Origin of the sequence: Microbispora bryophytorum (assembly GCF_006874465.1) — a bacterium.
Classification (GTDB): domain Bacteria; phylum Actinomycetota; class Actinomycetes; order Streptosporangiales; family Streptosporangiaceae; genus Microbispora; species Microbispora bryophytorum.
In genome coordinates this window covers 789,356-843,630 of the sequence record NZ_VIRL01000001.1, presented here as the reverse complement: position 1 = coordinate 843,630, position 54,275 = coordinate 789,356, and the positions used below count along the sequence as shown (strand labels likewise).

General features: G+C 70.1%; 59 protein-coding genes and 1 tRNA gene (2 of these 60 running past the window's edge). 28 read left to right on the top strand and 32 right to left on the bottom strand.

Annotated elements, in window-relative coordinates:
* The 3 genes from FLX07_RS04065 to FLX07_RS36880 form a co-directional block, all read right to left on the bottom strand.
* Positions 1–264, bottom strand: partial view of an ArsB/NhaD family transporter gene (locus FLX07_RS04065; protein ID WP_142568009.1) — the start only. The gene continues 1,023 nt to the left of window position 1, outside the view; only the first 264 of its 1,287 coding nucleotides appear in the window; the start codon lies at positions 262–264; its stop codon lies off the left edge, out of view.
* The gene (locus FLX07_RS04060; RefSeq protein ID WP_142568008.1) at positions 261–698 is read right to left on the bottom strand and encodes a CBS domain-containing protein; all 438 of its coding nucleotides are present in this window, start codon (positions 696–698) and stop codon (positions 261–263) included. Before FLX07_RS04060 ends, FLX07_RS04065 begins: the two co-directional genes overlap by 4 nt.
* A 120-nt stretch (positions 699–818) precedes the next feature.
* Complete coding sequence (locus FLX07_RS36880; protein WP_208762058.1) at positions 819–2,288, bottom strand: NUDIX hydrolase; 1,470 nt, start codon at positions 2,286–2,288, stop codon at positions 819–821.
* A 112-nt stretch (positions 2,289–2,400) separates the two neighbouring features.
* Between FLX07_RS36880 and FLX07_RS04050 the strand changes: the two genes are divergently transcribed.
* Positions 2,401–3,336, top strand: coding sequence for an aldo/keto reductase (locus FLX07_RS04050; protein WP_208762057.1), 936 nt, complete (start codon positions 2,401–2,403; stop codon positions 3,334–3,336).
* Positions 3,337–3,631: 295 nt separating this feature from the next.
* Here FLX07_RS04050 and FLX07_RS36870 read toward each other — a convergent pair whose 3' ends face one another.
* Together FLX07_RS36870 and FLX07_RS04040 are read right to left on the bottom strand one after the other, a co-directional pair.
* Positions 3,632–4,453, bottom strand: a complete 822-nt coding sequence (locus FLX07_RS36870) for an SAM-dependent methyltransferase (RefSeq protein ID WP_208762056.1) — start codon at positions 4,451–4,453, stop codon at positions 3,632–3,634.
* A 245-nt stretch (positions 4,454–4,698) separates the two neighbouring features.
* The gene (locus tag FLX07_RS04040; RefSeq protein ID WP_167748106.1) at positions 4,699–5,103 is read right to left on the bottom strand and encodes an ATP-binding protein; all 405 of its coding nucleotides are present in this window, start codon (positions 5,101–5,103) and stop codon (positions 4,699–4,701) included.
* 295 nt (positions 5,104–5,398) lie between these two features.
* On the opposite strand from FLX07_RS04040, the gene FLX07_RS04035 reads away from it, so the two are divergent.
* The 6 genes from FLX07_RS04035 to FLX07_RS04015 all read left to right on the top strand — a co-directional run bounded on the left by FLX07_RS04035 (position 5,399) and on the right by FLX07_RS04015 (position 8,573).
* On the top strand, positions 5,399–5,647 hold the full coding sequence (locus FLX07_RS04035; RefSeq protein WP_142568006.1) for a DUF397 domain-containing protein: 249 nt from the start codon (positions 5,399–5,401) through the stop codon (positions 5,645–5,647).
* 77 nt (positions 5,648–5,724) lie between these two features.
* Positions 5,725–6,630 carry a helix-turn-helix domain-containing protein gene (locus tag FLX07_RS04030; protein WP_142568005.1) on the top strand — a complete coding sequence of 302 codons (906 nt, stop codon included), beginning with the start codon at positions 5,725–5,727 and terminating at the stop codon, positions 6,628–6,630.
* A 143-nt stretch (positions 6,631–6,773) separates the two neighbouring features.
* Positions 6,774–7,169: an ATP-binding protein gene (locus FLX07_RS04025; protein ID WP_142568004.1), complete on the top strand. Its 396-nt coding sequence runs from the start codon at positions 6,774–6,776 to the stop codon at positions 7,167–7,169.
* A gap of 259 nt (positions 7,170–7,428) precedes the next feature.
* Positions 7,429–7,593, top strand: coding sequence for a DLW-39 family protein (locus FLX07_RS36285; RefSeq protein ID WP_161628012.1), 165 nt, complete (start codon positions 7,429–7,431; stop codon positions 7,591–7,593).
* A 39-nt stretch (positions 7,594–7,632) separates the two neighbouring features.
* Positions 7,633–8,349: an HAD family hydrolase gene (locus FLX07_RS04020; RefSeq protein WP_142568003.1), complete on the top strand. Its 717-nt coding sequence runs from the start codon at positions 7,633–7,635 to the stop codon at positions 8,347–8,349.
* A gap of 151 nt (positions 8,350–8,500) precedes the next feature.
* Positions 8,501–8,573: transfer RNA gene (locus FLX07_RS04015), tRNA-Ala, on the top strand.
* A gap of 151 nt (positions 8,574–8,724) precedes the next feature.
* On the opposite strand, the gene FLX07_RS04010 is transcribed toward FLX07_RS04015, so the two are convergent.
* Both FLX07_RS04010 and FLX07_RS04005 read right to left on the bottom strand, forming a co-directional pair.
* Entirely contained in the window at positions 8,725–9,204 is a 480-nt protein-coding gene (locus tag FLX07_RS04010; protein ID WP_142568002.1) for an Arc family DNA-binding protein, read from the bottom strand.
* 247 nt (positions 9,205–9,451) lie between these two features.
* Positions 9,452–10,090, bottom strand: coding sequence for a FadR/GntR family transcriptional regulator (locus FLX07_RS04005; protein ID WP_280116529.1), 639 nt, complete (start codon positions 10,088–10,090; stop codon positions 9,452–9,454).
* A 134-nt stretch (positions 10,091–10,224) separates the two neighbouring features.
* On the opposite strand from FLX07_RS04005, the gene FLX07_RS04000 reads away from it, so the two are divergent.
* Positions 10,225–11,430 carry an MFS transporter gene (locus FLX07_RS04000; protein WP_167748105.1) on the top strand — a complete coding sequence of 402 codons (1,206 nt, stop codon included), beginning with the start codon at positions 10,225–10,227 and terminating at the stop codon, positions 11,428–11,430.
* Positions 11,431–11,767: 337 nt separating this feature from the next.
* Here the strand turns inward: FLX07_RS04000 and FLX07_RS03995 are convergent, their stop codons facing one another.
* The 3 genes from FLX07_RS03995 to FLX07_RS03985 form a co-directional block, all read right to left on the bottom strand.
* Positions 11,768–12,679 (bottom strand): helix-turn-helix domain-containing protein, encoded by a 912-nt coding sequence (locus FLX07_RS03995; RefSeq protein ID WP_142567999.1) that lies wholly within the window; start codon positions 12,677–12,679, stop codon positions 11,768–11,770.
* Positions 12,680–13,135: 456 nt separating this feature from the next.
* The gene (locus tag FLX07_RS03990; protein WP_167748104.1) at positions 13,136–13,492 is read right to left on the bottom strand and encodes a hypothetical protein; all 357 of its coding nucleotides are present in this window, start codon (positions 13,490–13,492) and stop codon (positions 13,136–13,138) included.
* 528 nt (positions 13,493–14,020) lie between these two features.
* On the bottom strand, positions 14,021–14,233 hold the full coding sequence (locus FLX07_RS03985) for a hypothetical protein (RefSeq protein WP_142567997.1): 213 nt from the start codon (positions 14,231–14,233) through the stop codon (positions 14,021–14,023).
* A 402-nt stretch (positions 14,234–14,635) separates the two neighbouring features.
* On the opposite strand from FLX07_RS03985, the gene FLX07_RS03980 reads away from it, so the two are divergent.
* From FLX07_RS03980 to FLX07_RS03970, 3 genes are all read left to right on the top strand, one after another.
* Positions 14,636–15,859, top strand: coding sequence for an ABC transporter substrate-binding protein (locus FLX07_RS03980; protein WP_223853778.1), 1,224 nt, complete (start codon positions 14,636–14,638; stop codon positions 15,857–15,859).
* Between the two features lie 93 nt (positions 15,860–15,952).
* Positions 15,953–16,909 (top strand): carbohydrate ABC transporter permease, encoded by a 957-nt coding sequence (locus tag FLX07_RS03975; RefSeq protein WP_142567995.1) that lies wholly within the window; start codon positions 15,953–15,955, stop codon positions 16,907–16,909.
* A 10-nt stretch (positions 16,910–16,919) separates the two neighbouring features.
* A complete protein-coding gene (locus FLX07_RS03970; RefSeq protein WP_142567994.1) occupies positions 16,920–17,762 on the top strand; it encodes a carbohydrate ABC transporter permease in 843 nt (280 codons plus the stop codon).
* A gap of 207 nt (positions 17,763–17,969) precedes the next feature.
* On the opposite strand, the gene FLX07_RS03965 is transcribed toward FLX07_RS03970, so the two are convergent.
* Positions 17,970–18,401, bottom strand: a complete 432-nt coding sequence (locus FLX07_RS03965; RefSeq protein WP_142567993.1) for a hypothetical protein — start codon at positions 18,399–18,401, stop codon at positions 17,970–17,972.
* Between the two features lie 418 nt (positions 18,402–18,819).
* Positions 18,820–19,755, bottom strand: coding sequence for an LLM class F420-dependent oxidoreductase (locus FLX07_RS03960; RefSeq protein ID WP_142567992.1), 936 nt, complete (start codon positions 19,753–19,755; stop codon positions 18,820–18,822).
* Positions 19,756–20,043: 288 nt separating this feature from the next.
* Here FLX07_RS03960 and FLX07_RS03955 point away from each other — a divergent pair, with 288 nt between their 5' ends.
* Positions 20,044–20,655, top strand: coding sequence for a TetR/AcrR family transcriptional regulator (locus tag FLX07_RS03955; RefSeq protein ID WP_167748103.1), 612 nt, complete (start codon positions 20,044–20,046; stop codon positions 20,653–20,655).
* Positions 20,656–20,787: 132 nt separating this feature from the next.
* A complete protein-coding gene (locus FLX07_RS03950) occupies positions 20,788–21,033 on the top strand; it encodes a cytochrome P450 (protein WP_280116528.1) in 246 nt (81 codons plus the stop codon).
* 127 nt (positions 21,034–21,160) lie between these two features.
* Here the strand turns inward: FLX07_RS03950 and FLX07_RS03945 are convergent, their stop codons facing one another.
* Both FLX07_RS03945 and FLX07_RS03940 read right to left on the bottom strand, forming a co-directional pair.
* Positions 21,161–22,039: an alpha/beta fold hydrolase gene (locus FLX07_RS03945; protein WP_142567990.1), complete on the bottom strand. Its 879-nt coding sequence runs from the start codon at positions 22,037–22,039 to the stop codon at positions 21,161–21,163.
* A 126-nt stretch (positions 22,040–22,165) separates the two neighbouring features.
* A complete protein-coding gene (locus FLX07_RS03940; RefSeq protein WP_142567989.1) occupies positions 22,166–22,531 on the bottom strand; it encodes a DUF1330 domain-containing protein in 366 nt (121 codons plus the stop codon).
* A 347-nt stretch (positions 22,532–22,878) separates the two neighbouring features.
* Here FLX07_RS03940 and FLX07_RS03935 point away from each other — a divergent pair, with 347 nt between their 5' ends.
* Positions 22,879–23,430: a TetR/AcrR family transcriptional regulator gene (locus FLX07_RS03935; protein ID WP_142567988.1), complete on the top strand. Its 552-nt coding sequence runs from the start codon at positions 22,879–22,881 to the stop codon at positions 23,428–23,430.
* Positions 23,431–23,464: 34 nt separating this feature from the next.
* On the opposite strand, the gene FLX07_RS03930 is transcribed toward FLX07_RS03935, so the two are convergent.
* From FLX07_RS03930 to FLX07_RS38670, 3 genes are all read right to left on the bottom strand, one after another.
* Positions 23,465–23,941, bottom strand: coding sequence for a GNAT family N-acetyltransferase (locus tag FLX07_RS03930; protein ID WP_142567987.1), 477 nt, complete (start codon positions 23,939–23,941; stop codon positions 23,465–23,467).
* A gap of 145 nt (positions 23,942–24,086) precedes the next feature.
* Positions 24,087–24,338 carry a mycothiol transferase gene (locus tag FLX07_RS38675; RefSeq protein ID WP_308424372.1) on the bottom strand — a complete coding sequence of 84 codons (252 nt, stop codon included), beginning with the start codon at positions 24,336–24,338 and terminating at the stop codon, positions 24,087–24,089.
* Positions 24,325–24,654 (bottom strand): mycothiol transferase, encoded by a 330-nt coding sequence (locus tag FLX07_RS38670; RefSeq protein WP_308424371.1) that lies wholly within the window; start codon positions 24,652–24,654, stop codon positions 24,325–24,327. Before FLX07_RS38670 ends, FLX07_RS38675 begins: the two co-directional genes overlap by 14 nt.
* 95 nt (positions 24,655–24,749) lie before the next feature.
* Between FLX07_RS38670 and FLX07_RS03920 the strand changes: the two genes are divergently transcribed.
* Positions 24,750–25,703, top strand: coding sequence for a helix-turn-helix transcriptional regulator (locus FLX07_RS03920; RefSeq protein ID WP_142567986.1), 954 nt, complete (start codon positions 24,750–24,752; stop codon positions 25,701–25,703).
* Positions 25,704–25,771: 68 nt separating this feature from the next.
* Here FLX07_RS03920 and FLX07_RS03915 read toward each other — a convergent pair whose 3' ends face one another.
* The gene (locus FLX07_RS03915; protein ID WP_142567985.1) at positions 25,772–28,039 is read right to left on the bottom strand and encodes an LLM class flavin-dependent oxidoreductase; all 2,268 of its coding nucleotides are present in this window, start codon (positions 28,037–28,039) and stop codon (positions 25,772–25,774) included.
* Positions 28,040–28,129: 90 nt separating this feature from the next.
* Between FLX07_RS03915 and FLX07_RS03910 the strand changes: the two genes are divergently transcribed.
* The 3 genes from FLX07_RS03910 (at position 28,130) to FLX07_RS03900 (ending at position 30,015) form a co-directional block, all read left to right on the top strand.
* Positions 28,130–28,642 (top strand): MarR family winged helix-turn-helix transcriptional regulator, encoded by a 513-nt coding sequence (locus FLX07_RS03910; RefSeq protein ID WP_189104867.1) that lies wholly within the window; start codon positions 28,130–28,132, stop codon positions 28,640–28,642.
* A 102-nt stretch (positions 28,643–28,744) separates the two neighbouring features.
* Positions 28,745–29,593, top strand: coding sequence for an LLM class flavin-dependent oxidoreductase (locus FLX07_RS03905; RefSeq protein WP_142567984.1), 849 nt, complete (start codon positions 28,745–28,747; stop codon positions 29,591–29,593).
* Positions 29,590–30,015, top strand: coding sequence for a nucleoside deaminase (locus tag FLX07_RS03900; RefSeq protein WP_142567983.1), 426 nt, complete (start codon positions 29,590–29,592; stop codon positions 30,013–30,015). Before FLX07_RS03905 ends, FLX07_RS03900 begins: the two co-directional genes overlap by 4 nt.
* Before the next feature lie 9 nt (positions 30,016–30,024).
* Here the strand turns inward: FLX07_RS03900 and FLX07_RS03895 are convergent, their stop codons facing one another.
* The 3 genes from FLX07_RS03895 to FLX07_RS03885 all read right to left on the bottom strand — a co-directional run bounded on the left by FLX07_RS03895 (position 30,025) and on the right by FLX07_RS03885 (position 32,132).
* On the bottom strand, positions 30,025–30,573 hold the full coding sequence (locus tag FLX07_RS03895; protein WP_142567982.1) for a dihydrofolate reductase family protein: 549 nt from the start codon (positions 30,571–30,573) through the stop codon (positions 30,025–30,027).
* A 252-nt stretch (positions 30,574–30,825) separates the two neighbouring features.
* A complete protein-coding gene (locus tag FLX07_RS03890; protein WP_142567981.1) occupies positions 30,826–31,389 on the bottom strand; it encodes a dihydrofolate reductase family protein in 564 nt (187 codons plus the stop codon).
* A gap of 164 nt (positions 31,390–31,553) precedes the next feature.
* Entirely contained in the window at positions 31,554–32,132 is a 579-nt protein-coding gene (locus tag FLX07_RS03885) for a peptidase inhibitor family I36 protein (protein ID WP_142567980.1), read from the bottom strand.
* 281 nt (positions 32,133–32,413) lie between these two features.
* Here FLX07_RS03885 and FLX07_RS03880 point away from each other — a divergent pair, with 281 nt between their 5' ends.
* Both FLX07_RS03880 and FLX07_RS03875 read left to right on the top strand, forming a co-directional pair.
* Positions 32,414–36,826: an nSTAND1 domain-containing NTPase gene (locus FLX07_RS03880; RefSeq protein ID WP_167748102.1), complete on the top strand. Its 4,413-nt coding sequence runs from the start codon at positions 32,414–32,416 to the stop codon at positions 36,824–36,826.
* Positions 36,827–36,878: 52 nt separating this feature from the next.
* Complete coding sequence (locus tag FLX07_RS03875; RefSeq protein ID WP_142567978.1) at positions 36,879–37,544, top strand: hypothetical protein; 666 nt, start codon at positions 36,879–36,881, stop codon at positions 37,542–37,544.
* Positions 37,545–37,616: 72 nt separating this feature from the next.
* On the opposite strand, the gene FLX07_RS38280 is transcribed toward FLX07_RS03875, so the two are convergent.
* Positions 37,617–37,739, bottom strand: coding sequence for a hypothetical protein (locus FLX07_RS38280; protein WP_280116526.1), 123 nt, complete (start codon positions 37,737–37,739; stop codon positions 37,617–37,619).
* Positions 37,740–37,791: 52 nt separating this feature from the next.
* Positions 37,792–38,190: a winged helix-turn-helix transcriptional regulator gene (locus FLX07_RS03870; protein WP_142567977.1), complete on the bottom strand. Its 399-nt coding sequence runs from the start codon at positions 38,188–38,190 to the stop codon at positions 37,792–37,794.
* 182 nt (positions 38,191–38,372) lie between these two features.
* Between FLX07_RS03870 and FLX07_RS03865 the strand changes: the two genes are divergently transcribed.
* Positions 38,373–39,098, top strand: coding sequence for an alpha/beta hydrolase (locus FLX07_RS03865; protein WP_142567976.1), 726 nt, complete (start codon positions 38,373–38,375; stop codon positions 39,096–39,098).
* A 240-nt stretch (positions 39,099–39,338) separates the two neighbouring features.
* Here the strand turns inward: FLX07_RS03865 and FLX07_RS03855 are convergent, their stop codons facing one another.
* Together FLX07_RS03855 and FLX07_RS36280 are read right to left on the bottom strand one after the other, a co-directional pair.
* Positions 39,339–40,283: a sugar kinase gene (locus FLX07_RS03855; RefSeq protein ID WP_142567975.1), complete on the bottom strand. Its 945-nt coding sequence runs from the start codon at positions 40,281–40,283 to the stop codon at positions 39,339–39,341.
* A complete protein-coding gene (locus FLX07_RS36280) occupies positions 40,280–40,435 on the bottom strand; it encodes a hypothetical protein (protein ID WP_167748101.1) in 156 nt (51 codons plus the stop codon). The genes FLX07_RS03855 and FLX07_RS36280 overlap by 4 nt, the downstream gene beginning before the upstream one ends.
* Before the next feature lie 197 nt (positions 40,436–40,632).
* Here FLX07_RS36280 and FLX07_RS03845 point away from each other — a divergent pair, with 197 nt between their 5' ends.
* Positions 40,633–41,502 carry a DUF72 domain-containing protein gene (locus tag FLX07_RS03845; RefSeq protein ID WP_142567973.1) on the top strand — a complete coding sequence of 290 codons (870 nt, stop codon included), beginning with the start codon at positions 40,633–40,635 and terminating at the stop codon, positions 41,500–41,502.
* 17 nt (positions 41,503–41,519) lie between these two features.
* On the opposite strand, the gene FLX07_RS03840 is transcribed toward FLX07_RS03845, so the two are convergent.
* Together FLX07_RS03840 and FLX07_RS03835 are read right to left on the bottom strand one after the other, a co-directional pair.
* Positions 41,520–42,734, bottom strand: coding sequence for a methyltransferase (locus tag FLX07_RS03840; protein WP_142567972.1), 1,215 nt, complete (start codon positions 42,732–42,734; stop codon positions 41,520–41,522).
* Positions 42,735–42,894: 160 nt separating this feature from the next.
* On the bottom strand, positions 42,895–43,629 hold the full coding sequence (locus FLX07_RS03835; protein WP_142567971.1) for a GbsR/MarR family transcriptional regulator: 735 nt from the start codon (positions 43,627–43,629) through the stop codon (positions 42,895–42,897).
* 297 nt (positions 43,630–43,926) lie between these two features.
* Here FLX07_RS03835 and FLX07_RS03830 point away from each other — a divergent pair, with 297 nt between their 5' ends.
* Positions 43,927–45,054 (top strand): serine hydrolase domain-containing protein, encoded by a 1,128-nt coding sequence (locus FLX07_RS03830; protein WP_142567970.1) that lies wholly within the window; start codon positions 43,927–43,929, stop codon positions 45,052–45,054.
* A gap of 30 nt (positions 45,055–45,084) precedes the next feature.
* Here FLX07_RS03830 and FLX07_RS03825 read toward each other — a convergent pair whose 3' ends face one another.
* Positions 45,085–45,768, bottom strand: coding sequence for a hypothetical protein (locus FLX07_RS03825; protein ID WP_142567969.1), 684 nt, complete (start codon positions 45,766–45,768; stop codon positions 45,085–45,087).
* Between the two features lie 71 nt (positions 45,769–45,839).
* Between FLX07_RS03825 and thrS the strand changes: the two genes are divergently transcribed.
* Positions 45,840–47,195 (top strand): threonine--tRNA ligase, encoded by a 1,356-nt coding sequence (thrS, locus tag FLX07_RS03820; RefSeq protein WP_308424376.1) that lies wholly within the window; start codon positions 45,840–45,842, stop codon positions 47,193–47,195.
* Position 47,196: 1 nt separating this feature from the next.
* On the opposite strand, the gene FLX07_RS03815 is transcribed toward thrS, so the two are convergent.
* Positions 47,197–48,267, bottom strand: coding sequence for an LCP family protein (locus FLX07_RS03815; RefSeq protein WP_142567967.1), 1,071 nt, complete (start codon positions 48,265–48,267; stop codon positions 47,197–47,199).
* A 2-nt stretch (positions 48,268–48,269) separates the two neighbouring features.
* The gene (locus FLX07_RS03810) at positions 48,270–48,848 is read right to left on the bottom strand and encodes an RNA polymerase sigma factor (RefSeq protein ID WP_223853777.1); all 579 of its coding nucleotides are present in this window, start codon (positions 48,846–48,848) and stop codon (positions 48,270–48,272) included.
* A 244-nt stretch (positions 48,849–49,092) separates the two neighbouring features.
* On the opposite strand from FLX07_RS03810, the gene FLX07_RS38275 reads away from it, so the two are divergent.
* Positions 49,093–49,224 (top strand): hypothetical protein, encoded by a 132-nt coding sequence (locus FLX07_RS38275; protein ID WP_268239425.1) that lies wholly within the window; start codon positions 49,093–49,095, stop codon positions 49,222–49,224.
* A gap of 169 nt (positions 49,225–49,393) precedes the next feature.
* Positions 49,394–50,062, top strand: a complete 669-nt coding sequence (locus FLX07_RS03805; protein WP_142567965.1) for a class I SAM-dependent methyltransferase — start codon at positions 49,394–49,396, stop codon at positions 50,060–50,062.
* A gap of 64 nt (positions 50,063–50,126) precedes the next feature.
* Here FLX07_RS03805 and FLX07_RS03800 read toward each other — a convergent pair whose 3' ends face one another.
* Positions 50,127–51,383, bottom strand: coding sequence for an MFS transporter (locus FLX07_RS03800; RefSeq protein WP_142567964.1), 1,257 nt, complete (start codon positions 51,381–51,383; stop codon positions 50,127–50,129).
* Between the two features lie 82 nt (positions 51,384–51,465).
* Positions 51,466–52,302 (bottom strand): glycerophosphodiester phosphodiesterase, encoded by an 837-nt coding sequence (locus FLX07_RS03795; RefSeq protein ID WP_142567963.1) that lies wholly within the window; start codon positions 52,300–52,302, stop codon positions 51,466–51,468.
* Positions 52,303–52,750: 448 nt separating this feature from the next.
* On the opposite strand from FLX07_RS03795, the gene FLX07_RS03790 reads away from it, so the two are divergent.
* Positions 52,751–54,250 (top strand): PP2C family protein-serine/threonine phosphatase, encoded by a 1,500-nt coding sequence (locus tag FLX07_RS03790; RefSeq protein WP_167748100.1) that lies wholly within the window; start codon positions 52,751–52,753, stop codon positions 54,248–54,250.
* Positions 54,250–54,275, top strand: the start of a protein-coding gene (locus tag FLX07_RS03785) for an STAS domain-containing protein (RefSeq protein WP_142567961.1). 358 nt of this gene lie beyond the right edge of the window; 26 of the gene's 384 nt are visible here — the first part of the coding sequence; the start codon lies at positions 54,250–54,252; the stop codon falls past the right edge of the window. The genes FLX07_RS03790 and FLX07_RS03785 overlap by 1 nt, the downstream gene beginning before the upstream one ends.

Sequence of the window (54,275 nt, the reverse complement as noted above, 5' to 3'; positions counted from 1 at the left end):
GGCGGCCCAGACGGCGAGGTATTCGAACACGCCGGTCTGCCGCAGCACCCCGACGATGATCATCATGCCCAGCAGCAGGAAGACGACGTTCCAGTCCACGCCGGACTCCTGCGAGAAGAACGCGGAGCCGGCCGCGGTCGCGTGGACCAGCAGCATGATCGCGGCGCCGCCCAGGGCGGCCTTGACCCGGTGGACCTTCTCGCTGGCGATGAGGACGTACGTGGCGGCGAAGATGATCACCGCCACCCATGCGGTCACGGTCATGTGAGCCGTTCGAGCAGCGCGGAGAGCGTGACCGCGCCCAGCAGGCGGTCGCCGTCGAGCACCGCGACCAGAGGGCTGCGGGTGCGCGCCATCAGCGCGGCGACCTCCAGGAGCGTGGCGTCGGGATCGGTCACCGGAAGCTCGCGCGGCCGTTCCGGCATCGCCTGGCGGACCGTGCGCTCGCCCAGCGCGCGGACGAACGCGTCGGCGTGCGCCTCGTCGACCACCCTTGCCAGCGCGGGGTCGTCCTGGCAGTAGCGGGGCACGGCCAGGCGCAGCACCTGCGTCCCCGGCAGGATCGACACCGGCGCCCCGCGCTCGTCCAGCACGATCAGCCCGGGGAGCGCGCGCTCGGCCATGAGGCGAGCGGCATCGGCTACGGGGGAGTCGAGGTCCACCGTGGGGTAGGGCGCTACGAGATCCCGGGCACGCATGCTTCCACCTGCCTGCCACGTGCGGCTGTGCTCACGTCTGCCTTCCGGTCGCCGGTGACGGCCCCCCGAGCATGGGAGACCCCTTCGCCGACCAGACTTCCCGGCACACCCCACATAAGGCTATCGGCCGGACAGGTCGTACAGAAGCCCCGAAGAGGCGCGGCGGACGAACACCCTCTCGCCGTACGGCAGGCGCCCGAGCGACCCGGCCGGCAGCGGGACCATGCCCTCGGGCGCCTCCGTCAGCCGGGCGGAGAAGGCGAGACGGCGTCCGGCGAGTCCCCGCGGCGAGACGTAGTCGTCCGCGCCGGCGAAGGCGACCTCCCCCACCGGGGCGAGCCGTGCCAGCGCCGCCGCCACTCCCTCGCCCGGCCGTACGACCGTGGCGGGCAGGCGGTCGGTCTCGTCGTCGGAAAGGACGAGCACCGCGTCGTCGAGCCGGCCGAGCAGGCAGACCGTGACCTCCTCGAACCCGGCGCGTACGGCCTCGGCCGCCAGATCGGCGGAGCCGGGCACGTCCCATCCGTGCAGGGAGAGGATCGGTGGCCGGGAGGCGACAAGGGCGGCACCGGCGGCACCCGCGGCACCCGCGAGGAGCTCGGCGTCGGCGGCGTCGGCGGCACCCGCGAGGAGCTCGGCATCGGCGGCATCGGCGGCCGCGGGGAGGGCCGGCAGGGTCGTGGGGAGGGCCGGCGGGGTCGCGGCGAGCGCCCGCCGCACGGCCTCGATGCCCGCCCGCGCGTACGGCACGGTCCGCTCGGGCAGCCGGTCCAGCGGAAACCAGGCCAGCTCGGCGCACTTGTGCGGCTCGGCGTTGACCGGAGTGCCGGTGATGGAGCGCGCCACGAGGAATATCCCGATGCGCGCCGTCCCGCCCGCGTTGCGGTGGTGCATCACGTGGACCACCTCGCAGTCGTCCACCTCGACGCCGAGCTCCTCGCGGGCCTCCCGGACGGCGGTGTCCACCACCGACTCCCCCTCCTCCAGGTGCCCGGACGGCATGATCTGCCACTCTCCGTCGGCGTAGCCGGTGCTCCGGCGGCGGCCGAGCAGCACCTTCCCGCCGTCCGTGGGCACCCTGCCATCGGTAAGGCCCCCGCCGTCTATGAGCAGCAGGTGTACGTCGACGACCGGCCGATAGCGGCCCGGGGCGTACGTCGCGGCGTCGAGCAGCGCGGGCAGGGTCGCGGCGTTCGCGGAGATGAACTCCCCCAGCTCGGGCGGGACCATGGGCAGCGTGCGCACATCCTCCGGGCGGACGCGCCGCACCTGGTGCAGGCCGATGTCCGGTTCGAGGAACTCCGGGCCGCTGCGGCGCGACAGGTCGAGCGACACCAGCCGGCAGGCGAAGACCATGCTCAACCGGCCGGGCTCGACAAGGGTGAACACATGCAGCGCCGGTCCCGTCGTCGCTCCGAGCTCCTCGTCGAGCTCACGCCGCAGCGCCGCCTCGGGAGAGGCGTCGGTCGGCTCCACCCCGCCGCCCGGAGTGATCCAGTACGGCTCTCGCCCCGGCCGCAGGCGCCGGAACAGGACGACGTCGTCGCCGTCGAACAGGATGGCCCGGACGCTGTGCCGTACGGAGGTCATGTCCGGCATCCTCTCGCGGGCGGTCCGGCGTCCGCTGCCGAAGGGGACCGAAATACGGTGAGGAGAGCTCCCCCCGCCGGGGAGGGGCTCCGTGAGAAAGGGATGCAGAGGCATGACCGAAATGACCTACCGGCGGCTGGGCGACTCGGGACTCGTCGTCTCGGCTCTCGGCCTCGGCGGCAACAACTTCGGCCGCAGGATCGACCTCGACGCCACCCGCGCCGTGGTCGATGCGGCGCTCGACGCCGGCGTCACGCTGATCGACACCGCCGACATCTACGGCGAGTCGGAGGCGCTGCTCGGCGAGGTGCTGAAGGGGCGGCGTGAGCAGGTCGTCATCGCCACCAAGTTCGGCGGGGACGTGAACGGCGCCAACGGGCCCGACTGGGGTGCGCGGGCCTCGCGGCGGTACGTCCGCCTGGCGGTCGAGCGGTCGCTGCGTCGCCTCAAGACCGACTGGATCGACCTCTACCAGCTGCACTTCCCCGACCCGTCCACGCCGATCGAGGAGACCCTGTCGGTGCTGACGGACCTGGTGCGGGAGGGCAAGGTCCGCTACGTGGGCTCGTCCAACTTCGCGTCCTGGCAGGTCACCGACGCGGACTGGATCGCCCGCACCGGCGGCTTCGAGCGTTTCGTGAGCGCGCAGAACGAGTACAGCCTGCTCGACCGGCAGGTGGACAAGGAGCTCGTCCCGGCGCTGCTCCACCACGGCGTCGGACTGCTGCCCTACTTCCCGCTGGCCAACGGCCTGCTCACCGGCAAGTACCGGCGCGGGGAGGAACCGCCGGCGGGCACCCGCCTCGCGGGTCGGCCGCAGTATCTGACCGACGCGCGGTTCGAGGTGGTGGAGCGGCTGCGGGAGTTCGCCGAGCGGCAGGGCGTGTCACTGCTGGACGTCGCGATCGGCGGCCTGCTCGCGCAGCCGTCCGTCTCCTCCGTGATCGCGGGGGCGACCCGGCCCGAGCAGATCAAGGCCAACGTCGCGGCGGCGGCGTGGCGACCGGACGACGCGGCGCTGGAAGAGCTGAACGAGATCACGAGCTGACCGACCAGGCGGCGCATCCTCGACCTGCTGCTCGAACGTCCCCGCGCCTGTCGGGGAGCTCGCCGGGCGGCTCGGCCTGACCCAGCCCGGCACTTCCGGGCACCTCAAGGTGCTGTGGGAGGCCGGGCTGGTCCGTGTGCGCAGGGACGCCCAGCGCCGGTGGTCACGAACTGCGTTCTCAGTGCTCCCAGTGCTCCCAGTGCTCTCAGCGTTCTCGGTGCTCCCGGTGCTCCCGGTGCTTTTCGTGCTCTCAGCGTTCTCCGTGCTCCCGGTGCTCCCGGTGCTTTTCGTGCTCTCAGCGCTTGCGGCCGACGCCGCCGACCGCCCAGACCGTGTCCTTCGGCGGTCGCAGCTCGTCGGGCTCCGGCCGCCATTCGGGCACCCGGACCAGGCCGGGCTCCACCATTTCCAGGTCGCCGAACAGCGGCAGGATTTCGGCCTCGGTGGGCAGCCGCAGGCGGCCGTCGTCCTTGGTCGCCCATTCGTCGGCGAAAAGCAGGGCGAGCTTGTCCGTCGCCTCCGGCCGGAGGTCGGAGATCGCGTGGCTGATGACCATGTAGCTGCCGGGTGCGATCGCCTCGCGCAGCCGCGTGGTGACGGCCTTCGTGAGGTCGTCGTCGTTGATCGCCGCCAGGACCGCGACGAGCAGGACGGCCACCGGCTCGTCGAGGTCGACGAGCTCCCGCAGCCGCGGATGCGTGAGGATCGAGTCCGGGTCGCGTACGTCGCCGCGGATCACCACGACGCGCTCGTTGTCCTCCACCAGCGCCTGGCCGTGATTGACCACGACAGGGTCTTTGTCCACGTAGACCACGCGCGCGTCGGGGGCGCACTCCTGGACGATCTCGTGCACGTTGCCCTGGGTCGGCAGGCCGCAGCCGATGTCGATGAACCGGCGGATTCCGGCGGCGGCCAGAAACCGAATGGTCCTGCGCAGGAACTTGCGCCCCTCGCGGCACATCAGGGGAAGCTCCGGCGCGATCAGCAGCGCCGCCTCTGCGGCATCGCGATCTGCGGCGAAGTTGTCCTTCCCGCCGAGCCAGTAGTCGTAGACCCGGGCCTCGTTCGGGATGGACGGGTCGAAACCCACCGGCTCGACCGGGGGGAATACCGGCATGATCCTCCGTTCAGCCCTGATTACCGATATTACCGGTGTGGGATGGGCCTAAGTGAGGATCGGTGCGGCTGCTGGTCCTATCGCATGGGGGATTCCGGCGGCGGGGCCGGCCTTCGGACCTTCACCGGCGGCCTTCACGGGCGGCCGTCGCGGGCGGCCTTCCAAGGCGGCCTGCACCGACGGCGAGGCCGGCCTTCGGGCCCTGCTCGGGCGGCCCTTTCCGGTGGCCTTCTCGACTGGAGGGATCAGCGGTAGCCGGCGGCCTCGGCCGTGAATCCGGCCCAGACGGCCTTGCCCACGGGGCGTAGCCGTGTCCAGCCCCACATCTGGCTGACCCCGGCGACGACCTGCAGACCGCGCCCGGTCTCCGCGACGTAGTCGGGCTCGCGCAGCACCGGCGCGTCGGTGCTGGGGTCGGTCACCATGCACAGCAGCGCGCGGTACGAACGGAACATCAACAGGCGTACCGGCAGGGGATGGATGGCCTGGTGGCGCAGGCCGTGGCGCAGCGCGTTGGTGACCAGTTCGCAGACCGCGAGCGCGGCGTCGTCGGCGACGTCCTCCATGGACCAGGTCTGCAGCACCCCGGTGGTGAAGTGCCGCGCGGTGCGCGCCGCGAGACTCTCACGGTGGAACTCGTGCACGGCCACCTGGGGAACTCCGCACGGGTGCTGGCCATAGGTCCAAGGCCAGCGCTTGCCTTCCGGAAAGACCTGCTCAAGCGTGCCCAGCCAGGGATCCCGGGCAACGCTATCGGCTTCTGCGAGGGAAGCGCGGTCCGTCCGATAACCAGTCATTGAGAGCCCTATGAGGTTGATGTCGACCATGTGGCGGGATGACTCTGTAAGTCATACTGCTCCCATTGATGCTCCTGTGCAAGTACAGATGCACGTGCAAACGCACGAATGTCGCTCGTTGGGCTCGGATTCCGAAACGAGGCGCCGCGTGTCCCTGATCTACAACGGAATGCCCTCATCTCATCTGGGGCAGCAGGCCTGGCGCAAGAGCCGGCACAGCAATCCGAGCGGCAACTGCGTCGAGATCGCCGCGCTCCCCGACGGCCGGGTGGCACTGCGCAACTCCCGGCACCCGTCCGGGCCGGCGCTGATCGTTCCACTTCAGGACATGACCGCATTCCTCCGCGCCGCCAAGGAGGGCGAATTCGACGACCTACTCGGTGAAGTGGAGAAATGATCTCACCACTTGCGCGGGCCGACGTGGGGAGTATCGTGAACGTGGCGTAAACGTCGGTGCACCTCAAAGGACCCCATATGACTGCGGCCCCTACCGAGGGTGTGCCTCACCCGATCGACCTGGCGGCACGGTCACGCCGCAGCCCCACGGTCCTGCGCATTCTGCTCGGCACCCAACTGCGACGGCTCCGTGAGAGCAGGCACATCCGCCTGGAGGAGGCCGGTCACGCCATCCGCGCCTCCCACTCGAAGATCAGCCGGATGGAACTCGGGCGCGTCGGGTTCCGTCGCCGCGACGTCGCCGACCTCCTCACCCTGTACGGCGTCACCGACGAGAGCGAGCGCGAGGCGCTGCTCTCGCTCGTCGCCCAGGCCAACGCCCCCGGCTGGTGGCACAAGTACGACGACGTCCTACCCTCCTGGTTCGAGGCGTACGTCGGCCTGGAGCAGGCCGCGAGCGCCATCCGCTGCTACGAGGTGCAGTTCGTGCCCGGGCTGCTACAGGCCCCCGCGTACGCCGAAGCGGTTGTGCGCCTCGGCCATCCCGACGCGTCGGACGAGGAGATCGAGCGCCGCGTCCGGCTGCGGATGGACCGCCAGGAGGTGCTGGTCCGCCCGGACCCGCCCATCCTGTGGGCGGTGATCGACGAGGCCGTGCTGCGGCGTCCGGTGGGCGGGGCCGAGGTGATGCGGGCCCAGATCGAGCACCTGCTCGAGATGGTCGCCCAGCCTCGTGTAACGCTCCAAATCATCCCGTTCAGCGCCGGGGGGCACGCGGCCGCAGGAGGGCCGTTCAGCATCCTGCGCTTCGCGGGGGTCGGACTGCCGGACATCGTCTACCTCGAACAGCTCACCAGCTCCATCTACCTGGAGAAACGGGAGGACATCGACCGCTATCTCGCCGTCATGGAACGCCTGTGCATGCAAGCCGGACCGGTGTCGGAGACCAAGCGGATGCTACGGCAGATCATGACGGAGCTGTGACGATGCGCTAGCGTCACGTGCGCGAACCCCCCGCTGCCGCGCGCCGCAGAAGAGTGTGGCGCGAACCGTACCTGAAAATACGTGTCAGGTGCGCGTGTGCGGTAAATGGAGTACCACCACACCGTGGGGCAAGCAGGAGGGCGGTGAGAACCTTGGCGGGCAGCCTGCTCAGCCTGGAGTTCGACCGAAGTTCGGTCACCAGGGTGCGGCATCTCGTCATGGTGTCGGCGCAGGAGGCCGGGCTCAAGGGCGTGATCCTGGAGGATTTCGTGCTTGCGGTGCACGAGGCGGTCACCAACGCCGTCCGATATGGCTCCCCGCCGCGGGGAATCGCCATGTGGCGCGAGGCGGGAGTGCTGGTGGCTGAGATCACCGACAAAGGTCCCGGCATTCCCGACGAGGCGCTGGAGCGCGAGGAGACGACGACGCGGTTCGGCTTCGGGGGACGCGGACTGTGGCTCATGAACCGCCTGGCCGACCTCGTCGTGCGTACGGGGGCCGAGGGAACGACGATCCGTCTCTCCGTGGCGCTTCCCTGATCGACATCTGACTTCCGCTGAGAGCGGAGCGCGGACCGCCTGACCGAAACCAGGCCTCCCTCTTTCTCCGGACGCCGCCCGCAGGCATGGTTAGCGCCACTGTGAGCTGGGCACTTCTGATCTCGCCGCCCTGCCGCCAGGGTCGGACGGCGGGCCAGACAGGCGAGCCGTAATCATGATTGTGGTGCAGCGAGATTTCGGGCAATCCGGGCCGGGCGTCGAAGCCTTGCTAGGCTGCAGGGAACCGTAGAACCGGGCGTTGTCTCACCCGGCAGGTGAGACCGTCGAGAAGTGGGGTCACACCGTGAAGAAGCTGCTTGTTCTCGCTCTGGTCGCCGTCGGCGGACTTCTGGTCTGGCGCAAGGTGCAGGCCGACCGTGCCGAGCTCGACCTGTGGACCGAGGCCACCGGCAGCGAGAACTGACCACCAGGGATGGTGCTTGATCGTGGCAAGGGTACGGGAATGAGCCCCGTGAAGCTGGCCTGTCTTGACTTGGCCGGGACCACGATCGGTGACATCGAAATGGTGGAACGGGCGTTCGCCGAGGCGATCGCCACGCAGGGCATCGTCCCCGGGACCAGCGCCTATGCCCGTGCCATGGTGCATGTGCACAGGTCCCGGGGATGTCCCCAGATCGAAGTCTTCCGGGGCATCTTCCCCGGGAACGAGGCCCAGGCGCAGGCCGCAAACCTGACCTTCGAGCGCTCCTACGAGGGAGCCATCGAACGGTCCGGTCTCGTGCCGCTGCCCGGGACCGTCGAGACCATCGCGAAGCTGCGCGACGCAGGCCTGAAGATCGCCCTGATCACCGGATTCAGCCGTGCGACGCTGGGACGGGTGCTGAGCAGCCTCACCTGGGTCGACATGCTGGACCTCGCACTGTGTCCCGAGGACGCCGGACGTGGCCGTCCCTACCCGGACATGGTGCTGACCGCCGTTCTGCGTTCCGGCGTCGACGACGTACGGCAGGTGGCCGTGGCGGGCGACTCCGAGAGCGACATGCTGTGCGGCCGGCGCGCGGGCGCCTCGATCGTCGCCGGAGTGCTCACCGGCGTCCACAGTAAGGACCGTCTGCTCGGCGGCGGTGCCACCCACATCATCGATTCCATCGCCGGCTTCCCCGGGCTCGTCCTGGGCAACGGGGTCAGCGCGTCGCCGGTGGTCACCTCGGCCTCCTGATCGCCGGCTCGTTTGGTGAAGATCCCCCCCGCTGCCGAGGGCAACGTGGGCGGCGCGGCGCCTATCGAGTGGCGCTCGGGTGCGGGCTGTTGCTACGGTGTACGCACCGGCGGCCTGTGGATCTGCGCCTTCGCGCATTCGCACCCGCCAAGGGGCCTTAGCTCAGCTGGCAGAGCGCCTGCTTTGCAAGCAGGAAGTCAGGGGTTCGAATCCCCTAGGCTCCACTCACTCAAAAGCCCAGGTCAGGGACCCTTTTCCCCGCCTGGGCTTTGATCGTTATTCGGACTTGTCGCTCGTGCGTGCCCGTTGCATGCCCGATCCACCCTCCTTCCGACCTGCTTGGCCACCTGGTACCGCCGTTCGTCGAGTATGTGCTCATCCCGCTCTGAGGAATTGCTCGAAGGCTTCCCGTGCCAGTGCGGACACGCTCTTACCCTCTTGCTCGGCGCGTGCCTTGGCGCGTTCACGCAACTCCTCCGGGAGTCTGAAGGAGACCCTTGGGGAATGGGTGCCCTCGCCTGTGAGCGATGGACGTCCGGGGCGGCTGGTCGGCACGGGCACGCGGCCTTCGTCGATCGCGCGGTGAACGTCGTTGATCGCGTCCTGTACGTACTCGTCGGTGATCAGGTTGCCCTTGGCGTCGTAGATCTCTTCTGAGTCGTCAATATCGGAGTCGTGGTCCAGGGCTAGCTCGATGTCTCCGGGTGGCCAGGCTGCGTCGTGCTCAGTCATGGCGTCCTTCTCCATAGCGCGGTCGGCATCACGTGGATGATCACTAGAGCTTTGTCGGTGAGGATGCGGCAGGCTCGCGAAGGTGGTCAGCAGGATCAGCGCGCGTATGCGCCGGTCGGCCATCCGGTCGGCCGGCTCGATGACCTGGGCGATGGTGAGATGGGCCGCTCTGGCGTCTGCTCGTTGTCCGCCCGTGATCCGGCAGGGGTTCCGGCTGAGCAGCTTGTCCTCTTAGACGGCCGTCATCAACACGGCCCGTACGGCAACACGGCCCGTACGGCAACACGGCCCGTGCCGCCTGCTGCGGGCGCTTCGCGTTGCGGGGCATCGTCGGAGACGCCTCGCTCGAGTGGGGAGGCGATTGCGTGGTTCAGCGCATGAAGGGTTTGAAGATGGAAGCCACCTTCATGGCGGCACGGTCGGCGTCCCCGTCCGCGATCGCCTCGACCAGCTCGTGGTGATAGCGGTGCGCCGCGTCCTCGTCCTCGCTCTTCTCGTCGCGCATGTGGGCAGCGAAGACGTCGAGCATGCTGGAGTACAGCTTGACGTAGAGAGGGTTGTGCGTCGCTGCCACGATCGCGCGATGCAGGGCGAGGTCCGCGCTCGCTCGCTGGTCGAGATCATTGGTCGACCAGCTCGCTTCTCGACGGTCGCGCAGCTCGCGCAGCAGTTCGACGTCGGCATCTGAGCGGTTCGACGCGGCCAGTGACGCTGCAGAGCTGTCAAGGGCAAGGCGTAGTTCCAGGTAGTGGCGACGGGTGCCACCGGCGAGCTGACGTTCAAGAGTGCCTGTCAGCTCGGAGTCGGAGATGACGAAGGTGCCGCGGCCCTGCTCACGGCGCAGCAGACCTGCGTGCACCAGCGACTGCACCGCCTCGCGCACCGTGTTCCGGCCGATCCCGAACTCCGACACCAGTGCGGCCTCGGTCGGTATCCGCTCACCGACCGGCCAGCGTCCAGAGGCCACCTCCTCGCGGAAGCGCTCGGCAGCCTGGTCGATGAGTCCCACTCGACGCATCGGCTGTTGCGTGTCAGACTCTTCGCAACTCATCCCATAATCCCATCATCTGCTGACCTCTACCGGAGTATAACGTGGCATTGCTCTCCTCATCGGTCGTTCCGTTACACCGTAGGCGTCTGACCTTGTGGGCCTGGCTCGCCATCGCCCTGACGGCGGTCAACCTGCGAACGGCCGTGACCGGGTTCACTCCGCTCCTGGAGATCATCGGAGCCGATCTCGGCTTCGGGGTGACGCTGTCCGGCCTGCTCGGCACTGTGCCGGCGGTGTCCTTCGGCATCTTCGGGTTTCTCGCCCCAGCGGTGACGAGGAAGTTCGGACTCGAGCGCACGGCCACTGTGGCGCTGGGACTGACGGCTCTGTCGCTCCTGATGCGCGCCTTCTCTCCAACGCCCGTGTTGCTGGTCCTTTCGACCGTGCTGGCACTGGCCGGAATCGGAGCCGCGAACGTCGTGGTCGTTCCGTTGGTGAAGGCATGGTTCGCCGATCGGCTGGCCCTGGGGACCTCGCTTTACCTGATCCTCATGCAGGCGGGCCAGTTCATCGCCCCGCTCCTCGCGGTCCCGGTAGCAGAGGCGGCGACGTGGCGGTTCTCGGTAGGGATCTGGGCGGGACCAGCTGCTGTGGCCGGTGTGGTCTGGCTCATCCTGGCGGTCAGGCTGCCCGCCGATCACCACGCGCCCGCGGCCGTGACGGCGACCGATGCGGGACGGAGGATCAGCCGATCACCAACCGTCTGGGGCCTGGTGATCCTCTTTGCGATGATCTCGCTGTCCAACTACGGGATCATCACCTGGGTTCCGGCAGTGCTCACCGACGCAGGAGGCAGTGCGGCCCTGGGCGGCTCCATGGTCGCGCTCTACTCGGCATGGGGCATGCTCGCGGCCTTGGTGGTTCCGCACCTGGCCACGCGCATGACGAACCCGTTCATCGTGGTCGTCGGGTGCGCGATCTTCCTGGTGGCGGGATACCTGGGCCTGCTCCTGTCCCCGCTCGACGGCACGTTGATGTGGATGTGCGCGCTGGGAATCGGAGTGAGCACCTTCCCGCTCTGCATGACCCTCATCAACCGTCGAACCAAGAGCCCGCAGACGGCCTCCGCCGTGTCGGGCTTCGTGCAAGGCATCGGCTATGGGCTGGCGTGCCTGGGCCCGATCGGTCTGGGCCTTCTGCGCGAGGCGACCGGATCATGGTCGGTCTCGCTCCTGGTGCTCGCTGCGACCGCCGTCCCAGGAGTGATCGCCGGCTGGTTCGCTTGCCGTCCTCGCTTCGTGGAGGACTCTGCGCCACAGCCGACGAAGCGCGACGCTGACCAGCAGTCGCGACGATAAGAGTCAGCCCAGGTCAGGGATCGTTTTCCCTGCCTGGGCTTTGACCGTTGATCGGCCTTCGTGCTCTTCCGGCATGCGCTGGTGCGATCGCCACTCCTGCGGCGATGACCGCCGACGACACAACGGCGATGATGTTGCTCAACATGCCGTTCAGATTCCTGGAAACGGCACCTCAGGCACATCGCCGAAGCCACCCATCTTGACATCCCTCTCGCGAGGGAATGCTCCGGCCGGGCAGGTGGTGAGCCTGGTCGCGGGGCCGTCAGCGCCATTGCTTTGATCGTCAGCCGCCTTGGCGCTCTCGCCATGGTGGGTGGCAACGACGAGGACGGGCGGCTCAGCCGTGGGCGCGCATAGCGGCAAGCAACCAGGTGAAAGCGGGCATGGCCGATGGATCGGGCTCACGGCCGTTGAGCACGGCTATCAACTGCCAGTAGCGCTCCACCTGGGCGTCGGCGACGGTCTCAAGCCACCGATGCAGCTCGCTGCGCTCACCGGCGGGCGTGCCAGGGTCGATGATTCGATTCAGGACCGACCGGCCTTCGGCCGAGGCCGGTGCGATCGATTCGGCTACCGCCCGGTCAGCGTGCTCCAGGGTCAGTGCGCGGAGCTCATAGCCGTGGCGCGACGCGACGGATGAGGTGCCGGCCAGTGCGATCTGCCGGAGCCGTTGCCGGAAGTCCTCGCTGGTCACCAGGTCGGCCAGCTCGATCCAGGCGTCGACCTGGCGTGGCGTCGGGTCATCCGGCAGCTCATCGGGCAGCTCCCGCATCCACTGTGCAACCACCTTGGCGTCGTCATCCAGAGTGATCCCCGCAAACGTGCTTTCGATGAACTCGTCGATGACCTGCTGCCGCTGCGTGGCGGACACCTGGGCGAGTTTGTGCGTCATAACCGTCTCCTCGGTTGTGCTGCCGCGCTTGGCAATCGTGCGGAGTATGGCGCGGCGAAGCTTCAAAGCCTTGATCTCCGCGTCCAGCGCTCGGGCGTGTACCTCGGCCGTCTCAGCCACCGTTGCCTGCTGCGCCAGGATCTTCTTGATGGCCTCCAGTCCGATACCGAGTTCGCGCAGCGTCCGGACCAGGTCAAATCGGGCCACGGCGGCGGCGTCGTACAGGCGGTACCCGCCGGCCGAGCGCTCGGTGGGAACTATCAGGCCGTTGTCGGACCAGAAGCGGATGGTATGCACCGAAAGACCGCTACGCCGAGCGAGTTGGCCTACGGTGTACAGCTCTGTTCCGTCACTCACGAGGACGAGCCTGCACCTTCGAGCCACTCGAGACTCAAGGCGGTCGGCGTCCGTCTTGGTCGCGAGATCGTGGAGCCTTTGTGGATACGCCCATCGGGACCGGGACAGCCAATCTGAATGCGGCTAGGGTTTTGTGCGCGGAGGCCACCTGGGAGGAGGACCCGGATCAGCGCCGGGCCTTGGACGAGGTGGCTGGGGAGAAGCTGATCGCGGAGCTGTCGTCCCTGGTGAGCGGGCCGAATCGCAAGCAGGAAGTCAGGGGTTCGAATCCCCTGGGCTGCACCAATTAAAACGCACTCTCGCCGAAGGTCGTTGGCGAGAGTGCGTGACTATCTGAGTGGCTACGATCCCGCTTCCGCTGGAAGTCGTGTATTTCCGCGCCGGCAAGCTGTCTGCACACGCTGCCTCAGCGAGGCTGCACGGTGCCTGTCCAGAAGTGGTGGCTTTTCGGACGGGTCAGTTGTAGGGGTTGTCGTAGGTCACGGACTTGGTGCGGCTGTTGTAAGTGTTGCCGGGATAGAACCAGCCGCCCGTCACGTACAAGGTGACGTTCGCGACGGTGGTGGAGTGGGTGTATTCACCGTCGTAGAGGAACAGGGACACCTGACACCCGGAGGGGGCGGTTGTCGTACTTGTCAGGGTCGGATAGAGGGCGGTATTGCCGTTGATGGAGATGTGGAAGTTCGGCATGGGGTAGGCCCCGCTCCCCCAGCACAGCCGGAGGGCGTACCTGAACTTCGTGTTCCCGTTGTCGAAGGCCAGCGTGCCGGTCAGCTGGGCGAGCGTGAGCGACGGGCCGGAGTTCGAATTCACCGTAAGGGACACGGTCTGGTCTGGGCCGTAGGCGGCGTGCGCGGGAGTGACTGGCATCAGGATCGCCGCGAGTGTTGCGATGGCGATGGCGACGGAGCTGACGACACGACGCACTTTGGAACGTTTCAATTCCAACCTCATCTCTTTTATGATTTTGGCGGAGTGAACAGGAATTTATTGTCGCGGCCTCCAGGCGTCCAGGCAGACGATTGAGAGCCACTGATTCGGCCCGGCGGTAACCTATAGCCATGGCAGCTCTCGCGAGGGTAGGCCAGGGATGCCACCAGGTCGGGGGTCATTCCTGCAGAGCCGTAATACCGGCGTGCCGGGTGAAATTTTCATTCCACCCGGAGGCGGCCTAAACCGCCACCGGAGACGGCTACTGATCCTGAAAGGAGTGATCGTCAATACCGGTGGATCAGGATCTTTTGTCGGTTGGTGACCTTGGTCTGGTGCCGGACGGCGGCGAAGGTGGGCTCGGTGGGGTTGGTGGTGCGCAGGTGCACTCGTGCTCGGCCCCCAAGCACCTCAGCCCGCAAGCACCCCGGCCCGCAAAGCACCCCGGCCCGCAAACACCTCGTCCAGCGCGGACCAGAAGCCGATCATCACCAGCAGGCACAGCTTGCGCTCCTCCGGCCGGATGTTGACGTGGATGCCGGATCTCTCCTTCGGTTCTGGTGACCTGCCGGGCGGGCCGCTTCCGTCGTCCCGGCGGAGGGGCGCGGCGTGGTCCCGAAACATAAAACCGGCGGGCCGATTGTTTCAGACGCGTCACCTCAGAAATATTGACGCTCAGGTCGGCAGAGGCCTAATGTCCTGGAGCATTGATCGACATGACATCCCGAAAGCTTCATGCTCAGGAGTGATGTCAGAAGGCTCTGTAGGTGAAACACCAGGTCGGCATGGCGCTGCTGAACCTGTCCGGGCGCTCGCGGTCCGGAGCCTGAAGTAGCACGGCAGCGTCGCCGTCCCACGCTCCAGGCACGCAACGGGTCCTGAAGGTAGGAGGTGCCCGGCGAGCGCAGCGCACTCTCTCGCTGCCGGGCCGCAGATCACATCCCTGACCACAGCAAGCGAAAAGAGGTCGCCGTGAAGTTTCGCAACGTCTCAGCGGTCGTGTTAACCGTTACCGCGGCCCTCGGCATGGCAGCGTGCTCAGGCTCGTCGTCCGAGACTTCCTCCGGCGCGTCGGCCGGCTCGTCGTTCGAGTTCTGGTCGTTCACCGGGATCGACGCGAAGGGGTCCGCCGCCGAGTACAAGGCGAAGAGGCCGGACGTCGAGATCAAGCTGACCGAGGTGGGGAACGCGCAGGAGACGGCGCAGGCGCTCACGACGGCGCTGGCCGGCGGCAAGGTGCCCGACCTGGTGCTGATCCAGGGCGACGACCTGCCCAAGTTCGTCCAGCAACCGCAGAACTTCGTCGACCTGCGCACGCTGGGCGCCGACAAGATCAAGGGCGACTACCTCGACTGGGTGATCAGCCAGCCCACGGCCAAGGACGGCTCGATCATCGGCATCCCTACCGACGTCGGAGGCATGGCCATCGCCTACCGCGCCGACCTGTTCAAGAAGGCCGGGCTGCCGACCGACCGCGAGGAGGTGGCCAAGCTCTGGCCCACCTGGGACGCCTTCATCGAGACCGGTAAGAAGTACACGGCGGCCACCGGCAAGGCGTTCGTCGACAACGCCGCCACGAGCGTCTACTCGCAGGTGGTCAACCAGGGGGAGGAGAAGTACTACGACCCCGCGGGCAATCTGGTGTACGAACAGAGCCCCCAGGTCAAGGCCGCCTTCGACCAGGCGCTCAAGGCCGTGGCCGCCGGGATCACCGCCAAGCAGAGCACCTTCACCGAGGGCTGGAGCGCCGCGATGAAGAAGGGGGACTTCGCCGTCATCGCCGCACCGGTCTGGATGCTCGGCTCCATCCGCGACAACGCCCCCGACACCAAGGGCGAGTGGGACATCGCCACGATCCCCGGCGGCTCGGGCAACTGGGGCGGCAGCTTCCTCGCCATCCCCAAGGGCGCCAAGAACCCGAAGGCCGCCTGGGAATACATCGCCGCCACGCAGTCGCCGCAGGGCCAGCTCGACCACTTCGCCCAGGCCAGGTCGTTGCCCGCGACCCCGTCGGTCTACAAGGACCCCAAGCTCACCTCTGCGAAGGACGAGTTCTTCTCCGGCGCATCGATCGGCACGATTTACACCGACTCGCTGCTCGGCCTCAAGCCGTTCCTCATCGGGCCGGACAGCACCACGATCGGCACGGAGTTCACGAACGCCCTCACCAACGTCGAGCAGGGCAAGGGTGACCCCGCGAAGGCGTGGGACGCGGCGGTGACCAACATCAAGGCCGCGATCGGCGGCTAGGGAGTGTCAGACACGACCTAGGACCCTTCACGAGCGCCGCCGGCGCGAGCCGTCCGCGACGGCACGCACCGGCGGCGGGGAAGCGAGCAGACCGTGACGACGAGCATCAGCCCCACCAAGGCGGGCCTGCCCCCCGCCCCGCCGGTGGACGCGGCGCGGCGCGGTTTCACCGAGATCATCGCCCCCTACGCCTACATCACCCCGTTCTTTGTGATCTTCGCGGTGTTCGGCCTCATCCCGCTGCTGTTCACCTTCTACGTGGCGCTGTTCGACTGGAATCCGATCGGCGAGCACGTGTTCGTCGGCCTGGACAACTTCAGCGGGCTGCTCGGGGACACGCGGTTCTGGAACGCGGCGCGCAACACCGTGAGCATCTGGTTGCTGTCGACCGTGCCGCAACTGCTGATCGCGCTGGTGCTCGCCCACATGCTCAACCACGTACGGCTGCGCCTCGCCGTGTTCTTCCGCATGACGATGCTCGTGCCGTACATCACCTCGGTGGCCGCCACCGCCATCGTGTTCGCCCAGATGTTCGACCGCGACTACGGGTTGCTGAACTGGCTGCTCAGCCTCATGGGCTTCGAGCACATCGACTTCAACCAGTCGGTGATGGGCAGCCACGTGCTGATCGCCGTCATGGTGACCTGGCGGTGGTTCGGCTACACGGCGCTGCTCTATCTGGCTTCCCTGCAGGCCGTTCCCCGAGCGATCTACGAGGCGGCCGCCGTCGACGGAGCGGGAGGTGTGCGGCAGTTCCTGCACATCTCCCTCCCCGCGTTACGCCCGGTCATCGTGTTCACGATCGTGACCTCGACGATCGGCGGGCTGCAGATCTTCACCGAGCCCCTGCTCATCAACCGTGGCACGCCCAACATCTGCGGGCCGATCCGCCAGTGCCAGACGCTCACTCTCTTCCTGTTCGAGCAGGGGTTCACCCAGTTCAGGTTCGGTTACGCCGCGGCGATCGGCGTGGCGCTGTTCGTGATGGTCGTCGCACTCGCCGGCCTCAACTACTTCCTGTCCACCCGTATCCGCCCGGTCAAGGGCTGAGGGGGCGATCATGCGCACGACGAGGCCACGCTCCGGCGATCGGGTCCGATGGTGGGCCTACGCGCTGCTCGCGCTCGCCGCCTTCGCCTGCCTGTTCCCCCTGTACTGGATGTTCATCGTCGCCACCACCGACACCGCGACGGCGATAAAGCTGCCGCCCGAGATCGTGCCGGGCGGCAACTTCTTCCACCTCGCGGGCCTGGTGTTCTCGACCGTGCCGTTCGTCCGGTCGATCGTCAACAGCCTGGTCGTGGCCGGGACGATCGGCGTGGGCCAGGCGGTGCTGTGCGCGCTGGCGGGCTTCGCGTTCGCCAAGATGCGCTTCCGTGGCCGCGACGCGTTGTTCCTGTTCGTCGTCCTGACGATGACCGTGCCGACCCAGCTCGCCATCGTCCCCCAGTACATGATTATCTCGGCGCTGAACTGGGTGGACACCCTCCAGGCACTGATCGTCCCCGGCCTGGCCAACGCCTTCGGCATCTTCTGGATGCGCCAGCACATATCGTCCGCCATCAGCGACGAGATCCTCCAGGCGGCCCGCATCGACGGGGCGTCGACCTGGCAGACCTTCTGGCACATCGCGTTCCCGTTGGTGCGTCCGGCGGCCTTCGTGCTCGGCCTGCTGGGCTTCGTCACGGCGTGGAACGACTTCCTATGGCCGTTCGTGGTGCTGAAGTCGCCGGAGATGTACACCGTCCAGATCGCGATCAAGGCGCTGCAGAACAGCTTCAACATCGACCTCGGGCTCGCGATGTCCGGCTCCTTCCTCGCCACCCTCCCGCTGCTCGTCCTTTTCGTCTTCGTCGGGCGGCGCATGGTGGCCGGCATCATGAACGGCGCCTTCAAGGGCTGAGGCCGCGGAAGTGGCCGTTGCGACCTCGTACGGCAGCGGAGTGCACAACTGCGAATTCATTCGCTCGCCGAGCCGCTTGAGAGGTCGGACGCGGGTGGAATTCGGCCCCGGGATAAGCAGACTTCGGGGTCGTTCGGGAGCGGCAGGGCCGGCCGCCTCGCCGGCCGTCTCGCCAAGCGCCGAGTGAGGCAGCCGGCCCGTTCCGAATCAGGCCGCGAGCTGCTTCTCGTTCCAGGTGTAGTAGACGTAGGTGCTGCCGGGCCCGGTCAACGTGCCGTAGACCTGCCAGAAGCTGTTGGGGCCGATCGAATAGTGGAAGACCTTGTCCCCGGGCCGGTCGTCCGTGAACACGGTCTGTGACCCGTTGGACCAGATCCGTACCTCGATCGTGAAGGTCTCGGTGTCCGGGATGTCGAGGCAGACCTCGTACGTGTACGCGGACGGACCGCCGATGTTGTAGCTGTGACCGTCCACGGCCGGTCGCTCGATGTTGGAGGGGACGTAGCTGTTCAGAACGCGGGTGTACCCGCCCGTGGAACAGTCGACCGCGGGGGTGTCCGCGGACGCGGGACCGATGCCGGTGAGCGTGGCGCCGAGGACGCCGGTGATGACGGCGAGAACGGAGATGGTGCGCTTCATGCCTCTCCTCATCCGTGCAGTGACCCTCCAACTAAGTAGTTGAAGACTGAACTGATTCTGACCCATTTGCCACATTCGGACAAGTCTGGGAAAAGTATCGTGGCAATTCGAGTCAAGAGTCGCGTTCAGCCCGAATGGTCCCTTTCTCCGCCCGGGCTTTCTTCTGAAAGCAGAGCTGAAGCGGATCCAAAGTAGGCGTCGCCACGGGTCGTCCCACCGCGGTCGAGTGACCGGCACCATTGTGATCAGGTGGTTCAACCCGTCGAAGTCCCTTGGGTCAACAGGCGGAGAGCGGCAGTTGGTCGGCGATCTTCACGCAGCGACCAGCAGATCGCGGCCTTCGCCGCAGCCGGGGACGGACCGTCGCCGAGCCGGGGGCGGAGGCGTTGCGGCCGTCTCCGGTATCTGGCGACGTCGATCACAAGGCTGCGGCCCGTGCGCGGATCTCCACCGCCGTCTCAAGCATCTGCCGGGTGCTGGTGAACCAGTCCTGCAGATTCAGATCCACGATGACCTCGTCTGCGCCCGCCTCCGCGACCGTGTGGATGTCGTCCATGATCTGCTCGAGGGTGCCGACGAACGGCGATCGGTCAGGTCCTGCCGGACGGCCGGTGAAGGTGACGTTTCCGACCACGACCATCTCCATCTGGCTGGTGTCCCGGCCGTACTCACATGCCATTTCCCGGATACGGTCCCAGCTTGCGCGCAGGCGTGCGGCTCCTTGCGGGCCCGGCGTGCTCAGGAACGGCAGCCAGCCGTCCGCGCGCCTGGCGATGCGCTGCAGGGCCTTGGCGCTGCCGCCGCCACCGAGCATCACGGGGATTTTCGCGACGGGCTTGGGCAGGACCGCGGCGTTGTCGATGACTACGCGAGGACCGCGAAAGGACACCGGGTCCTGCCCCCACACGGCGTCGAAGACGTCCAGCGTCTCGTCGAGGAAGCGGCCGCGATCCGCTCTGGTGGTGCCGGCGGCCCGAAACTCATCGCTGGACCAGCCGGCGCCCATGCCCGCGACAAGGCGGCCGCCACTGATCTGGTCGATCGTGGCCAGCGCCTTCGCCAGCTGGACGGGGGTGTGAAGTCCGGCGATCAGGACAGAGGTACCGAGGCGCACCTGTTCGGTCGCCACCGCCGCTGCCGTGAGGACTGCCAGGGGGTCGGCCGCCTGCCGCTGGGTCTCCGGCCACGGCACGTTCGGCGGGGCGTAGGGTTCGGCGGGCGTCTCCGGGAAGAGCAGCCGTTCGTACGTCCACAGACTGGCATACCCGGCCGCTTCGGCCGTTTTGGCCGTTTCGACCAAGTCGTGCCGCAGGTCGACGCCCAACCTCTGGGGCAGACGAAGTCCGAGCTTCACCTGGAACCTCCGTTGTGATCATGATTGCCTGTGGCCGCCGCGAGGGAGTGCTCGCCGCGTAGCGGCCGGCCTGCGACTGAAGGATGCACTCCTCCGGGTTCGCGCCCTCATCCGTGCCGGATCATCGGCCTCCGGTGCAGGTGTTCCGTCCCAGGTCAGCTCCGTCGCAGGTCATCGCCGGAACCCGAGCGCTTCAACCAAATCGAACAAACCTGTTCGTTCGATATGTGACCGTAGAGGCGCCGAATCCTGTTTGTCAAACAGATCTGTCCGTTCGATACTGCTGCGGTGAAGAAGACGCCAGGCACAGTGCACGAACGGCTGCTCGAGACCGCGGACCGGCTGTTCTATGCCCAGGGCATCCACGCGGTGGGCATCGACCGGGTGATCGCCGAAAGCAGCGTCGCCAAGTCGACCATGTACGTTCACTTCCGGACCAAGGAAGACCTGGTGGCGGAGTATCTGCGTCGTCGCAGCGACATCATGCGCGCGCGTGTGACACAGGAGGTGGAGGCGCGGGCCCAGGGGCCGGTCGAGGAGCGGATTCTGTCCGTCTTCGATGTTCTCCACAAGGTGATCTCGGAGCCCGGCTTCCGGGGGTGCGCGTTCGCGAACGCCGCAGCCGAATATCCCCACCATGCGGGGATCCAGGAAGCCATCGCGTACGACCGCACCTGGCTGCCGGCCCTGCTCTCCGGTCTCCTCGGTCCCGTTCGCGCGGACAACGACGACGAGCTGGTGGCTGCGCTGGTGCAGGTGTACGACGGCGCCAACGCGGCCGCGCACCTCGACCGCTCGGCAACGAGCGCGCGGACCGCCCGGAAGACCGCCGAGCTCCTCCTGGCCACCCGAAAGCCGGCCACGGACAGCAACCGGACTGCCGCCGCCGAGGGCCGGTGACCCTCAGGGCCCCGATGTCTGCAATGGTGGTGGCCGGCCCGGCCAGGGCCGGTCGTTAGGGTCGGTCGTCGGTCGTCGGTCGTCGGCCGTCGAACAGGCGCATATGCCAGCGCCGTTTTCGCCACACCTCCGGTGAGACGTACGTCCAATCGCGCTTTTCTGTCACGTCCAAAGGATCACCTGGCGTTCGGCTACGGCGCGCACTTCTGCCTCGGCGCTCCTCTGGCCCGCCTCGAAGTGGCGGAAGCCCTGCGTCAGCTCTTCGAGCGTTTCCCTGCCATGTCACTCGCGGTGCCGGCTGCCGCACTGCGGCCGATCCCCACCCTCATCAGCAACGGTCACCGTGAGCTGCCCGTGCACCTGCGCGCCGTCGAATAGCACCACCGAATAACACCGCCGAGGAGCACCGTCGAGGAACGCCGCCGAACGGCGCCGTCGAGTGGCGCCGTCGAGTGGCGCCGTCGCCCCGGAGGCACCGACGGCCTCCGGCGTCGACGGCTGGTGGTCAGGCGCGGACGAACTCGACGATCGCGCGGGCGAACTCCTGAGGCTGCTCAAGATGGCCCATGTGCCCGCTGTTCTCGAGCACCGTCAGGCGGGAACCGGCGATGCTCTCATGGGCGACGCGTGCCCAGCGCGTGCCGCCGAAGAAGTCGTGCACACCCGAGATGATCAGGGCCGGGACCTTGAAGTCAGGCAGTCGGTCCCGCACGTCGAACGGCGCGGGCTCCTCGCCGTGCATCGGGCCGATCCACGCGTTCAGACCGGCGCGCATCGGCTCCAGGTCCTGCTCGTGCGCCCAGTAGTCGGCGAAGTACGCCGGGAGGATCTCCCGTAGGGACGTGGTGTACGCCTCGTCGTCCTGCGCAGCCAGCGCTCGCTGGAACGCGTCCGGAATCTCGCCGGCCGCGGGCCGGTGCGGGAGTCGCTGCGGAAACCCGCTGATGTTCGCCATCGCGTCGGCCCAGAACTCCTCTCCTGTCACTGGCGAGGTGGAGTAGAGGATCGCCCCGGCGACGCGGTCCGGGTGGTCGAGCGCGTAGCGCTGGACGACGAATCCGCCGTGCGAATGGCCGAGCAGGAAGACCGTGGGCACGCCCAGATGCTCGACCACGCCATGGACGAACCGGGCATAGGTGTCGATCCGGTAGTCGCGGTGGTCGTCGAGGCGGCCGGAGGATCCCGTGCCGATCGGCTCCAGATACACCATGGTCAGGTGCTCTTCCAGGGCCGGCAGCCGCAGGTACTCCCAGGCGATGCCCGGACCGCCGGAATGCACCAGGCACACCGGCCCGGTGCCCGCGACATGGAAGACCTGCCGCGTGCTCTCGATGTTGATCTCATGCCTGCCCCGCGCGATGGGGCGGGAGGTGGTGGAACTCATTCGTCATCCCTTGTATCTCGGCCGGCGATCGGTGACGCCTGCTGAACTCGAAGGCTTCTTCCGGCAGGGGCCCGGGGGGCCGGCCCCGGCAAGCGGATCGGGGCCGTACGCCCGTCTCCTTGCCGCTCAGTTGTGGGAGTCGGAAGCGGCCTGAACGGCCGCTCGGACCTGCTGGGCGAATCCCCGCACGGTGTAGTCCGCAGGAAGGCTGTCGATCAGTACGACATCGGAGATGGCGTTGTTGAGACGCAGGGGCAGGATCTCCTGGTATTCCGGCGAGTTGTACCACTGGTCGGCGGCGGCACGGTCGGGGAACTCCATGAGGACGACCAGGCCCGGCCACGCTCCCTCCACGACGCTGGCCTCGCCGTTGGCGAGCCACCTGCCGCCGTAGGGCTTCACGGTGGCCTCGACCTGTTCGAGGTAGGACAGACCCGCGTCGTTCGGGACGTCCCCGGGGATGCGGAGGTGGTTGATCAGGTAGGTGCTCATGTCGAACCTTTCGGCGAGTGGCTGCGCACACAGGCCCGGCGCAGCGACACTTAGATTACAGATGTAATCTAACAAAGGCTCCCATATGACCGGTTTCGTGACGCACCTCACGGTGCTCTCGGGCGATCCCCTGGCCGTGCCGGCGAGTCCGGGGTCTGGCGTCGGCCACGAAGGCTATGCCTCGTACGTGATCGGGTGGCGCTCGGGTGCGCCCCAGGGGGTGTCCGGAACATGCGGCGGCGCACATAGATTGTGTCTATAATCTAATTTTGCGCGGCCGGACCGGGACGCCTGAACTGAAGCCTCCGATACGTTCTCGTGATGAATGAAACGACGAGGGATCGAAGATGAGCCGAGTATCGCAGGCCGAGGCCCGGGCCAACCGAAAGCGTGTGGTGGAATCCGCCTCGCGCCTCTTCCGCGAGAAGGGGGTGCGCGATGTGAGCGTCGCCGACGTCATGCAGTCGATCGGCATGACGCAGGGCGGCTTCTACAAGCAGTTCGCCTCCAAGACGGCGCTCGTCGACGAGGCCACAGCCGAGGCCTTTTCCGACATGCTGCGGCGTCTGGAGGCCATGGACGACATCCACAGTGGTCACGATGCCGCGTGGTCGTCGCTCATCGACTCCTACCTGTCACCCGAGACACGTGACGATCCCGGCAGCGGATGCCCGGCAGCCGGGTTCGCCGGTGATTTCGCCCGGGATCCCGAATGGCGCGACACCTACGCCGCCGGAATTCGCGACATGGCCGGCTGGATCGCTCCGGAGGACACCGGGCTGGCGGCCCTGTCCACCCTTGTGGGCGCTCTCCTGCTCGCGCGGGCGACGGCGGGTTCCCCTCTCTCCCGAGAGATCCTGCGAGCAGCGCGAAAGGCGGCGGCTCGGCTGACCGAGTGAACGCCAGCGGAGCCGGCCGGCCACCAACCCACTTCTAGAATGCGCCCTCGATCAGGTCCAGCACTCCGACTGTCTGGCCACCGCTCTCCTCGCCCGTGAGCTGGAACCCGAGGTTGCGGTAGAAGCCTCCGGGCCCGTCTTCCGCCGGCTCCCACGTGACGTACATCCGCGTGGCACCGCGGCGCCTGACCTCGGCGGCCACGGCCCTGACGGCGAATCGGCCGACGCCCTGTCCCTGGGCCTCGGGCGCCACGTTGAGGCGCCACAAGCCCGACCGGAAATCGACCCCCTTGCCGTCCCAGTCGATGTCGATGAAGGCCATGAGGAATCCGACCGGACGATCGCCGTCGAGGATGAGGCGGGGCCAGGCCACCTGCGGCTGCACGTAGGCCTCCGCCAGGGACGTCGCCACGGGTGAGACGAAGCGCTCCTGGTCGGGGCTGACTCTGACAGCCATGGCCGTCTCGACGTTGGCAGGAGTGATCGGCGCCAGCCGTAGCGACTCGGTCATGAGAAGAACCCTATGGGCCGTAATCGTCCAATGCCGGGGGATATCTTCGGGCGGGCCCTCGGGGTGAAGGCCCTGCCCGTCCTCGGATCGCGCGTCAGCCCATGCTCCGTGTCACCCCATGCGCCGTGTCACCCCATGCGCCGTGTCACCCCATGCTTTTGGCGCCGTCCAGGGACTCGCGGATGATGTCGGCGTGGCCGGCGTGCTGGGCGGTCTCCGCGGCGATCTGCATCAGCACCCGGCGGGCCGACCACCGCGCGCCGGGCTCGAACCACGGGGCCTTCGGCAGCGGCTGGTCCGCGTCCAGGTCGGGCAGGGTGGCCACCAGCTCATCCGTACGGCGGGCCACCTCGGCGTAGGCGGCCAGCAGAGCGGCGAGTGTCTCACCGGGCAGCATCCGGAACTGATCGGCCCATCGGCCCCAGTCGGCCCCAGTCGGCCTCGGTCATCGCCGTGGCGTCGCCCATCGCCGACGGGCCGTCCAGGATGAAGCCCGTCCAGCTCCGCTCGACCAGGGTGACGTGCTTGATCAGCCCGCCCAGGCAGAGCTCACTGGCGGTGGTCCGCTGCGCGGCCTGCTCGTCGGTGAGGTCGCGGGTCGTGAGGCGCAGGAAGTGCCGGCTCTGGGCCAGTGCCGCCAGCAGGTCCGCGCGCTCGCCGGTGACGGCCGGCGCGTCGGTGAGGTCGGGAGTGATCAGCTCGTTGCCGGTCACAGTCGTCTGCCTGCCGTCGTTCCGCTTCGGTCGAGTGCCACGTTAGGAGTCATAGCGGTCACTTTCTGACCTGAATCGACGAGACAATCGCCACCATGGCGAACACCAGCACACGGACGCTGCGACTGCTCTCCCTGCTCCAGACCCACCGCTACTGGCAGGGCAGTGAACTGGCCGAACGGCTGGGAGTGTCCGTACGCACCCTGCGCCGGGACATCGACCGGCTGCGTGAGCTGGGTTATCCGGTCGAGGCGCAGCGCGGTGCCGACGGCGGTTACCAGCTCGCCGCGGGCGCCGCGCTGCCGCCACTGGTGATCGACGACGAGGAGGCGGTCGCGCTGGCCGTGGGACTGCAGACCGCCGTCCAGGGGGCGGTGGAGGGCATCGCCGAGTCCTCGGTGCGGGTGCTGGCCAAGGTGGTGCAGGTGATGCCCACCCGGTTGCGGCACCGGGTCGAGGCGCTGCGCACGATGACCGTACCCGCCGGGTGGGACGGCCAGGCCGCCACCAGCGTCGACCCGGACGTGCTCACCACGGTCGCGCTGGCGTGCCGGGACCATGAACGGCTTCGCTTCACCTACACCCCCGCGGACGGCCGGCGGACGGACCGGCACGTCGAGCCGCACCGGCTGGTCCGGCTCGGCCGCCGCTGGTACCTGGTCGCGTACGACCTCACCCGGCACGACTGGCGGAGTTTCCGGGTCGACCGGCTGACCGAGCCTGAGGGCGCCGGCTCGCGATTCCGTCCCCGGGACCTGCCCGCCGCCGACGCCGCCGCGTTCGTCCGCGCCGCCATGGACAACCTGCCCCGTTCGTACCGGGTGGAGGCGCTCGTCGACGCTCCGGCGGCCACCGTGCGCCAACGCATCGGCCAATGGTGCACGGTCGAGGAGGTCGACGACGAACGCTGCCGGATGCGGATGGTCACCCCGTCTCTGCACTGGCCGGCCATGGCACTGGGCATGGCCGACGCGGAGTTCCGCATCCTCCACCCGCCCGAACTGCTCGACCAAATCCATGAGTGGGGGGCCCGGTTCCAACGCGCCTGACCCCGGCCGACGCATGGACAAGCGGGCGGATCACACGCACGCGTGCGCGTGATCCGCCCGGATGACGCTCAGCCGTCGGCCGGCTGGATGGGGAAGTTGGCGCGGAACACGTTGTCCGGGTCGTAGGCGCGTTTGACCTGCCGCAGCCGGTCGAGGTTCGGACCGAACGCGTCGGCCAGCCGCTCCGGCCGGGTGTCGGTGTCGAAGGACAGGTAGAGGCCGTCGGTGTACGGCGCGACCTCGGCGTCCCAGGCGGTGTTCAGGGCCGGCTGCGCCGCGCCCATGGCCGTGAGCAGGAAGTTCTGGTGCCGGTGCGGATAGGCGGTCGCGTCGGGAGCCAGGTCGTGGGCGGCGCCGCCGGTGGCGCGTATCTGCAGGAAGTAGGACAGCCCAGAGCGTGCGACCCTCTCGAAGGCGCGGCTCACGTCGCCGTCGAGGTGGGTGACCAGGCCGGAGCGTACGGCGGGGTCGCCGCCGCCGGTGTGGTGCCTGTCGGCCGGCTGCACCACGCCCGAATAGGGCAGCACGTATCCCTGGTGCCCCAGCAGCGGGCCCGCCTCGGCGAGCCGTTCGAGCTCGTGCACCGCGGCCTCGGTGTCCGCGCCGGCGTAGACGGTCATGAGCTGGGCGACCGCGTCCTGGTTGCGGCGCGGCGGGGACAGGATCAGGAAGCTCGTCAGCTCGCGCGGGGCCTTCTCCACCGCGGCGCCCCAGCGTTCGAGCAGCCCGGCCGTGTCGCGGGCGTCCAGGGTCATCTGGGAGAAGACGACGTCGCCGAGCTCCATCGCCTCGATCTCGACCCAGGTGACCACGCCGAGGTTGCCCCCGGCGCCGCGCAGGCCCCAGAACAGGTCGGGGTTGTCGTCCCGCGAGGCGTGCAGCACCCGCCCGTCGGCGGTCACGACCTGCGCGGCGACGACGTTATCGATCGTCAGGCCGAACGTGCGCCCGAGCAGGCCGACGCCGCCTGTCGTCGCGAGGCCGCCCACGCCCACGCCGCCGTAGTCGCCGGAGCTGATCGCCCATCCGTGCGGCACCAGCGTCTCGGCGACCGCGCCCCAGGTCGCGCCCGCGCCCAGCCGCACCCTGCGCGTGGCCGGATCCACGACCTGGACGGTGTCGAACGCGCCGAGGTCGAGCACGATGCCGCCGTCGTTGGTGGAACGGCCGCTGATCCCGTGCCCGCCGGAGCGTACGCCGAGCGGGACGTCCTGGGACCGGGCGTACGCGAGCCCCTCGACGACCTGGTCGACCGTCCGGGGGCGCAGCACCAGGCCGGGGGACCCGGCGCGCAGGTAGTTGTGCCGCACGGACTCATAGGCGCGGTCGCCGGGCTCGACGGCGTCGGCCGTGAGGCTCGCCGGGACCGCGTCGTAGTCGATGCCGTCGCGGCGCAGCGCGATCGCGGCGGCTCCGCGACGGGCGGCCGCGGGGACGGTCCCGGTGGTCGCCCGCTCGCGCGCCACCGCGTCCCGTACGGCGGGAGCGATCTCCTCGCCGTACACCTGGATGAGCCGCGGGTCGTCGGTGCCCAGGACGAACGTGCCGATGCCGTCCTCCAGCGCCAACGCGGTCAGCTCCGCCACCCACTGATCGACCGGTCCGTGCAGGAACCCCTGGCGGGTCTCGGCGACCGCGCCGCTGATGTTCAGCAGGCGGCGCACCTGCGCCGGGTCGCGGCCGGCCTCCGCGGCGGCCTCGTCGATGATCGTGTTGCCGCGCCGCAGGTCGCCGTCCTTGAGGTAGGCGAGCGAGGGCAGCCAGCCGTCGGCCGCACGCGCCACCAGGCGCAGCATCCGTGGCTTGTAGGCGCCGAGCCAGATGGGGATGTCGTGCGCGGGGGCCGGGCCGCGCTTGGCGCCCGCGACGCGGTGGTGCGCGCCGTCCACGCGCAGGATGCGGCGCTCACGCGCGTCCCAGATGCCGCGGATGATCTCGATGGCCTCCTCCAGCGCGGTCACGGACTCGGTCGGCGTCAGGCGGGTGCCGCCCATCGACTCGATCGCGTCCCAGAAGGCGCCCGCGCCGATGCCGAGCGCGAACCGGCCGCCGGACAGCAGGTCGAGCGACGCCGCGGCCCGGGCCAGCACCGCCGGGGGGCGCAGCGGCAGGTTCAGCACGTTGCCGGAGAGGGTGACCCGCTCGGTCTGCGCGGCCACCCAGGACAGCAACGTCCAGGTGTCCAGGAACCCCGGCTGGTAGGGGTGGTCCTGGAACGTCACGAGATCCAGCCCGGCGGCCTCGGAGACCTGGGCGAGCCGGACCGGCGTCTGCGGGTCCTGGTTCTGGGGTGTGAGGAACGTGCCGAAGGCCAGTTCGTGGCCGTAGTCCGTCATTCCGCGCCTCTCGGAAAGTAATCTGTCGTACAGACTATATGCGACACAACTTATCGAGGGCTCAGCGTATTCCGGGTTAGGGTGGACGGTGTGACCGCGCGCGAACAGACCGACACCCCTCCACCGTCGACGCAGGGTCCCGTGCTCGGATGGTCCCTCGCCGTGCTGCTGCGGGAGTGGAACGCACGCGTCGAGGGCGCTTCACACGACCTGCCGCACGGCGTGCGCGGCTACCAGGTGCTTTCCGCGGTCGTGCACGACGCTCCGCCCACGCAGGCCGCGCTCGCCGCCCGCCTCGGCATCGATCGCACGGTCATGACCTATCTGCTCGACAAGTTCGAGGGGTGTGGTCTCCTGGAGCGCCGCCAGGACCCGGCCGACCGCCGGGCGCGGCGCATCGTGCCGACCGACCACGGCCGGCGGGTCCTCGCCGACGTGGACGCGCGGGTCGCGCGGGCCGAGGACGAGCTGCTGTCCGCCCTCCCGCCCGGGGACCGGCGTGTCCTCCTGGCGCTGCTGGAGCACGCCGCCGCCGGGGCGGCTCCGGGCGTGGACCGCTGCGCCGCCGCCGCGGGATCGGCCGGACTGACGCAGGAGGCGTGACCCGGCCCGTCCCGGCCCGGGCCGACGAATCCACGGCCGGACAGCCGATGAGCGGGGACTTCTTTCTTCACGACGGCCTGATCGCCTGAATACTCTGATTTCGTGAAACTAGGCGTCAACGTCCCGAACTTCGGGCCGGGCACCCGCCCCGGCGTGCTGCGCGGCTGGGCCGAGACGGTGGAGGGGCTCGGGTTCGACCTGCTCATGGTCTCCGATCACGTCGTGGTGACCCCCGACGTGGCCGAGCAGTATCCCGCCCCGTTCTACGAGCCCTTCACCACGCTGTCCTGGCTCGCCGGGATAACCACCAGGGTCAGGCTGGGCACCACCGTGCTGATCATGCCCTACCGGCACCCGCTGCTGACCGCCCGGATGGCGGCCAACCTCCAGGACCTGAGCGGGGGACGGCTGGTGCTCGGCGTGGGCGTGGGCTGGGCCCGGCAGGAGTTCGAGGCGCTGGGCGTGCCGTACGAGCGGCGCGGGGCGCTGACCGACGAGCACCTGCGGGCGATGCGCCTGGCCTGGCAGGACGAGGAGGACTACCGGGCCGGGCACGTTCCGATCTGGGTCGGCGGCGGCAGCGACGCCGCTCTCCGCAGGGCGGTGCTCCTCGGCGACGCATGGCATCCCCTGCGCTTCACCCTCCCGTGGCTGGGCGAGCGGATGGACCGGCTGGCCGCCGTCGCGGAGAGCCTGGGGCGTCCCGCACCCATGCTCGCCCCGCGCATCATGCTCCGGCTCACCGGCACCCCGGTGACGGGCGAGGGACGCCGAGCCGGCGAGGGCACCCTCGACCAGGTGATGGACGACCTGGAACGGCTGCGCGCCCTGGGCGCCGAGACGGTCCTGCTCGACCCCTTCTGCGGGGACCCGCAGGAGACGAACCACCCGGAGACGGCGTGGCACATGCTTGAGACGGTGGCCGCCGCGTACGCGAAGGAGCATCCATGACCCCCGGCGACGAGAAGTTCCTCCGCAGGGCGATCGAGCTGGCCGCCGAGGCACGAGCGGGCGGCAACCCGCCGTTCGGCTCGCTGCTCGTGGGCCCCGGCGGCGACGTGCTCGCCGAGGAGCGCAACACCTCGCTCACGGAGGCCGACATCACCGCTCATCCCGAGCTGAAGCTCGCGCGCTGGGCCGCCCGCGAGCTCGACCCGGCCGCCGCGGCCGGCACGACCATGTATACGAGCTGCCAGCCGTGCGGCATGTGCGCGGGTGCCATCGAGCGCTCCGGACTCGGCCGCGTCGTCTTCGCGCTGTCCACCGACCAGCTCGGCGGGCTCAAGCCGCAGGCCGCTCCGTCGTCCTTCCGGCAGGAGGGGCCGGCGCTCTTCGACGAGGCGCGCGTGCCCGTCGAGGGCTACTACCTCTGACGCGCGCCGTCAGCCCGCGTCCGGGACATAGCGCAGGTTGAGCACGCCGGTCGTGAACGTCTCGGACTTCACCAGCGTCAGCCTGTGCGTCGGGGTGTCCTCGAACAGCCGCTGCCCCCGGCCGACGACGATCGGGTGGACGAGCAGGTTCAGCTCGTCGAGCAGCCCGTTGGCGAGAAGCCACCGCACGGTCGTCGCGCTGCCGGACATCTGGAGGTCGCCGCCCTCGATCCGCTCCTTGAGCGCGCGCAGGCCGGCCGCGACGTCACCGTTGACGACGGTGGTGTTGTTCCAGTCCGCCTTCTCCAGGGTCGTCGACACGACGTACTTGGGGGCGTTGTTGAAGGCCTCGGCGATCTCCGGGTCCTGGTCCGTCGTCGTCCAGTAGGCGGACCACTCCTCGTACAGCGTGCGGCCCATCAGCATCCCGGCCGAGTTCTGCATGCCCGCCTGGACCACGGCGCCCATCTCGTCGTTCCAGTACGGGAAGTGCCACTGGTCGGGCGACTCGACGACGCCGTCCAGGGAGATGAAGAAGTTCGCGACGATCCTGGCCATGTGCTGCGCTCCTTTGGTCGTATGACGGTGGCCGCGAACGGAAGACTAGGCGGGAACGCTCGCGCGGGTCTTGTACCGAAACGACACGGCCGTACGGCTCCTCCATAACGTCCGGCGGAGCCGCCGCAGCAGGTGGGCGGCGGCGGACCTGGCCGCTACCCACGCTCCGGCCGTACGTCCGCGTACGCACGGGGTGCCCGGAACGCGCGACCGACGGCGCTTGGCCGGATCCGGGGGCAACTTCCCTGTGGACTAACCGGCGACGGGCTGGTCGGCGACGGGCTGGTAGGAGAGGGACAGCACGCCGGTCGGGAAGGTCTCCGAGGACGTGAGTGCCATCGGGATCTGCAGGCCCTCCTCGAACAGGCGCTGGCCCTTGCCCACCACGATGGGGTGGACCAGCAGCCGGAGCTCGTCGAGCAGGTTGTGCCGCATCAGCGAGCGGACGAGGTTCGTGCTGCCGCTGATGCCGATGGTCTTGCCCGGCTGCTGCTTGAGCTCGGTGATCTCCTTGACGAAGTCACCGGTGACGAGGGTCGAGTTCTGCCATTCGACCGTGTCGAGGGTCGAGGAGACGACGTACTTGCGGACGTTGTTGATGAAGTCGGCGAAGGGGTCGTCCGTGCCGGCCTTGTCCGGCCAGTAGGCCGCCCAGCTCTCGTACATGACCCGGCCCATCATCATCGCGTCGGACTCGGACATCAGTGCGCCGACGGCCGCGCCCATCTCCTCGCTGAAGTAGGGGAAGTGCCACTGGTCGGGCGCCTCGACGACGCCGTCGAGGGACATGAAGAAGCTGGCGACGATCTTGCGCATCTGGATCTCCTCGGTCTCGCGCTTGCGTGACTCCAGAGTCGCATCCGACGAGTTGAATTGTCAAGACAGTTTTTATTGTCGGAGTCCCCCATGTCCTCCAGGCCCCGGGCTGGAGGACACGGCTCCGGGCGGGACGGAAGGCGCCCGCCCGGGTGGGGGCGTCGTCAGCAGAACAGCTCCACGTGGTCCGCCCGGTTGTTGTTCACGTCCCCCACGTAGCTCCAGCCGGCATGCGGGCTGGAGCTCCAGAGCGAGTAGTCGAACTGATGGCCGTACGCCGGGTCGCCCAGGTCATCGTGCTCGATGAAGGCCACCTGCCAGTTGGTGTTGTTGTGCACCGAGGTCGTGCGGTCGCTCCACCCGTAGGTGGCGAGGTCCTGCCGGCCGCAGTCGTGGAGCTTTCCCCGGGGGTATCCGAAGTTCTTCCCGTCGTAGAAGCAGTACCAGGCGGACGGGCAGTCGGCGGTCCCGGCCGCCACGGCGACCTGGCCGGGGAGGGCGTAGGTCACCACGAACCTGCCGTTGTCGTAGGAGATCTCGTTGCGGCTCGTCTGTACGCCTCCCGGGGCCGCCTTCAACTGAAGCTCCACCTGCTGACGCAGCTCCGCGTCCGAGCGGGCCTGCCGGTGGAGCAGGGACGGGTCGTCCGCCACGCTCGCCGCGTGCACGGACGTCCCCGTCAGGGCGACCGCCGTGGCCGCGACGCCGGCCAGCAGGACGGCTGCGATCTTCGATCTGCGCATGGTGCCTCCACACAACGAACCAGGAGAGTTCGCCCCACACCAGGGGGCGGGATCGAGCCGAGCATCGGACGGGCCGGTATACAGCGCGTATAGGCCCTGATAGAGGACGATTCGCCGCCCGCGAATCGTCCTGGCTCCTCCGTAGATTTGGCGTCCTGACTGGATCGTTGACAGACAAGGCGAAGATCCTGGATTCTTCACTCCGGTGTCCCGACAGAGGCGGAATCTGAGTGGAATTTCACGTCCTGGGGCCGCTCAGCGTTTCCCGCGATGGTCACCTGGTGCCTGCCGGCGGAGCGCCGAAACTCCGGCTCACCCTGGCCGCGCTGCTGTCGAAGGTGGGCCAGCCGGTGTCCGTCGACTGGCTGATCGCCGCCGTCTGGGGCGACCGGCCGCCCGCGTCCGCGCGGCGCAACATCCACCTCTACGTCCACCAGTTGCGGCGGGCGTACGGCGCCCACGTCCTGCCCGGACGGCCGGGCGGCTACGCGATCATCCCCGACGCGCTCGACGCCGCGCGGTTCCGCAGCCTCGCCGCCCAGGGAAGCGCGGCCCTGGACCGGGGAGACCTCGAATCCGCCCGTGACCGGCTACGCACGGCCCTGAACCTCTGGCGGGGGCCGGCGTTCGAGGAGTTCGCCGACTGCGCGCTCGTCGCCGACGAAGCCCTTCGGCTGGAGAAGTCGCGGCTCATCGTGCACGAGCGGCTGGCGCAGGCCGAGCTCGCCCTGGGCCGGCACGTCGAGGTGGCCGCCGAACTCGCCGACCTCATCAGGGACCATCCGTACCGGGAGAGCCTGCACGGGCATCTCATGCTCGCGCTGTATCGGTGCGGGCGTCAGGCCGAGGCGCTGGAGGTCTTCCGCAGGACCCGCGACCTCCTGAACGATCAGCTCGGCATCGAGCCGGGCCCCGTGCTCCAGCGTCTGCACGAGGCCATGCTCCGGGGCGACGAGGACCTCCTCCCGGCCCTGGCCCCGCCTCAGGAGGCGGAGCGGCGGAAGACGGACGACTGCCCCTATCGGGGTCTGATGGCGTTCCAGCCGGAGGACGCGGCCTGGTTCTTCGGCCGTGCCCACCTGGTCGACCGGCTGCGCGACCTCGTCGACCGGCTTCCCGTGGTCGGCGTGTTCGGCGCGTCGGGGAGCGGCAAGTCGTCTCTGCTGCGCGCCGGCCTGCTGGGATCCGTCTCCGGCGGGGACGCTCTCTACGGCGGGGACGGCGTGTCCGGTGAGCACGGTGTCTCTGGTGAGCATGGTGTCTCCGGTGCCCACGGGGTCCTGGGCGGTGACGGTGCGGCGGTGCCGTGGCGGGGCCTGCTCATGACGCCGGGGGAACACCCGCTGGACGCGCTGGCCGACGTGGTGGCGAAGGCGTCGGGCGGCGACCCGGTGGCGCTGCGCGACGCCCTGGCCCGCGATCCGGGTGCGCTGACTACCGCACTGGCCACCGCACTAGCCACCGAACCGGCCACCGAACCGGCCTCCACATCGGCCACCGGGCTGAGCGGCGGGGTGAGCGGCGCGCCGGAGAGCCGCCTGGTGCTGGTCGTGGACCAGTTCGAGGAGATCTTCACACTGTGCTCCGACGACGGGGAGCGCCGCCGGTTCGTCGAGGCACTCCTCGGCGTCGCACCGGACAGCACACCGGACAGCACGCCGAGCAGCGCACCGGGCATCACACCGGACAGCGCACCGGGCAGCGCATCCGGCACCGGCCGCCGTGTCGTCCTCGTGCTCGGCGTCCGCGCCGACTTCCTCGCCCATCTGACCCAGCACCCCGCCCTGGTCGCGGCGCTCGGCGGCGAGGCCCAGATGCTCGTCGGGCCGGTGTCGTCGCCGGACCTCCAGGAGATCGTCGTACGGCCCGCCGCCCGGGCGGGGCTCACCGTGGACCCCGACCTGTTGGCCACGGTGCTGGCCGACGCCGCCGAGGAGCCGGGCAGCCTGCCACTGGTCTCGCACGCGCTGCTGGAGACCTGGCGGAACGCGACCGGCGCGAGGCTCACACTGGCGGCCTACCAGGCGGCCGGCGGCGTACGCGGAGCCATCGCGCAGAGCGCGGAACGGGTCGTCGGCGAGTTCGCCCCGGCGGAGCGGCAGGCCGCCCGAAGGATCTTCCTGCGGCTCACCGCGCTGGGAGACGGCACGGAGGACACCAGGCGGCCCATCTCCCGTACGGAACTGGTGGGTGTGGCGGACCCCGATGTCACCACCCGCGTGCTCGACCGGCTCGCCGCCGCGCGGCTCGTCGTCCTCGCGGAGGAGACGGTCGATGTGGCGCACGAGGCGCTGATCAGGGCCTGGCCGCGGTTGCACCGCTGGCTCACCGACGACCGCGAGAACCTGCTCGTCCACCGGCGGCTCACCGACGCCGCGCAGACGTGGCGGGAGCTGGGCCGCGACCCGGGCGCCCTGTATCGGGGCGCCCAGCTTCTGGTGGCCGGGACCTGGGCCGAGGACCATCCGCAGGAGCTCAACGACGTCGAAAGCGCCTTCCTGCGGGCCAGCCGCGCGCTGGAGGACGGCGAGCGCACCGCGGCGCGGCGCCGTACGCGGCTGCTGCAACGCCTGCTGGCCGGGATGGCCGCGCTCTTCCTGCTCGCGCTGCTCGGCGGCGGCGTCGCCGTACGGCAGGGCAGGGAGGCAGGCCGTCAGCAGCTTGTCGCCCTGTCGCGGCAGCAGTCCCTGCAGGCCCGATCGCTCCTCGCCACCGATCCCGATCTCGCCGGTCTGCTGGCGATCGCGGCGTACCGGCTCGATCCGGAGCCCGAGACGCGGGGCGCCCTGCTGAGCGTGTCGGCCGCGGCGCGCCGCCGCGTCGAGCTCAACGCGGAGGGGCCCGCGGTCTTCGGGCTGGCGTTCAGCCCGGACGGGTCGCGGCTGGCCGCGGCCGGCACCGACGGAGCCGTCGGCCTCTGGGACCTGCGCACCCGCACCCGCGTCGCCGCCTTCCCCGGGCCGCTGCCCCGTACGGGACCGGGAGAGATCCACGCCAGGGCGGCGGCGTTCGGCCGCGACGGCAGGCTGCTCGCCTCCGTGGTCAGGGACGCGACGCTCGGGTCGAGCAGGGGCGTGGTCGTCGTGTGGGACGTGGCCTCCCGGCGGCCGGTGTTCCAGCGGCAGCGGGAGCGGCTCACCGACGCGATGGCGCTGAGCCCCGACGGGACGAGGATCGCCGTCGGGGCGGGCAACGGCGCGGTCGAGCTGTGGGACCTGCGCGACGGGAGCATGCGCACCCTCAAGGGGCATCGGGAGGAGGTCGTGGCCCTCGCCTTCAGCCCCGACCAGGCGTTCCTGGTGTCGACCACGGGCGGAACCGAAAAGCCCCTCGTGTGGGACGCCGCCTCCGGGGCGAAGGTCGCGGCGCTCGACGCCGTGAACGTCCACCGGCTCGGCTTCGATCCCGCCGGAGGCGTCCTCGCCACGGGATCGTCGCACTACGGCGTGCGGTTCTGGCGGATCGCGCATGACCATGTGACTCGCCTGCCGGGGCTGCCCAAGCGGTCGCCGTACACCTGGGACATGTCCGCCCCGGTCGCCGGCCGGATCGCCGTCGCCGACGAGGACGGCCTGATCACGATCTGGGACGTGGCGCGACGGCAGCCCGTCGAGACCTATCAGGACAGAAGCCGCACCGAGACGCTGTCCCTGGCCCTGAGCGCCGACGGCTCGATGCTCGCCTCGGCCGGGCTGGGCCGGACCATCGTGGTCCGCGAGCGCGCCGTTCCTCCGTTCAGCGGACACAACCAGGCCGTGAACGACATCGAGGTCAGCCCGGACGGCCGGCTCGTGGCCTCGGCGAGCAGCGACAGGACCGCCCGGCTGTGGGACGTGGCCGGGAACCCGATCGCGACGTTCGGCGACCACCCCGACCACGTCCGGGCCGTCGCCTTCAGCCCGGACGGCCGCCTGCTCGCGACCGTCACGCGCAGCCACACGCTCACCCTCTGGGACGCAGGCAGCGGGCGGAGGCTCGGCACGGCGGCGTACCGGGGGCTCGGCGCGTCCACCGACGTCGGCTTCGATCCGCGCGGGCGTTTTGTCGTCGCCACCGCGCTCGGCCGGTTCCGCTGGGACGTCCGCGATCCGGGCAAACCAGTTGAGGTGCCGTTCGCGGGCGGATATCTCGTCTCGGCGCTGGCGTTCAGCCCCCGCGATCCGCTGCTCGCCACCACCGGCCCGGCCGGAGATCTGGTCGTCTGGGACCTCGCCCGCGACAGGGAGGTGCGCGCCCTCAGGACCAGGCAGGGCTCGGTGCTCGACGTCGCCTTCAGCCCGGACGGCAGGTCGATCGCCACGGCGGGCGCCGACCGCACCGTGAAGCTCTGGGACACGCGGACCTGGGCGTCGTACGCCACGCTGACCGGCCACACCGCCCCGGTCCAGGCCCTCGCCTTCAGCCGGGACGGGCGATCGCTCGCGTCCGCGGGGGACGACCGCACGATCGTCGTCTGGGACCTCGCGACGATGCGGCCTTCGGCCACGCTGACCGGGCACACCGCGCCGATCAGGGGCCTGGCCTTCACCGCGGGCGCAGACCTGATCTCGGGCGGGGAGGACGGCAGGATCATCCGCTGGGAGCTGCGGCCCGGCCCGCTCGCGGGACGGCTGTGCGAGGAGATCGGCCGCGACCTCACCCGCGCGGAGTGGGCCGCCCACTTCCCCACGGTGGACTACCGGCCCACCTGCTGACGGCCGTCGCGGCCCTGGACCGGCTCCGCTCGCGTTTGTGAGACTGCCGGGCATGACAAGCCGGCCTTCCACCGCCGATCTCCGCCGCAGGCTCGCGCACGTCCGCTGGATAGCCGGCGGCGCCGGAGCCGGCAAGAGCACCGTCACGCGGGCCCTGGCCGAACGGCACGACGTACTCGTCTACGACGGCGACCGAGCCGAGCTCGGCTACGTCCACAGGTGCGACCCGCTGCGACAGCCCTACCTGTGGGCGTTGCTGCGAACGCCCATCGAGGACAGATGGGCGAGCCGCACCGCCGAGGAGATCTTCCACGCCATGCCCAGCCTGCACGGCGAGACCTTCGGCTTCGTCCTCGACGACCTGCTCGCCCTGCCCGCCGACCGTCCCGTCCTCGTCGACGACTTCCGTACGCTGCCGAGGGAGGTCGCGCCGCTGGTCAGGCGGCCGGAGCAGGCCGTCTTCCTCCTGCCGGCGCCCGAGTTCCGGGCCCGCGCGCTGGGTGCCAGGTTCGCCGATCCCGCCCGAGCGCGCGCCAACTGGGGAGACGGTGACCACACCGTCGCCTTGGCCAAGCGACTGGCCCGCGACCGGCTCTGGGACGAGGAGGTGCGACGCCAGGCCCGCGAACTCGGGCTGCCGGTCCTGCCCGTCGACGGCTCCCGCAGCGCCGCGGAGCTGGCCGTGGAGCTGGCCGCGATGTTCCAGCTCGTCACATGACTTGGAGGTCACGGGATGGGCCGTGACCGGCAGCACCGGCCGGCCCGCCGCCCAGATCGGCGAGCTGGAGGTCTACTGCGGGTAGCGGGTGAGGAGGGCGGCGCGGGCCGGTGGGGCGCTCACCCCCGCGTCGCACGTCGACAACGCCCCGTCGGCCGGGGCCGGGTCGGCGAGGCCGTACCGCGCGGAGGTCACCAGCACCGTGTCTTCGAAGTGAAATTGTCGGGTGACATCGACTCGCCGTCCGCTACGAGGACACTGGTGTGTCCGTGCGGGCGTCGTAGGCGGCGCGGGCATCGTCGATCCGGGCGAGGTGCGCGACGCTCCATTCGAGCAGGGGCGCGGTGGCCTCGCGCAGGGTGCGGCCCATCTCGGTGAGCTCGTAGCTGACATGCGGTGGCATCACTTCGTGGACGGTGCGTGTCAGGATTCCGTCACGCTCCAGGCTGCGCAGCGTCACGGTCAGCATGCGCTGGCTGATTCCGTCGATGGCCTTTTTGAGCTCGGTGAAACGGCGCGGTCCGTTCCTGAGATTGCGCACGACCAGCAGCGACCACTTGTCCCCGACGATGTCGAGCACCACGCGGGTCCGGCACGCGTCGCTGGGCCGCGCCGCCGGCCGCGGATCGCCGTGTGCCACGTCCATGGTTACCTCCAGAGAACCAGGGCATCGAAAAGTGCCTTATTGCCTGCGGCGCGTCGCGTGCACCAGCATGCTCTTGGTACTCAAACAGTACTGGGGCACGAATGGTAACCGCCAGAGCCGCGAACCGGCGGCAGGCGCGTGGCCGTGCTCTTCTGCTTCTGCGAAGGAAGATTGATTCACTCATGTCCACATTTCTGCTGGTACATGGTGCTTGGCACAGCGGACGGTGCTGGGAGCGGGTGGTGCCGCTGCTGGAGGGTGCCGGGCACCGGGTGTTCGCGCCGTCCCTGACCGGCTATGGCGACAAGGCGCACCTACTCGGTCCGGAGGTGGGGCTCGATACGCACGTCGACGACGTGGTCGGGCTGATCACCGAGGAGAACCTCAGCGACGTCGTACTCGTCGGCCACAGCTACGCGGGGCTAGTGATCTCCTCTGCGGCCAACCGGATTCCGGAACGCATCGCGCACCTGGTCTACCTCGACGCGATGGTCCCGGAAGACGGCGAGTCCGCGGTCGACGTCCAACCCGTGACACAGCAACTGATCGAGCTCGCCGAGAAGTCCGAGAGCGGCTGGCGCGTGCCGCCGATGCCCGAGCAGCCCGCGCCCTTCGGCCTGTTCGGCGTCACAGACCCGGCGGACGTCGCCTGGCTGCGCGGGATGCTCTCGGACCAGCCGGTGCGCTGTCTGCAGCAGCCGGTGCGGCTGGACAACCCCGCCGTGAACGCGATCCCGCGCACACACATCCACAATGTCGGCGCTATGCCGGCGGGCGTCACCCGTCGCCCCGTCCCCCCGATCCAACCCAACGGCACTGCCGCGCAGGTCTGGGAGCTGCCGACCGGCCACGACTGCATGATCACCATGCCTGCCGAACTCAGCGAACTGCTTCTCAAACTCGCCTAGGCCGTGCCTTCAAAGTGAGTTATGACCAGCCATTGATGGCGGCGATCTGCACAGTGGCCTTGTAGCGGACAGCGACCTTGTCGTGGCGAGTGGCCACCGCGCGGTGTCGCCTGAGCTTGCTGATCCCGCACTCGACCGCGTGGCCGCCACGCGAGCGCCCGAGCGCGTGGTCCGCACGCTCCGAGCCGGCCGGCGCCCTCGCCGAGCTCGGAACCGGCGTCGACCGGCAGTCCGGCGACGTCAACGCAGGGTCTCCCCGTCCGGCAGGGCCAGCGCGGGCAGCTCCGCCCGGGTGGGCAGCCCCTCCCAGTCCCCGGCGCAGGCCACGCTGGCGGCGCCCAGCAGGGTCGCCCGTTCGAGCCGGCCGTACGCGTCGAGCCCGTCGAGCCGCCCGGACAGATATCCGGCGGTGAACGCGTCGCCCGCGCCGACGACGTCCACGACGGGCACCCGTCGAGCCGAGACGTCGAACGAGGTCCGCGCGTCGTGGTAGCTCGCGCCCGCCGCGCCGCGCTTGACGACGACCTCGTCGACACCGGCGTCCAGCAGGGCCGCCACGCGGTCGTGTTCGCCGTCGCCGTCCGCCATGATGTCCAGCTCGTCGTCGGAGGCGATGAGCACCGTGACGTACGGCAGCAGCGGGCGCAGCGCCCGCGCGGCCTCCTGGCGGGACCACAGCAGGGAACGGTGGTTGACGTCGAGGCTCACCCAGGCGTCGGACCGGTGCGCCTGCCGGGCGACGGCGGCGACGGCCTCCAGCGGCGCGGGCCCCAGCGCCGGCGTGATGCCGGTGAGGTGCAGGCCCGCCTGACCCGCCTCGACGGCGGGGCGCACTTCGTCCCACGACACCGTCGAGGCGGCCGAGTCCCTCCGGTAGTAGTGCACCCGGGCCCGGGCCCCGGCGGCCACGTCCCGGAGCAGCAGGCCGGTCGGGGCGTCCGTACGCCGCACGACGTGGTCGGTCAGGACGCCCTCGGCCCGCAGCGTGCGCAGGACCAGCTCGCCGGGCTCGTCGTTCCCGAGGGCGCCGGTCCAGCGGGCGGTGTGGCCGAGGCGGGACAGCGCGATCGCGACGGTGGCCTCCGCACCGGCGGTGGACACCCGCGAGTCGCTGCCGAGCCGCAGCGGTCCCGCGCACCGGACCGTGACCATCGCCTCGCCGATCGTCAGGACGTCCGCCTTCATGCGGCGCCCACCAGGTCGAGCGCCGCGGCGTCCCGCGCGGTCAGCACGGTCCCGGCGCCGATGCTGCGCAGCGCCGCCGCCGGGTCGTCGCCGCGGACGATGGCCAGGAGCCGCCTGGTCCTGAGGAGGTCGGGTAGGTCGTGTGGTTGCACGCCGGTCACCATTCTGCGAAGGAGCGGTCGGGGTAACGCCAGATCGGAGAGCGCCAGGCGTGGCCCTGCTTGTCGGCATCATGCACTGCGGCCTCGTCGACCAGGATGCCGGGCCCCCGGACCCCGGGCGGTGGTCCGGGACGGACGGGCCGCCGCCCGGCGCAGGGGAGTGATCCGAACCGGATAACGTCGGGGCCATGCGGCTTCATGTGGGATGCGCGATGTGGACGCACGCGCCGTGGCGGGGGCGTCTCCTGCCGCACCCGCTTCCTGCGGGGGAGCGGCTGCGGGCCTACGCGACCTGGTGCAACGCGGTCGAGGGCAACACGACGTTCTACGCGACGCCCTCGCGGAGCACGGTCGAGTCCTGGGCGGGGCAGACCGACCCCGGCTTCCGCTTCGTGGTCAAGCTGCCCAAGCCGATCACCCACGAGCGCCGCCTGACCGGGGCCGACGACGAGCTGCGGGCCTTCCTCGACGCGATCGAGCCGCTCGGCCCGCGCGCCCACGCGCTGTGGATCCAGCTTCCCGGCTCGTTCGGCCCAGCGGACGTCGGTGCGCTCGCGGCCTTCCTCGGCCGTCTTCCCCGCGACCACCGCTACGCCGTCGAGGTCCGGCACCGCGCGTTCTTCGACGACCCCCGGGCCGTGCGGCTCCTGGAGCGGGTGCTGACGGGGGCCGGCGCCGAGTGGGTGCCGTTCGACACGACGGTCCTGTTCCGCAGCCCGCCGACCAGCGACGGCGAGCGGGACGCCTGGTCGAAGAAGCCGCGCGTGCCGCTGCGGACCGCCGCACTCACCGACCGCCCGATCGTCCGCTACATCGGCCGCGACGACCCGGAGCGTACGGCCGAGGGCTGGCGGCACTGGGTGGACGCGGCCGCCGGGTGGCTGCGCGAGGGCCGCTCGCCGACGGTGTTCGTCCACACCCCGGACAACGCCGACGCGCTGACGCTCGCCCGCCGGTTCCACGACGACGTACGCGCCGAGGTGCCCGGCCTGGAGCCGCTGCCCGAGCCCATGCCGTCGAACGGGCCGCTGCCGGACGAGCCGCTGACCCTGTTCTGAGCCGGCGCGGATCAGGGTCAGCGTTTCACGGCCCGCAGCACGACGAACTTCGGGTCACTCGCGACGACCTCGCAGTTGCCGAAGAGCCGGCGCAGCTTCACGTGGTAGCCGAGGTGGCGGTTGCCCACCACCCACAGCTCGCCACCCCGCCGCAGCGCGGCACGCGAGCCGTTGAACATGCGCCAGGCGGTCGCATCGGTCCTGCCCCGATGGGTGTGGAACGGCGGGTTGTTCAGCACCAGGTCGGCCGTGCCCGGCGGGAAGTCCGCGAGGCCGTCGGCCGCCACGAACCTGGCGGCGGCCTGCGCCCCGGCGTTCAACCGGAAGGTGGCCTCCGCCGAGGCCAGCGCCTGGTAGGACTCGTCGATGAACGTCACCTCGGCCTCGCCGTTGGACAGCGCCGCGGCGAGCCCGACCACCCCGTTGCCGCAGCCGAGGTCGACCACGTGCTCGGCCCCCGTACGCGCGGGCAGGCTGCGCAGCAGGAGGCGGGTGCCGGCGTCGAGGCGCTCGGCGGAGAAGACGCCGGCGTGGTTGACGACGGTCAGGCCGGAGACCACCCCGACGTCAGCGGGCAACGCGTAGCTCCGCGGCCACGGATTCGCCCCTCGCGACACCTGGGGGCCGGGCGAGCAGAAGATCAGCCGCGCCTTCCTGACCGCCAGCGAGGTCCGGGTCGGCCCGAGGACGCGCTCGAACAGCGTCAGCGTCGAGGTGTGGATCTCGGTGACCATCCCGGTGCCGACGACCACCGTGCCCTCGTGCACGTGAGGGGCGAGGCGGTGCAACTGGTCCTCCAGGAGGGCGAGGCTCTTGGGCACCCGCACCAGCAGCACGTCGATCCGGTCCGGCGGCGCGTCCCTGGTCGTGTGCAGCCGTACGGCGTCCGCGTCGAGGCCGTTGCGCTCGAGGTTGGCGCGGGTGGCCTGCTGCCCGAGGAAGGAGTCGCTGATCTGGACCGGCCGGAGGATCTGCTGGTGGATCGGCCGGTGGACTGACTCGTGGACGGGGCGGCGCGCGGCCGGCGTGGTGGCGAGAGCGGTGGCGAGAGCGCCCCACCGGTCGCCCAGCACGACCAGGCTGCCCGACAGGTCCACCGGCCCGCCCTCGCGTTCGTCGAGGTGCCGCAGCAGGTATTCGTCGGCCGCGTCCCACGCGCGGAGCGGGTCGCGGGTATCCTGGGGAAAGCGGGCGAGGTCGAGATCACCGCGCGCCGTCGTCATACGGTCCATCGCCGCTCAGGCTAGTGGGCCCTCCGCTCGGGTTCGTGCGATGAGTCCCCCACCAGCCGCGCGTGACGTCCGAAGACAGGCGAGCCGGCGGTTGGGTGTCTCCCGAAACCGGCTGACGTCCCCGCGGTGGCCGCCGGGGCCGTCTGCCCGCGATCCGTGCTCAGGTAGCGCTGTCCGAAGTCGTCTCGACCTTCGTGTGGAGGATCTCGCGGGCCTGGTCCGCGGCACGGGCGATGCTCTCGGAGACGAAGGCGACGAAGCGGGCGATGTTTTCCAGGCGGGCGGCGGCCGGGGTTCCGGGGCCGAGGACGCCGACTCCCTGTCGTGCGACCTCGCCGAGGTGGGCGGTGGCACGGGCGCTGGCCATCATCGACTGGTACAAGACGTCGTCGTCGACGACGTAGCGCTCGCGGCGGCGTTCGTCGCGTTCCCGGCGGATCAGGCCCTGGCTCTCGAGGAACGTGGTCGCTTTGGAGACGGACGCGGGGCTGACCTGCAGGCGTCCGGCGAGTTCGGAGGCGGTGAGGCTGCCGGCGTCGGTGGTGTAGAGGCCGGCCAGCATCCGTGCCGTCATCTTGGGCAGGCCCGATTGCATGAAGACGGTGGCGAACACCTCCTCGTACTCACGCACCGCTTCGGCATCGCGTCCGGGTGCCTGCGGGGATGTGCCGGGATCCCGGGGCGCCGCCTTCCTGCGGCGGTGGGTGCGGCGCTCAGTGGCGCGGTGAGCCAGATCGGCGCGGTAGGCGGTGGGGCCGCCGTTGCGCATCACCTCACGCGTGATCGTCGAAGTGGGGCGGCCGAGGCCTCTGGCGATCTCCGCGTAGGCGAGGCCGTCGGCCAGTCCCAGCGCGATCTGCTGGCGGTCCTGCTGGGTGAGCCTGCCTCCCGGCATCGCGGTCTCCTTCGTGGTCTGCGGCCTCCTCAGCCTAGCGTTCACTTTCGATCTATTGCAACGAACAGACGGAGAACGTTGCATTAGAATTCACGGCCATCGCAACGATTTCTCGGCTGTGGCCTGCGATTTCATCGTTCGTACGCAACAATCATGTTGTGCAGTTCAGAAATGCAACGTAGCGTTTCCTGTGTTCGAAACAACGGGCACAGGAGAGCGCGTGCAGCAGTCCGTCCCCCGCGACCTCTGCCCGCAGCCTCCAACCGTCCAAGCGAAGTCACCTGAAGGAGCCCCACCATGTCCGTCACTCTCACCGGCCAGGTTCGCCCGGAGCTGCAGAAGATCATCGAGGAGATGGTCGATTCCGGTTTCGTCGGGGTGACGCTGCGGGTGCACGACGAGCACGGCGAGTGGACCGGCAGCGCCGGGCTGCGCGAGCTGGGCCGGATCGAAGAGCCGCCGATCGACGGGCACGTCCGGATCGGCAGCAACACCAAGACCTTCACCGCCACGGTGGTGCTGCAACTGGTGGCCGAGGGCAGGATCGGGCTGGACACCGCGGTGGACGACTACCTGTCCGAGTTCGGGCTGGACCCGCGGATCACGGTGCGGATGCTGCTGCAGCACACCAGCGGGGTGTTCAACTTCACCGGCGAGTACTTCGAGGACGGCACGTTCGTGCCGGGGATCCCCGCCACCCCCGCGGGCAAGGAGTGGGTGGACAACCGGTTCCACACCTATCGGCCGGAGGAGCTGACTCGGCTGGCGTTGTCCAAGCCGGCGCGCTTCGAACCGGGCACCGACTGGAGTTACGCCAACACCAACTACGTGCTGGCCAGGCTGCTGATCGAGAAGGTCACCGGCCGCTCAGTCGCCGAGGAGATGCAGCGGCTGATCCTGGGGCCGCTCGGCCTGTCGGGCACCATCCAGCCGACCTCCGAGCAGGAGATTCCCGAGCCGCACGCCCACGCCTACTACCGGTACGACGAGGACGGCCAGACCCGGACGGTCGACGTCACCCGCCACAACCCGTCCTGGATCTCCAGCGGTGGAGACATGATCTCCACCACACAGGACCTGCACACGTTCATCTCCGCACTGCTGGCGGGCAAGCTGTTGCCGGCCGAGCTGCTGGCCGAGATGTGCACGCCCGAGGCGAAGGCCGGCTACGGCCTGGGGGTGTTCGTGCAGGAGGTGCCGGGTGGCGGCACCATCATCACGCACAACGGCGGCATGGCGGGTCACGCGGCGCTGATGTACAGCACGCCCGACGGCAGCACGACCCTGACCGCCGCCCTCAACTATGTGGACGACGCCGATCTGTCCATGGGCGAGGCGTTCCAGAAGGCGACGCAGCGCCTCGTCGCCGAGGTGTTCGGCGACGGGCGGGCCGCCTCGGCCGAGGCGGCCTCGCAGACGCGCTGAGCATCCGGGGCGGAGGGCCCGGCAGCGGGCTCAGCGACGGCGGCGGGCCGTCCAGAGCCACATGACCGCCAGGGCGGCGATCGCGACGCAGCCTCCGACGGCCATGCCGGCGAAGAAGCCCGGCCCGTCGTCGTCCGACGGCCGCCACAGGATCCCGGGCAGGACCACGGCGAGCAGGATCACGGCCAGCACGAGGTAGAACCGCCGGCTGAAGAAGACGTTGCGGCCGGGGGCCGCGGGCGGAGAGTCGAGCTGCGCGGCCGGTCCCACGCTGGCGGCCCTGGGCCGCTTGAAGTATCGCCAGCACATCCAGGTGCCGCAGAGCTCCCACCCCTCGGGCTCCAGCCGCGCGGCCGGCGCGGCACCGCCGATCGACAGTTCCCTGCGGTATTCCCACCGTTGCGGCCGTTCCGGATCGCGGTGGCTGATGAACCTGCCGACGTGGTCCACCCGGTCGATCTCCCAGCCCTGGTCGCCGAGCCGGGCCAGCATCTGGCGGTCGGTGAAGATGTCGGCGGTCCACCGCCACTCGGTGGCGGCCGCCGCGTCGGCCTCGGGGGCCCGCGCCGCCAGCAACTGCCCGGCGAAGTCGCCGACCGGCCCGAACTCCTCGTCCGGGTCGGCGCCGGTCTCGGCGGCGTACGCGGCGAGGTCGGCGACGGTGGCCTCGACCTGCTCCATGGGCACGCCGCCCGCGCGCAGCAGGGTCTCCAAGCGAAGGCGTGCGGTGAAACCGGTTCAGAGACGATCAACGGCTGTGCTAGCGTTCGCGGCATGATGCGCGCCTGCCTGACGACGACGCCGGAGACCGTCCCGGCGCGCTGATTCGTACTTTCATCGAAGCCCCGGGGCGAGCGCCCCGGGGCTTCGTCGTCCGGTCACTCGCCTCGCCGCAGCCGAAACGCGAGGAGACCGCGATGCACGACCACCGCAAGCTGGGCCGCGAGCTCGGCCTGTTCGACACCGACCCGCTGATCGGCTCCGGGCTGCCCTACTGGCTGCCCGACGGAGCCGTCATCCGGCACACCCTGGAGGAGTACATCCGCGACGCCGAACGGCGGGCGGGCTACCGGCACGTGTACTCCCCCGTGCTCGGCAAACGGGAGCTGTACGAGATCTCCGGGCACTGGTCGCACTACAGCGACGACATGTTCCCGCCCATGGACCTCGGGGGAGAGCAGGTCGTCCTGCGGCCGAGCCTGTGCCCCCACCACGCGTTGATCTACCGCTCCCGCTCGCACAGCTACCGCGAGCTGCCGCTGCGCGTCGCCGAGCTGGGCGGCATGTACCGCTCCGAGCTGTCGGGCGTGCTCGGCGGGCTCACCCGCGTGCGGGCGATCCAGCTCAACGACGCGCATATCTTCTGCACCCTCGACCAGGTCGCCGCCGAGGCGGCCGGGGCCCTGGAGATGATCAGGCGCGCGTACGCCGCGCTCGGCATCCGCCCGGTCCGCTACCGGCTGTCCCTGCCCGGGGCCGGCGGCAAGTACGTCGCCGCCCCCGAGATGTGGCGGCGGGCGACCGCCATGCTGACCGACGTCCTCGACCGCTCCGGCCTGGCCTACGAGGCCGCGGAGGGCGAGGCGGCGTTCTACGGCCCGAAGATCGACGTGCAGATCGCCGACGGCGCCGGGCGGGAGGCCACCCTGTCCACCGTGCAGGTCGACTTCCACCAGCCCGAACAGTTCGACCTGCACTACATCGGCCCGGACGGCGGCAGGCACCGGCCCGTCATGGTCCACCGCAGCATCATCGGCAGCGTGGAGCGGGCCGTGGCGCACCTCATCGAGGTGTACGGCGGCGCCTTCCCGGCCTGGCTCGCCCCCGCCCAGGTGGTGGTCCTGCCGGTGACCGAGGCCGAACTGCCGCAGGCCGAGGCGCTCGTACGGCGCTGCGCCGAGCTGGGCCTGCGGGCGGAGGTCTCCGGGCCCGAGCACGGCAGCCTGGGCGCCCGCGTCCGGGCCGCCCGGCTGGCGCCCTACCAGGCCGTGATCGGCGCGAAGGAGGCCGTGGGCGACGAGGTCGCGCTGCGCCTGCGCGACGGCCGCGCCCTGGACGCGATGCCCGCCGCCGAGGCGCTGGCCCGCATCGGCGGTCTCGTCGAGGCCCGCGCCGCAGCCCTGTGGGAGTCCGAGTCGTGACTCAGAGCGCGGCGAGCCGGTCGAACAGGCGGGCGGCGTCCGGCTGCCGCCACTCGACCCGGTTCGGATCCTTCGCGTAGGGCCGCCAGGGCACCATCGTGAACGTGACCCGGGTGCCGGCCCGTTGCACGTCCCCCACCAGCGCGAGCATGGTGTCCAGGTCCAGACCCGCGTCCGCGGTGAGGGACGTCGCGGCCACGCGGACGAGGGCGGCCAGGGCGGCGGGATCGTCGAGACGGGAGACCTTCTTCAGCAACGCCTGGATGAGGGCCTGATTCCGCTTGACGCGGGCGATGTCGGAGCCGTCGCCCAACGCGAACCGCAGGCGTGCGTAGGCCACCGCGGTCCTGCCGTCGAGGACGGACCGGCCGGCGGGCAGCTTCAGCTTCGCCTTGGGGTCGTTCACGGCTTGGGGGAGGGTGACCTCCACACCGCCGAGCGCGTCGACCAGCTTCTCCAGCCCGTCGTAGCGGACGGCGACGGCGTGGTCGACGCGCATGCCCGTGGTGCTCTCCACCGTCTTCCACGCGCAGGTCAGGCCGCCGATCGCGTACGCCTGGTTGATCATGTCCTCATGTGCGGCGACGGTCCGGCCGTCGGCCGACCGGCACTGCGGGATCCGGACCATGGAGTCCCGGGGCAGGCTGACGGCCGTCGCCCGCTTCCGGTCGGCGGACAGCCGCAGGAGGACCATGAGGTCGCTGCGCTCGCCTAAGTCGCCGACGCGTGCGGACGTCGGACGCCGGTCGGAGCCGAGGAGCAGCACGGTCAGGGCCTCGCCCTTCTTGGGCGGGCGGTCTCCCGCGGGCGGTGCCACGGTGTGCGCGCCGGTCGTCCCGCGCAGCAGCACGGTCGGCACCACGACCAGCGCCGCGGTGACCACCGCGACCGCGGCCAGCGCGATCCAGCCCGCCCGGCGTCCGCCGGTGAACGGCGTCAGGCGCCGGCGGCGCCCGCCCGCCGCCTCGTCGAGCAGGCGGCGCCGCTGGCGCGCGAGACCGGCCGGGGGCTCATGTTCGAGGGTGCGGTCGAGGCCGCGGCCTAGGTCGCGGAGCATCGTGAGGTCGTCCATGGCTACTCCTCGTCCCGCAGCGGATTGGTGTGGCCGAGCGACTCGCGCACCTTGCGGCGGGCCCGGTTCAGACGCGAGCGCACGGTGCCCACGGGGATGCCGAGAGACTGCGCCACCTCGTCGTACGACAGGTCGGCCCACGCGATGAGCAGCAGGACGTCGCGATCGCCCTTCGACAGACGCGCCAGCGCGGCGGCCAGCAGTGGGCGGACGGCCGTCGCGCTCACGCCGTCCTCGACGCGTTCGGCGGGGGACTCCGCGACGTCGTCGAACGGGCTGCGGGTGAGCGCCCGATAGCGGGCGGCCTCGTCACGGTGATGCCGGGAGACGAGCTTGCTGACGATGCCGAACAGCCAGGGACGGGCGTCGGGGCGGGCCAGGTCGTAGCGGTCCCGGCGCCGGAACGCGACGAGGAACGTCTCACCCACCAAGTCCTCGGCGACCTCGGGGCCGAGGCGGCGGGACACGTAGCGGTAGAGCATCGACGCGTAGCGGTCGAACAGTGCCGCGAACGCCTCGGGCCGCGCCCTGGACTCGGCGATCAGGTCCGAGTCCAGGCGTGGGGTGGCAAGGGGGATCATCAACGACACCATGGCATCGAGCCGGCCTAACCCTTCGGGGGGAACTGACAGCCATGTCTCGCCACTTGCCGCGCTTCGGGTTCACGGTATGGACGGATCATACTCGTCAACGTATAGTCGCATACGAGTATCAGGATGGAGCGAGGCCGATGGCCGGACGGCGGAAGGCGAGCAATCTTCTGGGCCTGGCCGTGCTCGCGAGGCGGAGTGCGACCTCGCCATCCGCGAGGCCGGGGCGTCCTGGGTGCAGTCCTCCATGGGGGAGCTGACCACCGGGTGGTTCCCCGACCTGGCGATGTGGCGGGCCTGGCGCGAGTCCGGGCGGATGCCGCCCGAGGCGGGCGAATTCGCGGAAAGGGACCTCAGAACGGACTGAACTCATCAGGACGGACCCCGGCCGAGGTGCGGGAACACCTGGCCGGAGTCCGTGACCCTCGAACCGAAACCCGCGGGCGGAATCCGGTCGGAAGGTGGCAACCGCAAGGATAACCGGGCTCCCTCCACGGGCCGGTTCGGACACGCATGATCCGGAACCGGAGGAGACCATGGAGAAGGTCACGCAGAAGCAGGCGCCCGGCATGGAGGGCGCGATGGCCCGGTGGTACGCGCGCCAGCGCGCCTCGGCGCCCCAGATCGCCGCCGTACGACGGTACGCGGCGCAGGTCACCGCCGGTCTGCCGGCCGGGGCGGCCGTCCTGGAGGTGGCCCCCGGGCCCGGTTATCTGGCCGTCGAGATGGCCCGGCTCGGCTGCGCGGTGACCGCGATCGACCTGAGCCGCACGTTCGTGGAGATCACCACGGAGAACGCCGCCCGGGCAGGGGTGCGCGTCGACGTGCGGCTGGGCGACGCCGCCGACCTCCCCTATCCCGGCGGCTCGTTCGATCTGATCGTCTGTCAGGCCGCCTTCAAGAACTTCGGGCGGCCCGTCCGCGTGCTGGACGAGATGCACCGGGTGCTGCGTCCCGGCGGCACGGCGGTGATCGACGACATGAGCCGGGAGGCGTCCCGTGCCGCCATCGACGAGGAGGTCAGGGGGATGCGGCTCACGCGGCTGAACTCCCTGATGACCAAGATGCCGCTGCTGGCGCTGCGCCGCCGCGCCTACTCCCGGGGCCTGTTCGCGCGCCTCGCCGCCGAGAGCGCGTTCGGAACCTGTGAGATCCGCGCGGAGGGGATCAGCGTCGAGGTCCGGCTGACCAAGCCGGCCCGGTAGGCGCCCGCGGGCCCGGGGCGCGGCCTCCCGGCCCCACCTCGGGCCCCTGGCCGGCGGGTGGCCGTCATCGCGACGCGGCTACGCCCGCGGGCTCGTCGTCGACGACCCGCAGGCCGCGTACGCCGGGGGCCAGCAGCGCGGCCAGCGTGACCAGGATGATGATCGCCCCGCAGACGACCAGCGCCGGCCGCGGCCCCACCGCGATGGCCACGGGCCCGGCCAGCAGCAGGCCGAGCGGCCCGAACATGAGGGACCCGAGCGCGTCGTAGGAGCTCACCCGCGACAGCGACTCGGCCGGGATCTCGCGCTGCATGGTGGTCTGCCACAGCACGCCGAAGATGTCGAAGCACACCCCCATCACGAACGCCCCGCCCACGATCGTCCACAACGGCGCGCTCAGGCCGAGCAGCACGTACGGCGCGGCGGTGGGCAGCGTGAGGAGCGTCGCGACCAGGATGGGCCGCCGGGGCCGCAGGCGCAGCGTGACGACCACCCCCACGATCATGCCGACGGCCTCGCCCGCGAGGACGGCCGACCAGGCGGGCGCCCCGCCCAGGGACTGCTTGGCGACCAGCGGCCCGAGCACGCCGTGGGCGGCCTGCAGCGCCATGACCAGGACCGAGAACTGGGCGACGACCACCCACAGCCACTGCCGCGAGACGAACTCGCGCCAGCCGTCCCGCAGCTCGGCCAGCACCGAGTGCCCGCCGCCGGCCGCGCGCTCGGCGGGCGTGAGGCGCAGCAGCGCGATCAGCACGGCGGCCACGGTGAACATCGCCCCGCTGGCCGTCAGCGCCCACCCGCTCCCCAGCAGGACCACGGCCGCGCCGCTCAGCACGAGGCCGGCGACGCGGGAGATGTTCTGTCCCAGGCCCAGCAGCGCGTTCGCGGTCTGCAACCGGTCGGCGGGCACCACGTCCGGGATGATTCCGGTGAGGGCGGGGAACAGGACCGCGGAGGCGATGCCGCTCACCGCGCTCGCGGTCACGAGGGCGGGCAGCGGCGTCCAGCCGGTGAGCATCATCGCGGCGAGGCAGAAGTACGCCGCCGCGTTGAGCGATTCCCCCGTCATCATGACCCGGTGGCGCGGCAGCCGGTCGGCGATCACCCCGCCGACGAGCATGAACAGCACCATCGGCAGCGCCTCGGCGGTGAGCACGGCGGACAGCGTCGTGGCGGTCGCGCCCGGAAGGCCGAGCACGCCGAAGGCGAGGGCCACCGGCGCGAAGGCGGTGCCGAGTACGGAGATCGTCCGGGCCGCCAGCAGCAGGGCGAACCGCCGATCCCTGAGAAGGCCGAGATCACGGCGGAGGCCGGGCATGAGGACGACTCCAAAGGACGTGGAACACGGGAAAGAGGGTGGCGTCTCATCGTGCCGCCCCCGCCCGCGCCCGTCACCTCATTTACCGCGGCCCGGCGGCATAGCGGTGGCACCTGCCGTCGAGCCAGGCGCGGTAGTCCGCGGTGTGGCTGGTCATCACGCTGGTGGGAGCGCGGTCGAACACGGCCTGCCACCGCGGCACGTTGAGCTGCCAAGGGGGCGGTGGCTCGTCCCATTTGACGCCGTCGGCCCACTTCGCCGCCGACCCTCGCAGATGATCCGGCAGCCGATCGGCGAGCCCCGCCTCGATCCACTCGTCACGCGAGTAGACGAGGATCGGCTGCTCGTCCTGCCGTTCGACGACGGGGTCGACGATCTCCCGCCATGCGGCGGTGCCGTGCTCCGGGTCGGCCAGGACGGGCCCGGCGGACTTCTTGATCTCCAGCAGCGCGATCAGCCCCCGGGCGCGGACGTGGTCGAGCCACTCCCGCAGCGTCGGCACGCGCTCACCCGCGTACGGCCCGCGGGCGACGCGGCGGTCGCGCAGGTCGCCGGGCCCGTCGGCCCACCCGATCTCGCGGATCTCCTGCCGGGGACCGGTGAGCCCGTTGGTCGTCCTGTTGTGCCACATGACGGCCTTCGTGCCCTGCCGCGTGAGCTGGACGTCGGCCTCGACGCCGTCGGCGCCCCATGAAGCCTGGTCGTCGACCGCCCGCAGCACGTTGGGCTGGCGGATCACGTCCTTGGCCTTGGCGCCGGCGCTCTTCGGGTAGCCGCCGTGGCCGATCAGCAGCGGGCAGGGCGGCAACTCCTCCGCGGATGCGGGTGCGGGTGCGGGTGCGGGTGGGGGTGCGGGTGGAGGTGGGGCGAGCAGCGCGACCACGAGGGCCGGCGCGATGCCCGCTGACGCCCTGATCATCGCTCGCCCTCCCCACCAGCCGGCCCAAATCGATCAGCCCTAAATCGATCAGCCCGCAATCGATCAACGCAGATCGACCAGCGCATTGTGCGCGGCCGTCAGGGGAGCGCGCGGCCCGTGCCGCGCGGCCGGACCCTTTCTTGACGACAAGAGGAAGTGTTTCTGGATCGCGCCGGGCGGGCGCGTCGATGACGTGCGCGGAGTCGACAGGGGGAGTGCGCCCAGGACGGACGGAGCCTGGCGAGGAGACCAAAGGCATCCAGCGCCTATCCTGAAGGGTGGAGGGTAACCTCATCGGGAAGGCAAGAGCGATCCTCCCGAAAGTCCGCTCTTGTGGATGCCTGAAGAAGGGTGGCCGGCGGATTCAATGAGTGGAGGTGATCGCATCCTGCGGCTTACTGCTGTTAGCGGCTCGTCTCTCGACGCAGGCGAATCGTATCCCGAAGCGATGGCCGGGCTGGTGCAGGCCATGCTCGATGCGATCCCGGTGCAGACCGTCTGGCTGGCGCCCGTCCGGGGCGAGGCCGGTGCGATCGTCGACTTCGAGGTGTGCGCGGCCGGACCCGAGGCCAGGGACGTCCGCGACAGGGCCGGCAAGGAGCTCGTCGGCCTCCGCACGCTTGAGGCGTATCCGGGCGTCGCCGGCTCCCCTCTGTGGGACGCCTGCCTCCGCGTCATCGAGACCGGGGATCCCGAGGACGTCGATCCCTACGTGCACCGGGAAGACGGGCACGGCGTGCCTCATCTGTCCACCTACGGCGTCCGCCTCGCATGGCTGCAGGGCGGCCTGCTCGTCTCCTGGGATCGCCGCGACAGGGAGGAACGCCTGTCGGCCCGGCTGCTCCACACCGAGCGCCTGGGCCACCTCGGATGGGGGCACTGGAGCCTGATCACCGGCGATGCCGAGTGGTCCGACCAGCTCTACATCATCCATGGGCGCGACCCCGCCGAGGGGCCGTTCGCGCTGGAGTACTACCGCGAGATCGCCCACCCCGACGACGTCCCGATCGTCGAGCAGGCGCTCGCGACGCTGACCGGCACCGGCGGGCCGCACGAGTTTGACATCCGCATCCGTGTCGGTGACGAGTACCGGCACATCAGGGCGACGGCCGAGGTCACCCGGGACGCGAACGGTATGCCCGTCGAGATCCACGGCGTCGTGCAGGACGTGACCGACTGGCGCAGGACCGCCGACGAGCTCGCCGAGGTCACCCAGCGGCTTGAGGAGGAGTCGCAGCTCACCGCGCGACTGCAGAGCATCATCCTGCCGATGCAGGACTCGGTGCCCGGCCTGCAGCTCGGCGTGCGCTACTTCCCGGCCGAGACCGCGCCGCTGGGCGGTGACTGGTATCAGGCCATCCACCTCGACCACGGCGAGGCGCTGCTGGCCGTGGGCGACGTCGCCGGGCACGGCCTGGCCGCCGCCTCCGCGATGGCCAAGCTGCGGCACGCGATCACCGGGCTGGCCTTCGCCGACCACGATCCGGCGCAGATCCTCGTGGCGCTGAACCGGCTCCTCCGGCGGATGCGGCCCGACGTGCTCGCGACGTCGGTCGTGGCCCGCTACCGCACCAAGGACCGCACGCTGAGCTGGACCCATGCGGGCCACCCGCCGATGCTGCTCGTCAGGGGGACCAAGGTGCACCGGCTGCTGCACCCCGGCGTGCTGCTCGGCGTCTTCGAGGACGTGAGCTACAGCTGCGCCGAGATCCAGCTGGAGCCGGACGATCTCCTCCTCATGTTCACCGACGGTCTCATCGAACGCCCGGGCCGGGACCTGTTCGAGGGCCTCGACATCCTCAGCGCGGCGATCGCCAAGACCGTGCCGAAGGTGCCACCGCAGGATCGGGTGGCGGCGGTCATGGAGACCCTGGCCCCGAGTAACACCGGCGACGACACCTGCATCCTGGTCGCGCGCATTCTGCCGAACTCCTTGGAAGTGTCCTGATGGCTGATCGTCACAACATCTCGAC

Bases quoted from the DNA above. Each gene is read 5' to 3' on its own strand.
- FLX07_RS03810 (WP_223853777.1), bottom strand. From the start codon at position 48,848: ATGATCCCCCTTGCCACCCCACGCCTGGACTCGGACCTGATCGCCGAG.
- FLX07_RS03835 (WP_142567971.1), bottom strand. From the start codon at position 43,629: ATGCCGGGAGGCAGGCTCACCCAGCAGGACCGCCAGCAGATCGCGCTG.
- FLX07_RS03945 (WP_142567990.1), bottom strand. From the start codon at position 22,039: ATGAGTTCCACCACCTCCCGCCCCATCGCGCGGGGCAGGCATGAGATC.
- FLX07_RS03985 (WP_142567997.1), bottom strand. From the start codon at position 14,233: ATGTTTCGGGACCACGCCGCGCCCCTCCGCCGGGACGACGGAAGCGGC.
- FLX07_RS03790 (WP_167748100.1), top strand. From the start codon at position 52,751: ATGGCCGGGCTGGTGCAGGCCATGCTCGATGCGATCCCGGTGCAGACC.
- FLX07_RS04030 (WP_142568005.1), top strand. From the start codon at position 5,725: ATGACTGCGGCCCCTACCGAGGGTGTGCCTCACCCGATCGACCTGGCG.
- FLX07_RS03805 (WP_142567965.1), top strand. From the start codon at position 49,394: ATGGAGAAGGTCACGCAGAAGCAGGCGCCCGGCATGGAGGGCGCGATG.
- FLX07_RS03795 (WP_142567963.1), bottom strand. From the start codon at position 52,302: ATGATCAGGGCGTCAGCGGGCATCGCGCCGGCCCTCGTGGTCGCGCTG.
- FLX07_RS04010 (WP_142568002.1), bottom strand. From the start codon at position 9,204: ATGGCCGACCGGCGCATACGCGCGCTGATCCTGCTGACCACCTTCGCG.
- FLX07_RS36880 (WP_208762058.1), bottom strand. From the start codon at position 2,288: ATGACCTCCGTACGGCACAGCGTCCGGGCCATCCTGTTCGACGGCGAC.
- FLX07_RS03840 (WP_142567972.1), bottom strand. From the start codon at position 42,734: ATGGACCGTATGACGACGGCGCGCGGTGATCTCGACCTCGCCCGCTTT.
- FLX07_RS03875 (WP_142567978.1), top strand. From the start codon at position 36,879: ATGACAAGCCGGCCTTCCACCGCCGATCTCCGCCGCAGGCTCGCGCAC.
- FLX07_RS36870 (WP_208762056.1), bottom strand. From the start codon at position 4,453: ATGCCGGTATTCCCCCCGGTCGAGCCGGTGGGTTTCGACCCGTCCATC.
- FLX07_RS03940 (WP_142567989.1), bottom strand. From the start codon at position 22,531: ATGAGCACCTACCTGATCAACCACCTCCGCATCCCCGGGGACGTCCCG.
- FLX07_RS03970 (WP_142567994.1), top strand. From the start codon at position 16,920: ATGCGCACGACGAGGCCACGCTCCGGCGATCGGGTCCGATGGTGGGCC.
- FLX07_RS03845 (WP_142567973.1), top strand. From the start codon at position 40,633: ATGCGGCTTCATGTGGGATGCGCGATGTGGACGCACGCGCCGTGGCGG.
- FLX07_RS03895 (WP_142567982.1), bottom strand. From the start codon at position 30,573: ATGGCCAGGATCGTCGCGAACTTCTTCATCTCCCTGGACGGCGTCGTC.
- FLX07_RS03890 (WP_142567981.1), bottom strand. From the start codon at position 31,389: ATGCGCAAGATCGTCGCCAGCTTCTTCATGTCCCTCGACGGCGTCGTC.
- FLX07_RS03900 (WP_142567983.1), top strand. From the start codon at position 29,590: ATGACCCCCGGCGACGAGAAGTTCCTCCGCAGGGCGATCGAGCTGGCC.
- FLX07_RS04060 (WP_142568008.1), bottom strand. From the start codon at position 698: ATGCGTGCCCGGGATCTCGTAGCGCCCTACCCCACGGTGGACCTCGAC.
- FLX07_RS03920 (WP_142567986.1), top strand. From the start codon at position 24,750: ATGGCGAACACCAGCACACGGACGCTGCGACTGCTCTCCCTGCTCCAG.
- FLX07_RS03855 (WP_142567975.1), bottom strand. From the start codon at position 40,283: ATGAAGGCGGACGTCCTGACGATCGGCGAGGCGATGGTCACGGTCCGG.
- FLX07_RS03885 (WP_142567980.1), bottom strand. From the start codon at position 32,132: ATGCGCAGATCGAAGATCGCAGCCGTCCTGCTGGCCGGCGTCGCGGCC.
- FLX07_RS04050 (WP_208762057.1), top strand. From the start codon at position 2,401: ATGACCGAAATGACCTACCGGCGGCTGGGCGACTCGGGACTCGTCGTC.
- FLX07_RS03800 (WP_142567964.1), bottom strand. From the start codon at position 51,383: ATGCCCGGCCTCCGCCGTGATCTCGGCCTTCTCAGGGATCGGCGGTTC.
- FLX07_RS03965 (WP_142567993.1), bottom strand. From the start codon at position 18,401: ATGAAGCGCACCATCTCCGTTCTCGCCGTCATCACCGGCGTCCTCGGC.
- FLX07_RS03815 (WP_142567967.1), bottom strand. From the start codon at position 48,267: ATGGACGACCTCACGATGCTCCGCGACCTAGGCCGCGGCCTCGACCGC.
- FLX07_RS03935 (WP_142567988.1), top strand. From the start codon at position 22,879: ATGAGCCGAGTATCGCAGGCCGAGGCCCGGGCCAACCGAAAGCGTGTG.
- FLX07_RS38675 (WP_308424372.1), bottom strand. From the start codon at position 24,338: ATGCTGCCCGGTGAGACACTCGCCGCTCTGCTGGCCGCCTACGCCGAG.
- FLX07_RS03865 (WP_142567976.1), top strand. From the start codon at position 38,373: ATGTCCACATTTCTGCTGGTACATGGTGCTTGGCACAGCGGACGGTGC.
- FLX07_RS03830 (WP_142567970.1), top strand. From the start codon at position 43,927: ATGTCCGTCACTCTCACCGGCCAGGTTCGCCCGGAGCTGCAGAAGATC.
- FLX07_RS04020 (WP_142568003.1), top strand. From the start codon at position 7,633: ATGAGCCCCGTGAAGCTGGCCTGTCTTGACTTGGCCGGGACCACGATC.
- FLX07_RS03930 (WP_142567987.1), bottom strand. From the start codon at position 23,941: ATGACCGAGTCGCTACGGCTGGCGCCGATCACTCCTGCCAACGTCGAG.
- FLX07_RS03870 (WP_142567977.1), bottom strand. From the start codon at position 38,190: ATGGACGTGGCACACGGCGATCCGCGGCCGGCGGCGCGGCCCAGCGAC.
- FLX07_RS03915 (WP_142567985.1), bottom strand. From the start codon at position 28,039: ATGACGGACTACGGCCACGAACTGGCCTTCGGCACGTTCCTCACACCC.
- FLX07_RS03980 (WP_223853778.1), top strand. From the start codon at position 14,636: ATGGCAGCGTGCTCAGGCTCGTCGTCCGAGACTTCCTCCGGCGCGTCG.